The following is a 57,671-nucleotide window of genomic DNA, read 5'->3' as shown; positions in this document are numbered from 1 at the left end:
GTAGAAGAGACGCCCCCTCCACCGGTCCCGGGGGCGGTGCCGCCCCGGCCGCCGAGACGGACGGTGAGATCGTCGCCGTCAACGGCACCCTGCCGGCGTGCCCGCCGGATCACGTCGAATCGATCCTGTCCCGCTACGGTCAGGTCAGCACCGTCAAGGCGAAGGTCGCCGAGCACGGTTTCGCCTCTTTCGAAGCCGACCTGGCGCGGCTGCGGGAGTTCCGCCGGCTCTGCCCGGACACGACTCTGCGGCTGGACGCGAACGCAGGATACACCCCTGCCGAAGCGGTTGAGGTCTGTTCGGCCTTCGCCGATTTCGACCTCCAGTACTTCGAACAGCCCGTGCCCGAGGTCGAGCAGCTCGCCGAACTGCGTGAAGAGCTCGCTCGACGAGGACTGCCGATCGTGATCGCCGCCGACGAATCGATCCGTAAGGCCGAGGACCCGCTGCGCGTGGCCGAACTCGGGGCCGCCGAGGTCATCATCGTCAAGGTCCAGCCGCTGGGTGGCATCGGCGCCGCCCTCGACGTCATCAGCACCTCGGGTCTGCCCGCCGTCGTGTCCTCGGCCCTCGAGTCGTCCGTCGGTCTGGCCGCCGGAGCCGAACTCGCCGCCAGGCTTCCGCGCACCGACCGCAGTCGGGACATCCTCGGTGATCGGGTGGCCTGTGGTCTGGGCACCGGTCGTCTCTTCACCGCCGATGTCGTCGCCGAGGACGAGGCCCTGACCCCGATCGACGGCACTATCGCGGTGAAGAGAATCGTCCCGGACCCTGACCGCCTGCAGCAGCTGGCGGTGGATCCGGGACGATACGAGTGGTGGGCCGGGCGGCTTCAGAACTGCTGGAACGCTCTGCGCGGTTCGACCGAGCTCGGCTGAAGCGGGTCAGCCCTCTTTCTTCACGGCCTCGACGAAAGCGTCTGCGGCATTCGTCACGGTCGCTTCTTCGACATCGGCGAGATTGGTCACGGAGACGAGGTTGTTGCCGACCCGAGAGGTGATGATGCGGATCTCGGTGGCGGTCTGCCCGCCGGTTTCGACAGAAGCGACGACGCCTGAGGCTTCGTCGGCCCCGGCGACCTCGGCGTCGAAGGTCTTGTACTTCATCGACATCTCCAGGCCTGCAGTCGTCATCTTCACGTCGCTGCACTCTTCGGCGATCTTCGCAGTGCCGTCGAGCTGTGTCTGTGCGTCGTCGACGCTGTCGAAGCTGGACAGACCCGCGGACAGGACGTTGTCTGTTGAGGACCCAGCCACATTGGTGCCGCCCGAGGCGAGGTTCGAATTGACCAGGTCGAGAGTGATGTCTTTGCACTCGGCAGGCTCGAACTCCGAGCTCTCCAGCGCCTTGGCCATCTCGCCGTTGTCCTGGCCGGCACCGTCGACGGCCTTGAACGACTGGCCGTCGACCTGGGTCGATTCGAGGATCTCCTTGAGCTGGGCTGCGTCGAGCTTCTTCGCTTCCGGCTGTGCCTCGCCCGCCGGTGCGGAATCGCCGTTGTCAGCCTGGTCCGGATTGTCGCCGCCGCCCGTACAGCCGACGAGCGAGAGCCCGGCGATGAGAGCGATGGCTGGGAGTATGCGTTTCATGTTGGCCTCTCGAGTCAGCGTTCTGCGGAATCAGCGGTCGACGATTCGCGACTGTACTCAATATAGTCTTCTGCGGTCTCATCCGCGGAACCTGCCTGTGCCGGATCTGGAACATCGGCCGTGGACCGTCCTCCACGCACCCCCGCCCCGGTGTGTCCGCGGTCGGCAGCAGCATCCTCCGGTGCCGAGGCGATCCTCACTGTAGTCACCTCGTCCCGTCCCAGCGCGGTGAAGTGGGCCGTGCGCTTTCCGGGGATGATCGGGTCGTGCATGGCAGCGGCCAACCGACCGGTGAACGTCAGCCGCCCCTTCTTGTCCGCCTTCTGCTGGTAGGCGTTGTCCCCGCTGGGACCGGACACACTGATGTCGTAGCGGCGGCCGGGTTCGAAGAGTCCCGGAGTGCGGACGCGGAAGCTGCCGGTGCCGGTCAGCGAGAAGCCGGCGGCACTGACGGCGTCGAAGCGCACGACCTGTGCGCGACGGCGGGAGATCTCGACCCGCCAACCGTGGATGTCGAAGAGGGCATGACCGGAGAGGTAGGTGAACTGGCCGCCGTCGGCCACGCGATCGGTGAGGCCACGGTCCGAACTCGCATAGTCGCGTCGCCTGGCGAGTGTTTTCAGCCACGCTCCGAGTTCCCGTTCCCAGCTGGTCCAGTTGTGGAGACCGCTGGTGCGCGGAAACCAGGAATGGCGGATGCCGAGGGCATTGAGGCGGGCGGAGAAGCGCTCGCCCTGACTGCTGATCAGCGTCTCCAACAGGTCTCGATCCTTTACTCCCTCGAGGCTGCCGGACCCGGCGCTGAACCACAGATCGAGCCCGCGGAGATTCTCGGCCAGTGCATAGGGGGAATTGGCCAGCCATTCGCTGCGGTCGGAGGCCGGATCACCGAACAGGCTCAGTGACCGGGCGCCTTCGCGCATTGCGATGATGTCGAAGGCCGGAACGGTCGACAGCGGATCCAGGGGAGAGGAGAACGCTGCTGCCGAACCGTACCGATCCGGATGCCAGGCCGCGTACTTCATCGCGCCGTATCCGCCCATCGACAGTCCCGCCAGCAGCTGACTGCTCGGCGCCCGATCGACGGAGAAGTTCGCTGAGAGGAACGCTGGGATCTCCTCGGTGTGGAATCGCGGCCAATCGTGGACTTCACTGCCGACGGCCAGGCGCGAATAGGTCCCCGCCCCGCCGTCGGGCATGACGACGAGGTACGGCGAGTCGATGGTGAGCTCTTCGGCGGACCCGAAATCCGTCCATGACCGGAAATCGTCACCGCCTCCGTGGAAGAGGCAGATGACGGGGCTGACCTCGGCGGGAATCCCCGGCAGCAGCACCCGCACTCCGACGGTGCGGCCGAGCGCAGGGGAGTAGAGGAAGAATTCGCGCAGCCTCGGCGAGAGTTTCCGCTTGTCCCGGATATGCCAGGTCCGGGCGTCCTTCCCGCGCGGTTCGGGGCCGAGGAAGGAGGTGGTCTGGTCGCGGGCGGGATAGCGTCCGCGTTGGGAGCGAGCCGCGGTCAGGGTGCGGATGGCACGTGCTCCCATCGCGATGATCAACGAGCGGCGCATTTCTCGAGATTAGAGGGCAGAGATGAACCACAGGTGGTCAGGTGGTTGAATATCAGGTGATGTCGAATTCGAGCGCGGTGGCGCAGCAGATTGCCCGAACTCTGGTCCTGACCGGGGTCAGTGATGTCGTCTTCGCCCCCGGATCCCGGTCCGCTCCCTTGGTCTATGCCCTCGGCCCACTCGCCGAGGCGGGGCTGATCCGCACTCATGTGCGCATCGATGAGCGCGACGCCGCCTTCCTCGCACTCGGCCTGGCCCGCGGCCTGCGTGCCCGCGGCAGCGAGTCCGCGGTGGCGGTCGTGACGACATCCGGATCGGCCGTGGCCAACCTCCATCCCGCGATCCTTGAGGCCTCGTACGGGCATCTGCCGCTGCTCGCGCTCACCGCGGACCGTCCCGCCCGACTGCGTGCCACCGGAGCCAACCAGACCATCGACGATCAGTCGCAGGTGCTCTCGGATGTCCGTGCTCGCTTCGACATTCCCGCCGGTGCGGATCCGGAGACCGTTGATCGTGCGGTGACCGCCGCTGTGACGGTGTCGGTGAGTCAGGTCGGTGCAGCCGACACCGAGGTGGCCGGACCGGTCCAGTTCAATGTGCAGTTCGACACCCCGCTGGTCCCGACCCCAGACGAACTGAGGATGTGGACCGATGAGATCGTGGAGGTGACCGAGTCCGAGCCTTCGTCGAAGACGGCCAGGCAGGCCGTGACCGTCGCATCGTCCGAGACGGTCGCCGAGACGGTCGCCGAGGCGGAGCCGACTGATGAGTCGCGCCCCGAAGCCACCGTGACCATCACCGATGGGACGGTCATCGTCGCCGGAGACGCCGGCGGCCATTCAGCCGAGTCCCTGCGGGGGCTGGCCGCAGACCACCACCTGCCGATGCTCGCCGAACCCTCGAGTCCGTTGGCGCGTACGTCGCGGCCCTCGGCCTCCAGCGCCGCCGAGCATTCGACCTCGGTGCCCGCTCACGCCCGCGTGCTCAGCGACCACGCCGAGCTGCGGGAGGCGATCCGCACCGTCATCGTCCACGGCAAACCGACCCTGACGAGGCCCGTCGCAGCACTGATCGCCGACGAATCGGTGACTGTTCAGCGCATGCCCGACGATATTGATGCCCTGACCCTGACCGTCGCCGACGAGACGACTGTCGCGGATGACGCGACGGGCGCGGGAGAGGCACAGGGCAACGCCGCCTCGGGGCCGAGCTGGGTGCGCGCGTGGATCGAAGCCGGGACGTCCCTTGTCGCAGCCGCACGGGCAGAACGGCATGCGGAATCCGACACAGCCGGACCCGCGTGCGCCGCCTCGGCGAAGGGATTCCCATCGACTGCACGGGCGATCACCGAACACCTCGCCGCCCAGGACATCACCCTCTTCGTGGCGAGTTCGAACTCGGTGCGCTATCTCAGCGACGCCACCGACATCCGCGCCCGCATCCACGCCTCCCGCGGACTGGCCGGAATCGACGGACTGGTCTCCACCGCCACGGGACTGTCCCTGGGACTGGACGAACCAGTGGTCCTGCTCATCGGAGACATTGCCATGCTCCACGACATCGGCGGACTGCTCACCCCCAGTGCCGAAGACGCCGGGGACGTGACGATCGTGGTGCTCAACGACGACGGGGGAGCGATCTTCTCCGGACTCGAACATTCCCAGTCCCACCTCGAGGGTTTCTTGGACCGGTACTTCACGGTCCCGCATGGTCGCGGATTCGCAGAACTCGCCGCCGCCTTCGGCTGGGACTATGCGTCGGTCGAGAGCGCAGGCGAGTTCGAACGCGCCTTGGCCGGTGGAGGCGCCACAGACGTGACCGGTTCAGTCACTGCTGCGGTCACTCGCCGCATCATCGAAGTCGCCCGCGCGCTGACCTAGTCCGCTCACTCATCGCCTGCGTCGAAGAACACGCCGTGCACGGCACGTTCTTCGACGCAGGCGGTGAGTGAGCCGCCTGATCCGGCGCTCAGTCGAGTCCGAGCGCCCGACGCATGGGAGCGAGCTTCGCATTCGTCTCGGCCACCTCGGCGGCGGGATCCGAATCGGGCATGATCCCGGCACCGGCATACAGTCGGATCCGGTTGCGGTCCTCAAGCTGACCGCAGCGCAGAGCGATGCCGAACTGGCCGTTGCCGCGCCCGTCCATCCAACCGACGGGACCGGAGTAACGACCGCGGTCGAGGGGTTCGAGCTCATCGACATGAGCAACCGCGCTCGCCTGCGGATACCCTCCGACGGCAGCAGTGGGATGGACCGCTGCGGCGACGTCGAGGGCGGTGAGCCCGGAGTCGGGGGAGAGGTTCGCCTGCGCATCCGAAGCGGAATGGATGACATTGGCCAAGGGCAGCAGGTGGGGACGCTCGTCGACGGTGACATCCTCGGCAACCGAATCCAGACTGCGCTGCAGCGAGGCGATGGCGAACGCATGCTCGGTGCTGTCCTTGTGCGCGCTGAGAAGCTTCCTGGCCTCCGGCATCTCCTCCATCGGGTTCTTCTCCACCCGATAGGTCCCAGCCAGGACACGCGAGGTCACCTTGTTGTCCTCGACTCCGATGAGCAGCTCCGGGGTCGACCCGATGAGACCGGCGATGTCGAAGGTCCAGCAGCTCGGGTAGCTGCGGTTGAGTGCGCCGAGCACCGCACGCACGTCGATGTCCTCCTCGGTGGTGACCACCTCGTCGCGGGCGAGGACGATCTTGCGCAGAGTCGGATCATTCGAGAACGCGTCCACTTCCGCCGAGGTGTCGACCGGGGTGAGCATGGCAGCGACCTGTTCGACGAGTCGGGACCACCTCTCGGGGTCGAGATCCCCGGCCTCGGCGCGGGCCGAATGCACGCGCTGCAGCGGTTCGGCCTGAAGGATCGGAGGCAGAGGCGGCGTCTCTTCGGTGGAGATCGACGTCAGCCACACACGACCGCCGCGGCGACCGAGCACGAATTCGGGGACGTGGATGATCGAATCGACCGCGGATTCGCCCGAATACGCGACCGTGGCAAAGCACATGAGTCCGGAGCCGAGCAGATCGACCTCATCCTCGACCTCAGCCGCCTCGGTGATGGCCTTCCAGGCATCCGACAGGTCGGTGAACCTTTCGGGACCGCGGGCCCGGATGCGCACGGCGCGGCCGAAGCCGATGAGACCGGAGGTGTCACGGACCCAGCAGGAGAACCCGTCGGTCGGCAGCAGTTCGAGCGTCTGCTCCACGGTCGTGGGCAGGCCCGATTCGAAGGGGAAGCCGGGTCCGGGATCGACGTCGTCGACGAAACGGGACCGCACACGCAGACGCGGAGGAGCGGAGAGGATGTCGGAAGTGTCGAAAGTCAAAGTCATGTCGCCTCGATTGTAGACGAGGACATCAGCCGTCGGGGATCCGGATTCGCCCTCCCGGTTCAGGTGTTGAGAGAATATGGTCATGAACCGTGCCAAGCTGGACAAACAGCCCGCCGACGTCGCGTCGATGTTCGATGATGTCGCCTCTCGATACGATCTCACGAACGATGTCCTCTCCTTCGGACTCGCCCGCGTCTGGAGGCGCACCGTCGCCCATTCCGTGGCCGCCGGGCCCGGTGAGCGAGTGCTCGATCTGGCTGCCGGAACCGGCACCTCCTCGATGGCATTCACCCACCATGGCGCCGAGGTGGTCGCCGGGGACATCTCCACTGGAATGCTCACCGAAGGTCGCCGCCGCCACCCCGAGATCGATTTCATCTACGCCGATGCGATGGATCTGCCCTTCGCCGATTCCAGCTTCGATGTCGTCACGATCTCCTTCGGCATCCGCAACGTCAACGATGTCGATCAGGCCCTTGGCGAGATGCTGCGTGTGCTCAAGCCCGGCGGCCGCCTCGTCATCTGCGAATTCTCCACCCCGACATGTGACTCATTCAGCCTTGTGTACAAGGAATATCTGATGCGGGCCCTGCCGGCCGTTGCCCGGGCCGTGTCCTCGAATCCGGACGCCTATGCCTACCTGGCCGAGTCGATCCGCGACTGGCCGAACCAGGATGCCTTCGCCCACCAGATCCTCGACGCCGGCTTCGACCAGGTGAAGCACCGCAATCTCACCGGCGGCATCGTCGCCGTCCACCATGCCCTCAAGCCCGCCGCAGCGAGCACGGACTCAGCAGCAGAGGCCGACACCACGGAGCCGACCCAGCCTTGACGATGAATGAGTTCGATGCCGAGGTCGTCGTCGTCGGTGCCGGCCCGGCCGGCTCGGCGATCGGCGCCTACCTCGCCCAGGCCGGGCACGAGGTCATCATCGTAGAGAAGTCCGGTTTCCCACGCGATAAGATCTGCGGCGATGCCCTGACTCCGCGTGCGGTCAAGGAAGCCGGCTACCTGGGAATGGAGCTGCCCGCCTCCGACGGCTGGCACAAGAACAAGGGGCTGCGGCTCATCGGCGGCGGGCACCGGCTCGAACTCGACTGGCCGGACATCGACGGCACTCCGAACTATGGGCTCACCCGCCCGCGCATGAGCATGGACGAAGCCTTCGCCCGGCATGCTCAGCGCAGCGGTGCGAGACTCTTCGAACAGGTGCGGGCCATGTCTCCGGACATCGGTGACGACGGATGGATCCGCGGGATCCATGCCTCCGGCACCGACCACCGGGGTCGCCGTGTCGGTCCCGAAGCCCACTTCAGGGCACCGATCGTCATTGCCGCAGACGGAGTCTCCTCCCGCCTGGCTGTGTCCATGGGCATGGAGAAGCGCGACGATCGTCCGATGGGAATAGCCGCCCGCGCTTATCACACGACGCCTCGGCACGCCGACGACTACATCGAATCCTGGGTGGAGATGAGGTCGACGAACGCGGCTGGGGAATCCGAGACCCTGCCCGGGTACGGATGGATCTTCCCCCTCGGCGACGGCACCGTGAATATCGGTGCCGGACTGCTTGACTCCTCACCCCAGTTCAAGTCGGTGGACCTGCGGGCAATGATGAGCAGTTGGATTGCGGACATGGGCCATGAGTGGGGCATCGACGAATCCACCGCCCTGGGACCGATCAAGTCCGCGGCCCTGCCGATGGCCTTCAACCGCACCCCGCATTTCCACCGTGGGCTGCTGCTCGTCGGCGATTCCGGGGGAATGGTCAATCCGTTCAACGGCGAAGGCATCGACTATGCCCTGGAATCCGCACGCATCGCCGCCGAGGTGATCTCCACATATTCCCGCTATCCGCAGGCCGTGATGCGTCGCCGGCTGCAGGAGTACCCGGCACTGCTCGGAGACTCTCTGGGAGGCTATTTCACCCTGGGCCGAGTTTTCGCCTCGATCATCGGCCATCCTGCGCTCATGCAGTTCGGAATCAAGTACGGTATGGGTGTTGACGTTGTGATGGAGTTCGTCGTCAAATTGTTGGCGAACCTCTACCGCGACCCGAAGGTCTCCGAGGCCGATCTCATCGACAGGGTCATCTCGGCCCTGACCCGAATCGTCCCGGCCACCAGCAATGTCTGAACGTGTGAGCGAAGGCTTCGCGCGCAAGGGCGAGGACAACCACCGACTACGACGAATGACGAGGACATGAGCCACCCAGCCTCTCCGGCCACCTTCACCGGTGACGACGCCCAGCTCGCGGCGGAGATCTCGACTCAGTTGGACGCCGTCGAGGCCAGGCTCTACGAGGTGACCGCGCAGATGCGTCGGCTGCCCGATGAGACCTCGAAGCATCTGCTGGCCGCCGGCGGCAAGCGCGCCCGCCCGAACCTCGTGCTGCTCACCGCCCGCCTGGGCCAGGCCGACACCGAGGACATCATCGACGCGGCCGTGGCCGTCGAGCTCATCCACCTCGCCTCGCTCTACCATGACGACGTCATGGACGACGCCCCCGTGCGCCGCGGGGCACCGGCCGCCCACGAGGTGTGGGGCAACTCGGTGGCCATCCTCACCGGCGATCTGCTGTTCTCCAAGGCCTCCGGGGTGACGGCGAAGCTCGGTCCCGAGGCCGTGCGCATCCAGGCCGAGACCTTCGAACGCCTCGTCCTCGGTCAACTCAACGAATTCGCCGGACCACCGGAGGGCGCCGACGTCATCGATCACTACATCCAGGTGCTCGCGGACAAAACGGGCTCGCTCATCGCCACCTCGGCGCAGTTCGGGGTCATGTTCTCCGGTGCGGATCCGGCGCTGGCCGAACCCGTGCGGATCTTCGGTGAGCGCGTGGGCGTGGCCTTCCAGCTCGCCGACGACATCATCGACCTCACCACCACGTCCTCGGTGTCGGGCAAGACTCCGGGTACGGACCTGCGCGAACGCGTCCCGACCCTGCCCGTGCTCTATGTGCGTGCCGCGGCCGCGGACGGTGATGATTCCGCCGCCGAGGTGGTGCGCCTCCTCGATCAGGATCTGAGCTCCGACGCCGCCTTGGAGACTGCCCGGGCCGCCCTGGCTGCGCATCCTGTGACCGAACGCGCCCGCGCCGAGGCTCTGCGTTGGGCCGATGAGGCGAAGGCCGCACTCGAGCCGCTCCCGACGGGTCAGGTCAAGGACTCCCTGTTCGCGTTCGCCGACTCCGTCGTCTCCCGCACCTCCTGAACTTCTCCCGCTCACGATTCCGTGCCGCATCACGCCGGCCGAAGCAAGGACGAACAGCGATGACCAGCCCAGCGGCACCGTTGCCCACACAGTCCTCAAGACGACTGGCTCCCGCCGATTGGATCGGCCTGGGCGTCCTCGTCGCCGTCCTCGTGGTGGGGCTGAGCTGGTCGAAATGGCTTCCCTACTGGGACAAAGCTTGGACGATGAGCCAGACCTCGGTGTGGGACGGAAGCCCGCTCTTCGACGCGGCCGGCGACACGATCTCGCTCGCCGGGGCCTGGGACTTCACGCTCGTGTACTTCACGGCTGTGTGGAAGGCGCTGCTCGTGGCACTGCTCGTCGCTGCGGCCATCGATGCCCTCGTGCCTCGCGACTGGCTGCTGCGGCTGCTCAACCGCCGCAGCCACACGGGTCAGGCCCTCGTCGGAGCCGCTCTGTCCACGCCGAGCATGATGTGCACCTGCTGTGCGGCACCCGTTGCTGCCGGTCTGCGCGACACCGGGGTGAGACGGTCCGCGGCGCTGGCGTACTGGGTCGGCAATCCGCTGCTCAACCCGGCCGTGCTCATCTTCTTAGCCCTCGTCCTGCCGTGGCAGTATGTGGCCGTGCGCATCGTCTTCGCCGTTCTCATCGCGGTGGGCGCGAGTGCGCTGATCGGACGGTGGGGGACCGGACGCAGCGAGATCGTGCCCGACCCGAGCCCCTCCTCGGCGAGGCTGACGTCCCTGCCGGCACGCTGCCTGCGGTCGCTGGGACGGTTCACGCTCATCCTCGTGCCCGAACACTTCGCGCTCGTCTTCCTCATCGGACTGCTCGCCCCGTGGCTGACCGGGGTCTATGGCCTCGAAGCTCAGCTGGGCGCTGGTGCGGTGCTCGTCGTGGCAGTGGTGGCGACCCTGCTCGTCATCCCCACTGGGGGAGAGATCCCGATCATCCTCACCCTCCTGCCCCTGGGCGTCGGTGCCGGCGTCACCGGAGCCCTGCTCATCGCCCTGCCTGCCCTGAGCATTCCGTCGATGGTCATGGTCGGCAAGGCGATGGGGTGGAGGACGACCGCGGCGATGGGTGCCGCCGTGGCGGTGGCCGCGATACTCGCCGGGGGAACGCTGGCGGTGCTGAGCTAGGAGGTCAGGCGGCGCAGCGTGAGGTACGACCCCAGCGCGAAGATCGCAGTCAATCCCAGCGCCCAGAGCGCCAGGCCGATCGCCTGCGTCTCCAACAACCACATCCACAGCTCGCCCCAGGACTGGTTGAAGCTCAGCCAGGCGGCACCGGCCAACAGCACCAAAGCGATGGCGAAGATCGCGAGCGTGAGGATGAGCGAACCGAAGCGCTTATTGGCGATCGCGAACCAGAAGCCGAGGACGAACCACAGCATCGTGAGTACGAAGTAGATGAGACCGGCGGCCAAGGGTCCGGCCTCCCACACCCACGGCAAGTATGCGAAATAGCCGCCCATGCCGTAGCCGTCGGTGGCCTGCTCGATGAGTCCGAGGGCGACGAAGACGGTCGAGATTCCGACGGCGCTGATCGCGGCCGCCATAAGGGAACCGAGGTAGAACTCCCGGCGAGTGAGGCTCATGGCCTGGGAGAAGTAGAACGTGAGGTTCATCGCCTGGGCTCCGACGACGGCGAAGTACCACAGCGGAGCCTGAGATCCGCCGCTGTACATCGGCCCGTCGACGCCCGACGCCGAGATGATCCAGTAGATGATGAGGGTGACCAGCCATACCCCGCCGAGGACGACGACGGGGACCCAGACGAAGGTCTGAGTGTTCGTGAACTGGAGTCGGACGACTCCCAGCGTGCGGTTCCTCGGACGGGAGGGAGCGGTTCGGGATGGGCGTTCGATCGCAGCGGTCATGACTGCAGGCTCCTGACTTCGGTGTCGGCTGCGGGATGGTCGGGGGAATCTGCCTGCGTGCTGCGGACGATGAGCTGCTGCAGGGAGACGGGAGTGAGATCGAGGTTCGCCTCGGCGATGAAGTCACGGTCGGTTCTGCTGAGATGGCCGAGCATCGTCACCGAGGCCACTCGACCGAGTGATTCGCGGTGGATGACCTCACGGCCGGCCGCGAGGCGGTTGATCGCGTCGACATCGCCGACGACGTTGACCGCGCGGTTGCGGACTTCCTCGGTGGCCTCATCGATGATGATGCGGCCGCGGTCGATGACGATGACGTTCTCGATGAGATCGGCGACCTCGTCGATGAGGTGGCTCGAGAGCATGATGGTGCGAGGATGGTCTGCGTAGTCGGTGATGAGCCGGTCGTAGAAGGTCTGCCGAGCCACGGCGTCGAAGCCGAGGTAGGGCTCGTCGAAGAAGGTGATCTCGGCGCGGGAGGCCAGCCCGATGATGACGCCGATGGCGGACTGCTGACCGCGGGAGAGCTTCTTGATGACTGTCTTCAGCGGCAGGCGAAAGTCATCGATGAGCGCTTCGGCAAGGTCCTGATCCCAGTGGGGGAAGAACAGCCGGGCATTCGTGAGCGCGTGCCTGGCATTCGAATCGTCTGGATATTTCTGGCTCTCACGGACGAAGCACATGCGGTTGAGTGCTCGGGCGTTCTCGTACGGGTTCTCGCCGAAGACCTCGACCTCGCCGCTGGTGGCGAAGTTCTGGGCGGTGAGGATCGACATCAGCGTCGTCTTGCCGGCGCCGTTGCGCCCCAACAGCCCGTAGATCGAATCCTCTTCGATGCTCAGGCTGACATCATCCAGCGCGGTCGTGTTCTTGTATGTCTTGGTGAGGTGGCGGACCTCGATGACGGAGTTCATTGGTCATCCTTTCGCTGCGGTTGGATCGAGTGCAGTGGTCAGATGGAGTTCTTGGGAGCGCTCTTCGATGAGCGCGATCACGTCCCTTGACCCCAAGCCGAGACGGTTGGCCTCGGCCAGCAGGGGAGTGATGAAGTTGTCGGAGAACGTGGTGCGATGTTCGTTGATGAGCAGAGCGCGGGCACCCTCGGTGACGAACATTCCGATGCCGCGCCGTTTCTCCAGCACGCCCTTGGACACGAGTTGATTGATGCCCTTGGCCGCAGTGGCCGGATTGATCGAATAGAAGCCGGCGAGCTCGTTGGTTGACGGCGCCCGCGAGAGCTCGGGCAGGGTTCCGTTGAGGATCGAGTCCTCGATCTTCTCGGCGATCTGAGTGAAGAGGGGTTTGGTGTCGTCGATCACGGCTGGCTCCATGTATGTCGGTTAGTTACCTAACTAATGAACCATGGTGCCGGTGGGGATGTCAAGAGATTCGGCTTCGGTTCTTTGACCGATCAGCGCGGAGAATTCTCCGGTCGGGCACGGTGATGCCGCCCCGACGAGGGTGACGGCGGGGCCGCCTCGGTGGTGGTGTGGGGCGGGGTCAGCGGTGTCGGCTGTGGCGGATCATGTCCGTGCACAGGAGGATCACGGCGATCCAGATGACGAAGAAGCCGATCCACCGGGTCGTCGACATCATCTCCCCGAGCACCGTGACGCCGAGCGTGAATTGGATGGTCGGGGTGAGGTACTGGAGCATGCCCACCCAGGACAGGGGGATGCGGCGTGCTGCGGCGCTGAAGAGGATGAGCGGGATCGCAGTGGCCGGGCCGGTGATGATGATGACGAAGACGTGCCAGCCGCCGAAGCCGGTGAACGTCTGCAGGCCCAGCGAACCGAGGGAGATGAGGTAGATCGCCGAGGGTACGGTGAGGACGAGGCTTTCGACAGCCATGCCTTCGAGGGCGCCCACGCGGCCGCCGACCTTGTTCTTGGCTAGTCCGTAGAGGCCGAACGACAGGGCGACGGTGAACGCAAGGTAGGGGACGCGGCCGAGGCCGATGCCGACGATGATGACGGCGAGCAGGCCGAAGCCGACGGCCGTCCACTGCAGCGGACGCAGCTTCTCGCCGAGGAAGACCACACCGAGGCCGATGGAGATGAGCGGGTTGAGGTAATAGCCGAGGGAGATCTCGACGAGTTGATTGGTTTCGACTCCGTAGATGAACGTCGTCCAGTTGATGGCGATGAGCACAGAGGCCAGGAGCAGGAGGCCGAAGAGGCGCGGTGAGCGCAGGATCTGCCAGGTGCGCAGGAATCCGCCGGTGAAGATGAGGAGGATGCCGCAGAAGCCCAGCGACCAGATGACTCGGTGGGAGACGAGTTCGAGGGCGCCGGTGGGTGCCGCCGCCGCGAAGAGCAGCGGCATCACGCCCCACAGCAGGTAGGCGGAGAATCCGTTGATCAGGCCGGCACGGCGGATTGCGCTCTCATCGGGGGCAGGGTTCTGACTCACAGGCTTCAGTCTAATGAGATGGGGGCGCGGGGGAGACCGCGGCCTGCTGACGAGATGACGAGGTGGAGTGGACGGCGGTGTGTCGGGCAGGAGGCAATGCGAGTTTGATCACGTCATTGTAAGGATGACCTACATTGACGATAGACTCGTTGGGAATGAAAAGAGAGGTGTGAGAATGACTCGTCCCTTCCGGGTGGCCATCGTCGGCGCCGGTCCCGCCGGGATCTACGCGGCCGATCTCATGACGAAGGCGGAGCGTGATTTCGATCTGAGCATCGATCTCTTCGACCGTCTGCCGACTCCCTTCGGTCTCGTCCGCTATGGGGTCGCCCCCGACCACCCGCGGATCAAGGGCATCATCAACGCCCTGATCAAGGTCCTCGACCGCGGTGATATCCGACTGTTCTCCAATGTCGAGTACGGAGTCGACCTCCACCTCGAAGAGCTCACAGACCGCTACGACGCGGTGATCTTCTCCACCGGCTGCTTCGTCGATGCCGGACTCGATCTGCCCGGCATCGATCTGCCCGGCTCCTATGGTGCCGCGGACTTCGTCAACTGGTACGACTCGCACCCCGATGTCAGCCAGGAATGGCCGCTGGATGCGCAGCGCGTCGCTGTCATCGGCAACGGCAATGTCGCACTCGACGTCGCCCGCGTGCTGGCGAAGCAGGCCGACGATATGCACACCACGGAGATCCCCGATCACGTCTACGAGGGCCTCAAGGCCTCCCGCGTCACCGATGTCCACATCTTCGGTCGCCGCGGTCCGGCTCAGGCGAAGTTCACTCCGCTGGAGCTGCGCGAACTCGGCCAGGTCAAGGATGTCGACATCATCGTCTACCCCGAGGACTTCGAGTTCGACGACGGGTCGATGCAGGCGATCGAGTCGAGCAACCAGACCAAACAGGTGGCAAAGACCCTCACGGACTTCACGATGCGTGAACCCACGGGAGCGAAGCGACGTCTCCACCTGCACTTCCTCCACGCGCCGGTCGCCATCCTCGGCGAGGACAAGGTGACCGGACTGCGCACGGAACGTCAGGAACTCGACGGCACCGGCGGCGTCAACGGCACCGGCAGCTTCCACGACTGGGACCTCGATGCCGTCTACCGTGCCGTCGGCTATGCGGGCACTCAGCTGCCCCAGCTGCCCTTCGACGAGCGCAAGCGTGTGATCCCGAACCATGAAGGACGAGTCGTCGACTGCGATGACCAGTCGGAGGCTGCCGAAGCCGATGTCGTCCAGGGTGTCTACACCACCGGATGGATCAAGCGCGGACCCGTCGGCCTCATCGGCCACACGAAGGGCGATGCGCTCGAAACCATCGGACACATCCTCGACGACCGTGCCGCCGGGGTGCTCACCGATCCGGTGTACCCGGACGAAGCGGCCATCGTCGAACTGCTCGAGTCCAAGGGCACCGACTTCGTCGATTGGGAGGGCTACCACCGCGTCGAGGCCGCTGAGAAGGCCGCCGGCGAGGTCGAGGGCCGTGAGCGGATCAAGCTCGCCACCCGTGAGGCGATGGTCGCCGAGGCGCGTATGCATGTCACCGCCGAATCCGTCGGTGAGCCGGCCACCGGCAGCTGACTCCGCCAGGCGGTGGCTTCACCGAGCCATCTCCTACAGTTAGGGCCACCTCCTACATTCCGGAGGCCATCGGGCACCGGCAGCGGCTTCTCCACCCGCTGCAGCGGGCAGACGAGTCGCTGCCGGTGTCTGATGCTTCCACCGCGTAGAGTCGGAGACGTCCAGATCGCTCCCGCGTGCGTGTCAAGGCGTCCGTCGGCCGGCAGAGGAGACCTCGTGAGAAACGAATCGCTGCTCAGAACGATCGTCGAACGTGCCTATGCCGAACGACTCGACGCCTGGCAGACGGCGGCCGTGCGGATCAAACACTGGCTCACCGAGCAGCAGAAGGGCCTGCTCAAGGACAAGGACATCTCCCGCCTCGACGTCGACGGGCACCGGATCAAGGATGCGGCCCGCACCCTGGCGAAGCTGACGGAGAAGGCCGAAGACGATCCGGAGCTCACGCTCACCTCCACCGAGGATGTCGAGGATCAGATCCGTGACATCGTCGGCGTCAAGGTGCTGTGCAAGTCACCGCGCGATCAGTCGATGATGTTCGCCGCTCTGCGCGATCCCGAGCAGCTCGGTTCGTTCGAGCTCATCGAGTGGAAAGACTACACGGACCCGCCGAAGGCCAGCGGCTACCGTGCCTGCCACGTCATCCTGCGCATCCCCTCCGACCGGGGACAGCCGGTCTTCGCAGAAATTCAGGTGAAGACGCGACTCCAGGACGCCTGGAGCGAGCTGACACACGAGGACATGTACAAACCCGGTGCTGCGATGAAGCCGAGCAAGCTGCACGGCGAATTTGCCCGGGCCATGGCGAACATGCTCGCCACCGTCGACGACATGGCCGACACCCTGGCCGTCGAACTCACGGCATTGACGAACCCCGAACCCGTGGTCGAACTCGAGGAGCTGCGTGAACAGGACACCGGTATCGAGGTCCGGGTCCGAGCGACCGGCCCGAAATACGCTCTCGCCGTCGACGGTTCGGGACGACAGGGCCTCATCCCGGCGTTTGCGATCCGTCGTCTCAGCGAGACGAAGGGCACGATCAAAGTCAACGACTACGTCCGCATCGATGATCGGCTGCGGGTCAGCGTCGAGGAGGACTCGAAAGGGCTGTACTACATCCCGCTCGAGCTTCCTCGACGCTGATCGCCTCCGCTCACGCGGAGGCCAGGCGGGGTCTCACGAGGAGATCAGGCCGGGACGCTCTGCGCTGTGAGCAACGTATTCCTGGCAGCGACGAGGTTGGCCAGGGACGCCCGGACCTCGGCGTAGCCGCGGGTCTTCAATCCGCAGTCGGGGTTGATCCACAGCCGTTCGGCAGGCACGTGCTTGAGGGCCGCCTCGATGAGTTCGGTGAGTTCGGGCACCGAGGGCACTCGCGGCGAATGGATGTCGTAGACGCCGGGGCCGATTCCACGCACGAAGTCGAAGTCGGCGATGTCGTCGAGGACCTCCATCCGTGACCGTGCCGCCTCGATGCTCGTGACGTCGGCGTCGAGAGCGTTGATCGCTTCGATGATCTCCCCGAATTCCGAATAGCACAGGTGAGTGTGGATCTGCGTGGTTGGTGCGACCCGGGCGTTGACGAGGCGGAAGGAACGCACCGACCAGTCGAGGTAGGCCTGCCGATCGGCTTCCCGCAGCGGCAGCAGCTCTCGCAGGGCCGGTTCGTCGACCTGGATGATGCCGATGCCGGCGGCCTCGAGGTCGGCGACCTCGTCGGCCAGTGCCAGGGCGATCTGGTCGGCGGACTCGCTCAGCGGAACGTCGTCACGGACGAAGGACCATGCGAGGATCGTCACCGGTCCGGTGAGCATGCCCTTGACGAGTCGCTCGGTCCGTTCAGCGGTGTAGGTCGACCAGCCGACGGTGATGGGTGCGGGCCGGGAGACGTCGCCGAAGAGGATCGGCGGCCGGGTGCAGCGTGAGCCGTAGGACTGGACCCAGCCGTTGTCCGTGGTGGCGAACCCGTCGAGGTTCTCCGCGAAGTACTGGACCATGTCGTTGCGTTCGGGTTCACCGTGGACGATGACGTCGAGTCCGAGGTCCTCCTGCAGTGTCACGACCCGATCGATCTCCGCCTTCATCGCCGTGTCGTAGGCGGTGGCGTCGAGTCGGCCGGCGCGGTGATCGGCGCGTGCCTTCCGCACCTCGGCGGTCTGTGGGAACGATCCGATGGTCGTCGTGGGCAAGGATGGGATCTCGAGGGCGGACTGGGCCTCCTGCCTCGTCGCATAGTCGGTGCGGAAGCCGTCGTCTCCGGTCAGGGCCGCGGTGCGGGCGGTCATCTCAGCGCTGTGGACCCGTGCCGACTCGGCGCGGGTGCGCCGGGCACGGTCCGAACGGTTGAACGCCTCGGTGCGGGAATCGGGGCCGGAAGACAGGGCGGCCGACAGGGCCTCGACCTCGGTGACCTTCTCCTCGGCGAAGGACAGCCACGAGGCGACATCGACCGGCAGCGCGGATTCGTTGGCCACGGTGTAGGGCACGTGGAGCAGGGACGTCGAGGTCGAGACACTCAGTGATTCGCGCCCCAGACCGGTGAGCACGTCGAGGCTCTCATCCAGGTCAGCGGCCCACACATTGCGTCCGTCGATGATGCCGGCGACGAGGTGGGTCGACTCGGGCACCTCGTCGGCCACGCGGTCGAGGTACCCCGGGTCGATGGTGCGGGTGGCCGCGGAGATGTCGACGCCGAGTGCGTCGATGCCCGAGGTCGCCAGTGCCGAGAGCCCGGATCGCAGGGAACCGTACGGGGCAGTGACGAAGATCTTCGGATGCGTGCTCGCCCCGGACAGTGCGGCGTAGGTGCGCCGGGCCGCCTCGGCGAGCTGCTCATCGGTGAAACCGGGAACGTCGGTGACGAGCGCCGGCTCATCGAACTGGACCCACTCGACGCCGGCGGCGGCGAGGATGGAGATGATGTCGAGGTAGACGGCGGTGAGCTCCTCGAGGCGATCCAGCGGCGAGGTGGTGGTGCCTGGTGCGGTCTTCGCCAGAGTGAGCAGGGTGATCGGTCCGACGAGGACGGGGCGGACGAGGTGGCCGGCGGTCCTGGCCTCGGAGACGAGGGAGAGCAGATGCTGCGGGTGGGCCTTGAAGGTTGTCGAATCCTCGAGTTCGGGTACGAGGAAGTGGTAGTTCGTGTCGAACCACTTCGTCATCTCGAGCGGGGAGCGTTCGGCGGTTCCGCGGGCGAGGGCGAAGTATTCGTCGAGGTCGGTGCCGGTGGTCGCGGAAGGAATGAGGCCGACGGTCAGGGCGGTGTCGAGGACGTGATCGTAGTGGCTGTAGGAGGCGGGGATCGCGTAGTCCTCGGTGAGTCCGAGCGTATGCAGTCGGTGGTAGGTGTCGATGCGCAGGGTGTGCACGGCCTGGGCGAACTCAGCGGCGTCGATGCGGCCGGCCCAATAGGATTCGAGGGCCTTCTTCTGTTCGCGTCGGGCTCCGATGCGCGGGTAGCCGGTGATCGTGGCCTGTGGGAATGTGCTGGTCATGAACGTGCTTCCTTCTGTGGTGTGGTTTCACTGTCGGTTGTCGGCGGCCACCGCCGGGGTGGTGGCGGTGGTGGGAATGAGGACACGGATACTCCTTTGTCATCGAGTGCGGTGAGCAGCTCTTCGGTGGTGGACAGGTCATTGAAGGTATAGAAGTGGAGGCCGTCGGCATCATGGTCGAGGATCGCGGCCGTGTGCTCGGCGGTGATCTCGAGACCGATGCGTCGCGCAGCGGCGGCATCCCCGGCATGATCGAAGCGGGCGATGAGGTGGTCGGGGACGGGGAGTCCGGAGAGGCGGCCCATCGTGTGCAGACGCTTGAGATCGGTGATCGGCAGAATTCCGGGAATGATCGGAATGGTGATGCCGGCATGTTCGGCACGGCGGCGCAGCCTGGCATAGGCGTTCGGGTCGAAGAAGAGCTGCGTGATCGCGAAGTCGGCGCCATTGCGCTGTTTGGCCGCGAGCACGTCGAGGTCTTCTTCCGGACCTGTGGACTCGGGATGCCCGGAAGGATAGGCGGCGACGCCGATGCCGAGGCGTCCGGCGGCCAAGCGGGCGACGTTGTCGGTCTCGACGGTGCGCAGCAGCTGAACGAGGGCATCGGCGTGGGGGAGGTGCCCGGGCGGCAGGCTCGCTTCCCGGTCTGGAAAGTCGCCGCGGATGGCGAGGAATCCACGGACCCCGACGCCGAGGAGGTGGTCGATCCACGGCAGCAGCTCCGCCTCGGTGCTGGCCGTGCAGGTCAGGTGGGCCAAGGGCCGCAGTGAGGTGGTGGCGGTGATGTCGGCGATGAAATCCGCGGTGCCCTGCAGCCAGCCGCTGTTCGCCGAGGAGGTCACAGCGAGGTAGTCGGGGGTCAGTGAGTCAAGGAAACGCAGCAGCCCGGGCAGCCGTGCGGCCTGCTTCTCAGATCGGGGCGGGATGACCTCGAAGGACAGTGCTCGGCGCAGCCGTCGACGTGACGGAGGGTGGAGCTCGGCCGCGGAGTCCGGTGCCGAGGCGGAGATCCTGGGGATCGCTGTAGTGATGGACATGCCGCCATCCTGGCAGCGGAGGCAGGGGCGTGCGGTCGGGACCGGTGATCGGCGTCATAGCCCGTCACGGGAGGGTCAAGGAACGTACGGTTCGGTCAGAAGAGGACTCAGTCCGTCATGGTCAGGCGACCGGGGGACGGATGCGGTATGGGATCGTTGGGCGGATCAAGATGGCTGTTCGTCCCCGATATAGTATTGGTAATCAGTTTCACCCCGGTCGAGATCACTATCTCGAGCCGGGGTCGAACATCTTCTGACCGGTTCGAACCGACGCGTAGACTCCTTGAGTGACTTCCATTCGAATATTACGCCGCTGGGCCGTCCGAGTGGTGGCCGGTGTGCTGGCGCTCTGTGTCCTCGCCGTCGTCGCGTTGGTGATCTGGGCGAAATCGGGAGTGATGCACGCCGAGGCGGAGGCCTGGGAGTCTGTTCTCACTGACCCGAGAATCACCGTGGAAGAGCATGCGAACGCTGTGGTGCTGCGCCCGGCCGAGAAGACGGCGACGTCGGTCGGTCTCGTCTTCTACCCCGGCGCGAAGGTCGACGCAGAAGCCTACGCCCGGAAACTGAGCGGGATCGTGGCCGACGCCTCTGCCACTGTCGTCATCGTCAAGCCGTGGCTGCGCCTGGCCATCATCGATCCACGCGGCCCGTCGACATTCACGGACTACTCGCCGGAGACGCAGACATGGATGGTCGGCGGACATTCCATGGGCGGGGTCCGCGCTTGTTCCGCTGCCGATGACGCCGACGCCCTCGTGCTCTTCGGTTCCTACTGCGCAGCTGATCTCTCCGGCGATCAGCTTCCGGTGCTCAGCCTCTCCGGCAGCGAGGACGGACTCTCCACACCGCAGAAAGTCGCCGATGCCCGAGAGAAGCTCCCCGCCTCGGCGACGATGGTCGAGATCCCGGGAGCCAGCCACTCGAGCTTCGGCGACTACGGTGCGCAGAAAGTCGACGGTTCTCCTCGCATCGACGATGAGCAGATGAACTCGACCGTCACGACCGAGCTGCTCGAATTTGCCGAGAGAGTGCGAAGTGAGTGAGCGTCAAGGACCTCAGCGGTAATTGGTGAACTGCAGGTCGACCTCGAGGTCCTGTCCCTTGAGCAGGGCGATGACGTCCTGCAGGTCGTCGCGCTTCTTCGAGCTCACGCGCAGCTCGTCGCCTTGGATCTGTGCCTTGACACCCTTGGGGCCCTCTTCGCGGATGATCTTCGAGATCTTCTTCGCATTGTCCTTGTCGATGCCCTCCTTGATCGAGGCATCGATGCGGTACTCCTTGCCGGAGGGGTAAGGGTCGCCGTCTTCGAGGGACTTCAGCGAGATTCCGCGCTTGACCAGCTTCGACTGGAAGACGTCGAGGATGGCCTTGACCCGGTCTTCGCTGTTGGCCTTCATCTGCACGGCTTCGCCGCTCCAGGCGATCGAGGCGTCGGTGCCGCGGAAGTCGTAGCGGGAGTTGATCTCCTTCGCCGCCTGGTTCAGTGCGTTGTCGGCCTCCTGACGGTCGACCTTGCTGACGATGTCGAATGAGGATTCGCTGGCCATGAATGCTCCTTAGTCTGCGATGGTTTTGCCCGTTGAGAACGGGCGAGGCTGTTGTCTCCGAGTGTAGTCGAGGCCCCGAATTGTGATCTGCGTCTACCGAGTTGGAGATTCGGGTCTGGGCCTTGTATTCTTTTCAGGTGCTCATCGAGCGCCACCTGCGGCAGATTGCCCGAGCGGCCAAAGGGAGCTGACTGTAAATCAGCCGGCATTGCCTTCGAAGGTTCGAATCCTTCATCTGCCACGCAGAATAGAGAAGCTCCGTGACCGATCGGTCACGGAGCTTCTTCCATGTTTGAGGGTTGCCGGACCTATGACCCGCGGCTACCGTGGGCCAGAAGTGCACACGTAGTGCACAAATGCAGCACGTATGCACTTTCGGCGCACAGTTGTGTTGAGCACGGTCGCGGAACGTGAGCATGCGTCGGTCAGTCGCGGGGTTGTGAGTGGAGCCTGCGTCCGGCAGGAGCTTGATCGTCTGTGTATCCGATGCTGGGGTTGCGGGTCTCTCGATGCTTGCCAAGCCAACCGCGGACACCTAGCGTGTGAGGACACCACGCGCAGATCTGCGCAAAGGAGGGGCGGGGCAATGGCTGAGAATCCGGCCGAGGGCGAAGCGCCTCGGCGCTTGAATTCGCTCGAAGATCGCAACGCCGTCGTCGAATCAGCCCTCGACAGGGCCATCAAGCGCGGTGATTTCGATGATCTGCCGGGCTTGGGCAAGCCGCTGACCGGGTTGCACAGCTCCTCTGATCCCGATTGGTGGATCAAGCAGAAGATGGATGCCGAAGGCATCAACGGCGTCGCTCCGGCCGCGTTCCAGCTCCGTAAGGAGAACGCAGTCCTCGAAGACACCGTCGACGCCTTCATGACCGAATCCGAGGTCCGCGACTACCTCGCGGGGTTCAACGCGAGAGTCCGCGAAGCGGTGATGGATCTGCGTGACGGCCCGCCCGTGTTCACCCCGCCCCGGGACGTCGAGAAGGAGGTCGTCGCCTGGCGGCAGCGGCGGATCGTGAAGAAGAACGACACCGGCGCCGAGGCAGGTCCGGGGGAGCGTTCCAAGGATCCGAATGCGCCCGGCTGGGATCGGGGTGGAAGCCGCGCGGACTCGAATGAGGGCGGCCGACTGCCCGGCGACAGTGATGCGGAATCGGCCGGGTCGCCTCGGCGATGGTGGCAGCTCTTCCGCCGCTGAGGCCGATATGAGTCGGCGGCCATCGGTTGGTCAGCATGTTCGCCGAGTATTCAGCGAGGATGACCAGAAGTCCCAGACAGGCGAATCCGACGACCAGTACTGAGGCGAGGGGGTTGAGGTCGAGGGTGAGATCACGCTCGGTGAGGGCATAGGCTGAAGCCATGAGTTTTCAGCAGTTCCTCCACGAACGGGGCATCGTCGAGCGCCCCGGAGCCGGAAGCCGCCCGTTGGTGATCGCCCATCGCGGTTATTCCGCCGTTGTGCCCGAGAACAGCCTCGCCGCAGTCGATGCCGCACGCGCCCTCGGGGTCGACTTCATCGAAGTCGACACGTCGACCAGTGCCGATGGCGTCCCGGTGATCCTCCACGACCCCGATCTGGACCGGACCACGAACCGGAAGGGCCCCGTCGTCAACCTCACCGCCGAAGAGCTGTCGTTCGTCGACGCCGGTTCCTGGATGGGGCCCGGATTCAACGGAGTGCGCATCCCGACCCTGTCAGCCGTGATGAGGGATATCCAGCACCGAGGCGGCGAACTCCTCCTCGAGCTCAAAGGGGAGTGGTCATCGGGTGCGGTGGCGCGGGTCTCTGAAATGGTTGTGGAGACCGGTATCGCCGACCGGATGATCGTCCAGTCGTTCAATATCGAGACGCTTGAGGCCTGTCGGGACATGCTGCCGATGGTCGCGCGTTTCCTGTTGCGCATGGTTCCCAAACCTGAGGACATCGAGATCGCTCGCAAGCTCGGGGCGGTGGCGATCAATCCTTCGTACAAGGGGTTCTCCATGCGCAGATCGGTGGTCACCGAGATCATGGACAACGACCTCGGCGTCTTCGTCTGGACTGCTGACGAGATGAACGAATGGCGGGAGCTCCTCGGAGCCGAGGTCGATGGGATCATCACGAACCATCCCGGTCGACTGCAGGGATTCCTGGCGGGGCGATTCGACCCTGTGAAATAGCTGCTTTCGCTGGTGAGAGCGGTTCAGTTTAGGGGTCTGCGTGAGGTTTCATCGAAGTTTCCGTCTCGTGTGAGTGACGTCACTGGAGTCCGATTTGCCCGGAGCGAGCGAACCCGTGTAAATTCTTACCTGTTGCCCCGATAGCTCAGTCGGCAGAGCATCTCCATGGTAAGGAGAAGGTCAAGGGTTCGATTCCCTTTCGGGGCTCTCGTGCCGCCTAGAAGCGGTGCTGGGGCGGGGTAGCTCAGCTGGTTAGAGCGCACGACTCATAATCGTGAGGTCGGGGGATCGAGTCCCCCTCCCGCTACTTTCAAGCCCCTCACCAGGGATAACGTCCCGGTGAGGGGCTATTTTTCTGCCCAGAGACGGCAACCGAGGGTTATAGGCCAAAATGTGTGTATGGGCAGGGCGTGTCGATGCTGGTTCTCACCGGGTTCTGCCACCCCAGCCCTTCTGGATCCCATTGCCATCCTCGACGCTGAATCCCGTCCCGTAGAGAAGATTCGTCTCCTCTCGGCCCGTGTCGGGTTTCACCACATTCGGGACGCTGCGCGGTGGTGTCCACGCTCGTGGAGTAACGAACGACCACGGGTCCTTGGGTGCCTCGGTGCGCAGATACAACAGCCAGTCGACTCCTCGGCGGGCATGATCGATGTTCAGTCCTCGATGGGCTCGGAGGAAGTCCTTGATCGCTTTGTTCGGGCCGCCCTCTAATGGGGTCGTAGTCTTCGCGATCGTGTAGTCGTCTTCGGCTAGTTCTAGCCACGTGAACAGTTGCCGGTCGCGGAGGAGTCCTGTCAGCAGGTTGTGGGATCGACGGGTCCGAAGATGCGTGTACCACCAGCGCTGTCCCGGCTTCACGTGTGCCGGTCGGGGTGTTCCTGGCCGCACCTGGGTGCGGTGTTTGAGGAACGATTCCCATTTCGCTTCCCAGGACGTGAATGCGCCTGTCCACTTCGTGGCTTCGTCGAGGCTGGTGACCTTCGGCAGCATCTTGAACAGGCCGAGGAGTTCCTTGTTCGCCGGCAGGACGGGCCGCATGGTCAGGTACCGATGTGCGGCCTGTCGGATGTGGAAGTGACACCGTTAGATACGGGTGGTCGGCCAGAGTCGCTTGATCGTTGTCGTCAATGGTCCGTTGCCATCGACGATCGCAGCCACCGGGGCGGGGATGCGGCTGATGAGGGCTGTCCAGGACGCGTTCTTCTCCTGGTCGCACCATTGCCAGTCGATGACGTGAGTGCCGGTGTAGGCGATGAGCACGCACCAACCGTTGAAGTAGGTGCCGTCGAGCATGATCACACTTGCCACTCCGAAGGATCGTGGCAGGTTGGCTGGTCTGTCAAGCCCACCCGGTGCACCAAACCCAAGGCTGGCACCTACGCTGATTCGTACTACCGGTTCGACGCTTCGCTCTTCGTGAAGGGAAGTCCGATCACTCTCGGCGTGGGCCTTCACTACCGCACGTCCAAGTCAGGGGCGGTTAAAACCTGGCAGGTTGGCGGCTAATATTGAATCAATCATCAACGCAGTCAGGACTAAACGGATGCAGGTGCAAGATATGGCGACCGATCAGCGTGAGCGATTCCTCTCAAAGACGGAATGGAAGTTCATCGGCTTCCTCGCACTCGCATTTGTGTTGACACCGATCTTCTACGGTCTGCCCTTGCTTAGCCCTTTGTTTGCTTTAGGCACGAGCGTCCGCTCGCATAAGGCAAAGATGGTGTGGCTCTGGGTGGTCTCATCGGTCCTGGTTCTGATGTCGATCGCACCGTTCATCCTAAGGATCGCTGGCCTGAGCAACTTCATCGTCGAATGACATTGCGAGGCATCAGACTTCGATCGAGCCTCGGCGCGTATCCGCCATTTGTTGGTAGTTGAAGTAAACAGCCCCTGAGCCTGAATGGCCGGGGGCTGTTTTCGTTCCTCAACTTGCGCCCAGAACCTCGCGTGTCGTCGCTGGCAACTCTTCCGTGTCCGGTCACAAGCTACGGGCATGATCATCCGACACTTGACCGCCGAGTACATCGGTAAGACCGTCACCCTGCCGACCCTCGCAGCCCTCGGCCGGTGCCGTAGCGGCACACTCCACTCCATCACCCTCGAAACCGCCACCGACACGAGTACCCTCCGCATCGGCGACCACCTGCACTCGGTACCCAACGACGCGACCGTGTACGTCACCACCGAAGTGAGCGGACTCTGATGGTCGACAAGTCCGGTTGGGATCCGGAGAAATGCCAAGCCACCAGCAAGAAACGCGGCGACCAGTGCAAAAACTACCCCGTCCGCGGCCTCCGCGTATGCCTACGCCACGGCGGGGGATCGAAGAAAGCCCGTACCGCAGCTACCCGCAACCTCGAGCAGGAGAAACTCACCCGCGTCGCCCGTCGTCTCGGCACACCTCACGAGAACCTCGACCCCGCACAGGCACTGCTGGACCTCGTCGCATCCAAAGCCGGCGAAGTGGAGTGGTTGCGACACCAGGTGGAGCTCCTCGAAACCGACGGCGACCTCTGGTGGGGTGAAACCAAGGTCGTCGGCAAGGACAACCCGGAGTTCGGGGAACAGTTCGAACGCACCGAGGAAGCCCGCCAACACATCGTCTACACGCTGTTGCACAAAGCGCAGGACCAGCTCGCGAAGTACGCCGGCGAAACACTCAAGGCCGGCGTGGACGAACGCCAAGTGCGTATCGCCGAGCAGACGGGCGCCCAGTTCGAAACCGTCCTCACATCACTCCTCACCGGCATCAGTGCCACACCCGAACAGATGCAGACCTCGACCACCGAGATCCCACGGATCCTCAGCAACCTCGCAGGGGGTGGCAAATGAACGTTGAATACGTCAGATACCAAGAAGGCGAGAAGCAACGCCGCCGCATCCGCAACGCCCCCCATCGAACTCGCCATGACCTACCACGCGATCGACCGCACACCGGACGGCATGACGATAGGTGATCACGTCAACAGCATTGAAACCAACGCCCTCGAGCAGACCGATAATGCGGCCCGCACGGGCATGTTGTGGGTGCAAACAGGGCCCCTCCCGCTACCGATCAAGCCCCTCACCAGGGATAAGGTCCCGGCGTGGGGGTCTTCTCTTATGCTCAGGGCCGGTCCGAGCGCGACGGATGTCCGTTCGACCGCAATTCGGCGGCGGGGTATGGTCATCGGACGGTTTGTCACCTACTCTCATAGAGACTGTTCGACCGAAGCGGGAGATCAACGATGATCAACGCACAACTGTCCGACTGGCTGCTCGATTCCGAACCGTCCTTGCGCTGGCAGGTCGAACGTGACCTCCTCGGTGCTGAGGACTCGACCTGGCAGTCAAGCAGAGCCGAAGTCGCACACGTCGGATTCGGTGCCGAGCTGCTCGCCAGGCAGGACCCGGATGGGCAATGGGCCGGCGGAGCATATTTCCCCGCCGGCTTCGATTTCGACACTGAGCGTTCACAGCCGTGGACGGCGACGACCTGGGCGCTCAAGGACCTGCGCGAGTGGGGAGTGGCTGCGTCGGTGCTGGCAGGGACCGCAGAGAAACTGGCGCCCGTTCGGTGGGAATACGAGAACCTGTCCTACTGGGGCGGCGAAGTCGATGTGTGCATCAATGCGTGGACACTGTCGAACGGCCTCTGGCTGGGTGCCGATGTCGACGGGCTCGTCGACTGGTTCCTCGACCACCAGCTCGATGACGGCGGGTGGAACTGCGAATGGGTCGACGGTGCGAAGGTGTCCTCCTTCCATTCCACCCTCAACGCCCTCGTCGCGCTCCTCGATTACCAGAAGTCCACCGGCGACAGCGCACGCGTAGCTCAGGCCCGGGCCGGGGGAGAGGAATACCTGCTCGTCCGAGATCTGTTCCGCCGCCGAGGCACCGGCGAACCCTTCGACGAACGTGCCCTGGCGCTGTTCTGCCCCAGACGGTGGTTCTACGGGATCCTGCCGGCACTCGATTACTTCCGAGAAGCGGCACGAACCGATGGCACCGATCCGGATCCGCGCATGCGCGAAGCCGTTGAGATGATCCGGTCTCGCCGAGGAGCGGACGGACGCTGGCAACAGGAGCACCGCCTCGGCGGGGAAGTCTGGTTCCATGTCGACGCACCCGTCGGCGAACCCTCGAAATGGGTGACGCTGCAAGCCCAGCGGATCCTCGACTGGTGGGATGCCTCCGCCACCGCCCAAGGCGGCGATTGAGCCCACGAATGTCTTACCGGAGGTCGAATTCCCTGCCGCGGTCCTCGGCCGGTCGGGGCCCACGGATCCAGCGGTCCGCCTCGGCGATGGCGACATCATTGATGCTTGCTTCACGGCGTGCCATCAGCCCCTGAGCATCGAACTCCCACAACTCGTTTCCATAGCTGCGCCACCACTGACCGCCGGCATCGTGCCATTCGTATTGGAAGCGGACGGCAATGCGGTTGTCATCGAATGCCCACAGATTCTTGCGCAGCGCGTAGTCGAGTTCGCGGTCCCATTTGCGGGTGAGGAACGCAAGGATCTCATCGCGGCCGGTAATGAACTCATCGCGATTGCGCCACACCGAATCCACGGTGTAGGCCGAGGCGACTGTCCGCGGACTGCGAGTGTTCCACGCATCCTCGGCGCCCTGGACCTTCTGCGCGGCGGAGTCCCGATCGAACGGCGGCAATGGGGGACGGTGTTCAGTCATGAGGGATCCTTCCCGGCCGCGTCCGTGTCTGCCTGTCTGGAGGCGTGCCTGCGGCCTGGCCCTTCATGCTACTCGGTGCCAACCGCGGCGGGAAGGTCGATGCGCAGCCGCGGCACAGAGACCCCGTCCCCGCCGAGTGACGGGGACGGGGTTGCGTCGGGGTGGTGCCTGCTGGAATCTGACCGAGTCAGTCCTTGAAGTCGAAGTCTTCCTTGTCGATGCCGGGGAACATGAGTTCGTACTTGACCATCTTGTCCTTGTGGTCGACGATCTTCACCGATCCGAAGAACTTCTTCTCATTGTTGTAGGACTGTTTGTCTTTGATGGTGACCTGGCAGGACTTGTATCCGTACCATTCCTTGAGCTCCATATCGGAGTCGCACGCGGCTTCCTTGACCTTCAATTCGAGCTTGTTCTCGAACAGATCGATGAGGTCGGCTTCGATCGATGCGGCGGGCACGATGCCGTTGCCCTTCTTGTCGATCTTCATGCCGTCGTCACTGGCCCAGTTCGTCGTCTTCGCAGCGTCGGCGAACAGATCGGACGACTTGGTGTCGGTAGGCTCTTTCTCGGCGGGTTCAGAACCCTGGGCCTCGGCCGCTTCCGACTCGACGGCACCTCCGCCGAATCCGCCCTTTTCGGTCTGAGCTGCTTCGGAGTTCTCGTCTTCGGCCGGTTTGTCGTCTCCGGATCCTCCGCAGGCGGTCAGGGACAATGCAAGAGCGGTTCCAGCAGCCGCCGTCAACAGGCGGGGCATCCAAGCGGACCGGCGAATCGGGGTCATCGTGTTTCTCCTTCGCACTCAGGCGATCACAAGCGTTGTCTATACACCACGATTCTGCCACGGCGCATTGCCGCAGACGCCGGTTCGGTGTGCAGATCCGGCGACACCTGTGACGATTCGGGCACATTCGGGCCGGGGAGTGAGTAACTTTCGGGCCGGGAAGTGACCATCCGCCACCGCTGCCCGCATAACCACCCGCTGCAGTGGGTGGTTATGCGAGGAAAGAGCTGTGATGGTTGAGTGCCTGTAGGGGAAGACGTTGCCGGTGCGGTGTGCGGGCAATGGTGCGTGATGCTCCGTGACGTCTGCCTTCGTCTGCTCAGTGGCGTCTGCCGCCGTCTGTTCCACGGCGTCTGGCTTCGCCTGTTCCGTGACGTCAGTCTTCGTCTGCTCAGTGGTGTCTGCCTCCGACCACCCCGGGGCGGTGATGAGGTTCGATTCGAGACGAAGCTGTTGACGCCTATTCCGCGGCAGGGGAGTTGACGGCCTTCGCGAGGGCCTCGAAAGCGCGAATCGTCGGGAACAGCTTCGTCGCATCCTGCGGCAGTCCCCAACTCGAGAGTTTGACGCCGAGGACGTTCGCGCCCGGGTTCATGTAGATCATCTGACCGTGGATGCCGAGAGCGAGGAAGGCATGAGAGTCGGGGAACGGGAACCAGAATTGGTTGTGATATGCCCCGCCCGGCATCCGGTTGTCTCCGGGCCCATCGGCGAAGGCCCGGCGCACATCGTCGGAGGTGGTGAGCGTATCGCCGATCCACGTCGTGGGAGCGACCTGCTGCCCGGTCAGAGACTGACCGCGGTTGATGTAGACGAAGCCGAAGCGGGCAAGATCGCGCAGACTCGTGTTGATGCCGCCGTCGAACATCCCGACCCCGTACTGGTCGGTGGCGATGATCGCGTCCTGTTCGGCACCGAGCCGGGACCACAGCACCCGTGACATGAGCGGCTGCATGCGCTCGCCGGCGATCTTCTCGCATACCCATCCGAGCACATCGGTCTCGCAGGACCGGTACTCGAAGACCCCGCCGTGTTCGGACTTCGCCTCAAGTGTGGTGAGGAACTCGTACATGCCGATGCCCGGATTCTCGCGCTTGGCTTCCGACCAGCCGATCTGCTCTTCGATCTGCCTCACTTCGGACTTCGGGTCGAGGTAGTCCTCGGAGAAGCGGATGCCCGAACGCATGTCGAGGATGTGGCGCACCGTGGCACCGGCATAGCCGGACGTCGCAAGCTCCGGGACGTAGTCGGTGATGAGACGATCCGGGTCGAGGTCACCGGATCCGACGAGCACGCCGGCAACTGTGCCGACGAGTGACTTCGACACCGACATCAGCAGATGCTCGGTCGACGCGGTCATCTCTCCGAAATACTCTTCGGTGAGCACGGTCCCGTTGTGCATGAGCATCCAGGCATCCGTGTCGGTGGATTCGATGACGCTGCGGACGCTGCGAGCCTTCGAGTGCTCCGTCGCCGGGATCTCGACCTCGCCGAGGTCCTGCAGATCGGCTGGAAGTTCGGCCACCGGCCCGGTGCCCCGGGAGATCGGCGTCGTCGGCAGAACCCGGGCGACGTTCTGGAACGACCACCGGACGTTGACGGGATCCTGCCAGTTGTCCCGGTCGATTCCGGCCGCCGGATCGACAGGTGCCGATGGGGTCACGGCTGGCTCCGCCGGGGGAGTGGCCGCGGTCTGCTCCGGTGCCGGTTCGATCACTCTTCACCTCTGATTCTCGGGTCGGTCTGTCCGCGGAACGGATCCGCGGACGGCAGCTGCTCGCCGCCTCGGGTCGTGTTGAGATTATCATCGAGGCGGCCGGGCTCCGATTCAGTCGCCTTTGGCTCCGGGCCCGCCGAGAGCCGGCGACGGATCATCCGCGACGACCGGAACTCCGGCATACATCGCGCGGATCGAATCGATGAAGTGCTTGGCGCGGATGCTCAGCGCATCGGGTCCGCCGACGTTCGTCTGCAGCGGATTCTTCGTCACCAGCACTCCGAGGTCCGCGCCCTTCCACCGGTAGTCTCCGGCGCCGAAGATGCGCAGGAAGAACACCTCGCTGCCGTTCTGCAGAGGGTGCCAGTCCAGGGCCGCGCGCTTGTATGTCAGCGTTCCGTACTGATCGAGGTAGTACTGACCCGTCAGCGGCGAATGTGTGATGTACTCGGTGATCGGCGCCGTCTCCTTGATGATCATCTGGCTCCACTCATCGGCGCCGGAGAGCTCTTCCCACCGCTCGTTGATCTCCTTGACGTCGAGGTCGAATTCGACATCGAGGTATTCGAGCAGGTGGAACAGGAACAGCGGCACATCAGCATAGGCACCGGCCGTGACGTTCGTGATCGCCGAGGCACCGGAGATCCGCGGATTGAGTTCGCCGAGGTAGACGTCGTCGCTGTCGAGATCGACGAGGACATCGACCTCGAAGAACCCGCGATACCCGCGGGTGCGCAGTCCCTCACCCATCCGACCCACGAGGTCACGGGTCTGTGCCCGCTGCTCGGCGTTGAGCACATCGGGCTTCATCTCATTGCCGCACCACCCGCCCTTGTACGGGGTGAGCTCGGCAAAACCGGCCAGCTCGGTCAGATAAGGACCGACGACGACACCGCTGGAGGTGATGACCGCTTCGACGGCGACCGGGGTGTTGTTGATCCGCTTCATCACCTTCAGCTGCTCGCCGATGATGTCGTCTTTGTGCGTCTCCCAACCAGCGGCATCGGAGATGAAGAACGTCGTCTTGCCCGAATCACCGTACGGAGTCTGCACGACGAGATCGGTCCCCAGCCCCGCCTCGGCGGCTCGGTCATTGAGCTCTTCATAGGTGTCAGCGGTGGTGAGGACATTCGGAACGGAGAACGCACCGGCCTCATTGCCGAGCTTCGTCGTCTCGATCTTCGAATCGAGCTGATTGCGCAGCGCCGCCGAAGGCAGGATGAGATCGTAGCCGAGTTCCCGGCAGATCCGCTCAGTCTCCTCGTCGAAGAAGACCATCGCGACCTTGACTCGTTCACCATGGGGGACATTGCGCGTCATATGAGCGCGCACCTCGGCGTTGAGCAGCAGCCAATTGTTGATCGCCTCACCGGATTCGAACTCGACATAGGGTCTGTAGCGCGGGGAGAACACGCGCGGATGTCCACCGTCCCAGCCGTCGTAGTAGGTGATGTAGGAGAAGTTGCGCACCCACCGGTCGAGGCCGAGCAGGTTGAACGGGGTGGCTCCGACGAAATAGATCGGGGTCTGATTCGTGCGGAAGAAGTGCCGGACCTCGGAGATGTTGCGCAGCGGTCGGCGCAGCTGGACTCTGTCGGCTTCCTCACCGGCATAGGCTGCATCGGTGGCCACAGCCACCTCGAGCTGCGGTGGGGCGGCATCGGCAGAGGCCGGTGCCGGGCCGGATCCGGAGGCAGCGGCTGCTGGTGCAGCAGCGGCGGGGGCACCGGGACCGGGCGCCTGCGGTGAGGGGACCGCGACTGCGTCTTTGACTCGGGCGCCGGGTTTCGCCGCCTGTGCCTCGGAGCTCTTCGGGTCAGCGCTGGAGGATTCGTTCGTCATCGCACTACTCCTTACCTGATGTGATGTGGACAACATATACCAGTTTCGAGGCCATGAGCCTGATGGTGCAGGAATTGTGTGAACCGGACACGAACGCGCGATCAATTCTTCGCCGGTGAGCGTCGCCCTCAGGCCGTGCTTTAGGCTGGTGTCGATACTGACCCCAGTGGAAGAGAGAGCGCATATGCCGGTGAATACGGAGAAGCAGGGGGCCTCGTTCTCCCTGCCTGAGCCCTATGAGGTCTCCCGGGAGGCGATCGCGGAGTTCGCGCTCGCCACCGGGTCGAAGGCCGATTACCATTTCGACACCGAGGCGGCCACCGCTCTGGGCTACCGCGACGTCGTCGCTCCGACCACCTTCGCCGTGATCATCGCGCAGAAGTCCGAAGCCGCCTATATCTCCGACCCCGATTCGGGCATCGACTTCTCGAAGGTCGTCCACGGCTCCGAGCAGTTCTCGTTCACCCGCCCCATCGTCGCCGGTGACCAGCTGTCGGCCGTCACCCACGTCGATGGTGTCCGAGCTGCCGGCAGCAACGCCATGATCACCACCCGCACCGAGATCACCGATGCCGCGCAGCAGCCCGTCGTCGCCGTGACCTCGACCATCGTCGTGAGAGGAGACGGAGAATGAGCCCCATCGACCTCTCCGCACTGACCATCGGAGACACCGTCGTCGAATCGGAGATCCCGCTGTCGCGGGCCTCCCTGGTCGACTACGCCGCAGCCTCGGGCGACCACAATCCGATCCACTGGAACGAACGCTTCGCCCGCGAAGTCGGACTCGACGATGTCATCGCCCACGGGATGCTCTCGATGGCAGCGGTCATCGCCCCGGTCGCCGAATGGCTCGGTGATCCCGGTGCGATCGTGGACTACCGGACCCGCTTCTCCGCACCCGTCGTCGTCCCTGACGCCGCAGCCGGATCACCTGCGACCCCGACGACCTCGCTCGCCCTCACCGCCACGGTCGGCGCCGTCGACCCAGCCGTCGGCACCGCCCGCATCGACATCACCGTGAAGTCCGGTGCGGCAGATGTCCTCAGCCGCACCCAGGTTCGGATCTCGCGGTGACCGAAGCCCGCACCCAGGAACTCGCGGCGTTCACCACCTTCCGCCTCGGCGGGCCGGCCCCGCAGGTGACCGTCGCGAACACCCGGGACGAGCTGCTCGACTTCTGCCGCGCTCATCCGCTCGCACTCAGCGGTCGGGAGAGGGCCGGGGTGCTCTTCATCGGCGGCGGATCGAACCTGCTCATCGCCGATGCGGGGTTCGACGGCGCCGTCTGCGTGGTCCGGACCACCGGAGTGGAGACGACCGAGACCACGGCGACCGACACCCGGGTCACCGCCGAGGCAGGGGAGGACTGGGACGCGTTCGTCGCCCATACACTCGACTTCGGGCTCTCCGGGTTGGAAGCGCTGTCCGGGATCCCGGGATCGGTCGGTGCGACCCCGATACAGAACGTCGGCGCATACGGCACCGAGGTCGGTGAGCTCATCTCCTCTGTCGAGGTGTTCGACCGTGTGGCCGGTCAGATCCGCCACCTCACCGCCGTCGAACTCGAATTCGGCTACCGCACCTCGGCGCTCAAACGTGCCCAGATCGCGGCCGGCACCCCTCAGTTCGTCGTGCTCTCAGTGACCTTCGACCTCCGACGCAGTGACGAGTCGCTGCCGGTGCGCTACGCTCAGCTGGCCTCGACACTCGACGTCGAGATCGGCACCCGCGTCCCGGCGAAGCGCGTGCGAGAGAACGTCATCGCGCTGCGCCGCTCGAAGGGCATGGTCCTCGATGAGGCTGATCACGACTCCTGGTCGGCCGGTTCCTTCTTCACCAACCCCATCGTCGACGACGCAGCGGTCCTGCCCGCCGAGGCTCCTCGCTACCCGGTGACCGACCCGCTGAGCGGAGCGAAGATCGAGGGCAGGACGAAGACATCGGCGGCCTGGCTGATCGAGCATGCCGGATTCGCCAAGGGCTTCAGCCTCGGCGACGGACGGGCATCGCTGTCGACCAAGCACACCCTGGCGCTGACGAACCGGGGACACGCGAGCGCGGCAGATGTGATCGAACTCGCTGCGACCATCGTCTCCGGTGTCGAAGACGCCTTCGACATCACACTCGAACCCGAACCGACCTTCATCGGCTGCTCCATCGACGACGGGAAGCGTCCTTAGACTGGTGGCCGTGTCATCACGTCGCAGAATCACCGCACTCATCATCACCTTGGCCGCGGTTGCACTCGTCACCCTGCCCTGGGCGCTGTTCACCTCGCGGGCCGACCTCACCTTCGGCCCGCATGAGGCGCAGTACCGGGTCACCGCTGACTCCCGGCTCACCGTCGACTTCGGCCCCCTGGGCAAGCTGCTCGTCCCCACCGAGGATGTCATCCCCCTCGGCCTGGGACTGCACGTCGACATCGGAGAGATCCCCGTGTCCGGCGACTCCAGCGACGCAGAGCGCCCCGCAGCCGACCCCGAGGCGGTCGCGGATCCGGGCGGGGGAGCCGTCGATGCCCTCGGCGGCGACATCGCCTCCTACGCCTCTCTGTTCTCGGCCCCGCAGGCACAGATCGACCAGGTCATCGAGGGACTCAGCCAAGAGATCCTCACCCGGTGGGCGCTGGCCGTCTGTGTGATCACCGGCGGACTCGTCGGTCTGGTCCTCTTCCTCGGGCCCACTCGGGGCGACACAGTCATCCGGGCCTTCGTCGGCAAAGAACTCCTCGGAATCGGACTGGTGCTCGTGCTCGTCCTCACCGGGCTCGGCACCGTCGTGCTCAACCGTCCGAAACCGATCGCCGCCGATCCGGCATTCGAAGGCACGCCCCTGGCGGGTTCCCAGGTCACGGGCCGCCTCGGCGGAATCATCGACACCGCGTTCGGGGCGGTGCAGGACTTCGCCGACGACAACGATGCCTTCTACGACGACGTTCTGGAGGCCCTGCGGGCGCAATGGAACGACCGCCCGATCACCGGCAATTGGACCGACCGGGGACTCGTCCCACCCGCCGGCATCGGAGCACCCGCTGCTGACAGCGGTGAGGGCCAGGGACAGAAAGGCGTGTCGACCTTCGTCTATGGATCCGATATCCACTGCAATATCGGAATGGCTCGCGTCGTCGGTGAGGTCGCGGGAATGAGCCGGGCCGATGCCTACATCGACGGCGGTGACATCTCTATGACCGGAACGTCGGCAGAGAACTACTGCCTCGATGTGCTCGACGACGAACTGCCGGAGAAGCTGCCGCGGATGATCGTCAAGGGCAACCACGATTCCATGGGCACGACCCAGCATGCGAAGGCCCGCGGCTGGAAGGTCCTCGAAGACTCCACCGCGGAGATGGCAGGGGTGACCTTCTTCGGCGCCGCCGACCCTCGCCGCACAGTGTTCGGATCCGGGCCGCAGCTCGAAACCGACCTGACCGCCGACCAGTATGCGCAGCGGCTGCGTGACGAAGCCTGCGAGGCCGACTTCGACATCATGCTCATCCACGATCCTGCCGTCGGCGGACCGACTCTGCGCTCGGGATGCGCAGACTACGCTCTGAGCGGACACTGGCACCGTCGGGTCGGACCGGAGAACTTCGGTTCGGGAACCCGCTACGTCAGCTCCACGACCGGCGGCGCCCTGGCTAATGCGCTGACGCCGGGACCACTGAAGATGAACGCGGAACTGAGCATCATCCGCGTCGACAACGAGACGAAACGGCCCATCGACGTGCAGATCATCACCGTCACACCGGACAGACAGGTGCAGATCGAACCGTGGGTCCGCTTCCCCGAACCCCGGCCGCTCGTGAGCCAGCCACCGGTCGACGAACCCGCCGGTGAGTGAGCGTCGACACGTTCGAGACAGTGCTTCGACCCTCGGTTCGACGAACGACGGTCGGGCACGGTATGCTCGTTTCTCGTGGTCGGACACCACAGGGATCGACAAGATCTCTTCGATCCGACCAGAGGGGTGTGGCGCAATTGGTAGCGCAACGGTCTCCAAAACCGTAGGTTGCAGGTTCGAGTCCTGTCACCCCTGCGCAGTTGACTCTGCCGAAGTCTCATCGGCCAGGCGCCGTCCTCGACCGGCACGAACAATTGTGGAAGCCAAACGAAACCGACCGAGTGAGGATGTGTGAGCGACACACCGGCAAAGAAGACTGGCAGCGCACCCAATAGTGCCTCCAGTCCCAAGAAGCTCGGATTCTTCGGACGAATCCTGCAGTTCTTCCGCGAAGTTGTGGCAGAGCTCAAGAAGGTCGTCACGCCGACTCGGAAGCAGCTGCTCAACTACACGCTCGTCGTGCTGGGCTTCATCCTGTTCATGATGCTTCTCGTCACGGGCCTCGACCTGGTCTTCGGCAAGCTCGTCGGATTCGTATTCGGCGGAACTCCGCTGTGGCCCCTGTGGTGACACGGCCTCAGCCGTGACTGCCCCAAAGCTCAAACTTCACCCCCATCCGGGAATCACAAAACGCGAAGCGAGGAATTGATCGGTGTCGGATACCAACTCACCTGAGCAGGAGACCCCTGAGACCCAGGACGTCACTCCCGAAGAGTCGGGTGCCGCTGTGGTGCCCGAGCCCGAAGAGATGGCCGGCGACGCCGAGTCGACCGCCGCCGAGAACGCAGACGACGAGTCCGCAGACGCTGCTGAAGCTGACGTTGTCCAGGACGATGCCGCTGAAGACGGCGACGCTGCTGAAGCCGACGTTGCGCAGAACGATGCCGCTGTAGACGGCGACGCTGTCGACGAGGTCGACCCGGCCGAGGAATTCAAGGCCGAGCTGCGTATGCAGGAGGGTGACTGGTACGTCATCCACTCTTACGCAGGCTATGAGAACCGCGTGAAGCAGAACCTCGAGAACCGCACGGTCAGCCTCAACCTCGAAGAGTTCATCTTCGAGTCCCAGGTGCCGATGGAAGACGTCGTCGAGATCAAGAACGGCCAGCGCAAACAGGTCCGCCGCGTGCGCATCCCCGGCTACGTGCTCGTGCGTATGGAGCTGACCGACGAGTCGTGGGGCGCAGTCCGCCACACTCCGGGCGTCACCGGATTCGTCGGCAACGCCTACGACCCCACCCCGCTGTCGATCGACGAGGTCTTCTCGATGCTCGCGCCGATCTTCGAAGAGCGCCAGGCCGAGGCCGCCGCTGCCGAGGGGCCGGCCGCCGAGGCTGCCGCGAAGTCCGCGCCCGTGACCGAGGTGGAATTCGAGGTCGGCGAGTCCGTCCTCGTCAAGGAGGGGTCCTTCGAAGGACACCCCGCCACGATCCAGGAGATCCGTCCGGAATCGCAGAAGCTCACCGTGCTGCTGTCGATCTTCGAACGCGATGTTCCCGTCGAGCTCGGCTTCGATCAGGTCTCGAAGCTCTGAGACCACGCAGATCTGCTTGATCGCCCTGAGGCGATCATCACCGAAGGGGCCCGGACGATTCCGGGCCCCTTCCGCATTGCCGGGGCGGCCGCCTCGGCGAGGATATTCCCCCGTTCAAGGCTGAGCCCGGATTTCGAGCCTTCCTTCGGTCGATATTCGGGCCTGCGCTTGAACGGGAAGTCAACCAGGTGATCCGCCTCGCCAGCATTTGCCCACAGGTGTGCGCGCATGGAATACTGGTGTGGTTTGATTGCGGCCCTTATCGGAAGGTCGCCGTCGAACGATGTGCTGTATATGTCTGGCACATCGAAACTTCAAGATTAAGGACCGTACATGCCTCCCAAGAAAAAGGTAGCCGGCCTCGTCAAGCTCCAGATTCAGGCAGGTGCCGCTAACCCGGCTCCTCCGATCGGTCCGGCGCTTGCCCAGCACGGCGTCAACATCATGGAATTCTGCAAGGCCTACAATGCCGCCACAGAATCCCAGCGTGGAAACATCGTTCCCGTCGAGATCACTGTGTACGAAGATCGTTCGTTCGACTTCGTTCTCAAGACTCCGCCGGCAGCCGAGCTGATCAAGAAGGCCGCCGGAGTGAAGTCGGGTTCGGCCACCCCGCACACCGTGAAGGTCGCTCACCTGAGCGCCGACCAGGTGCGTGAGATCGCAACCACGAAGATGCCCGACCTGAACGCCAACACCCTGGAACAGGCCGACCGCATCGTCGCCGGAACCGCGCGTTCCATGGGCGTCACCACCGACATCGAGGTCTGAGACCTCAACCCACACAGTGGTAGGGCCTACGCAGCCCACACCACGACTGCAAGGAGTAAAGCAGATGGCAAAGCGTTCTAAGGCCTACCAGGCCGCGGCAGAGAAGATCGCCGCAGATGTGAACTACGAACCGGCTCAGGCAATCGCCCTGGCCAAAGAGACCACAGTGGCGAAGTACGACGCCACCGTCGAGGTCGCTCTCCGCCTGGGTGTTGATCCCCGCAAGGCGGACCAGATGGTGCGCGGCACCGTGAACCTTCCGCATGGTACCGGTAAGACCGCTCGGGTCCTGGTGTTCGCTGCCGGCGACCGTGCAGAAGCTGCCCGTGAAGCAGGTGCTGACTACGTCGGTTCCGATGACCTGCTGGAGAAGGTGGCCGGAGGGTTCACCGACTTCGATGCCGCTGTTGCGACCCCCGACATGATGGGCAAGGTCGGTCGTCTCGGTAAGGTGCTGGGTCCCCGTGGCCTGATGCCGAACCCGAAGACCGGCACTGTGACCATGGATGTCGCCAAGGCCGTCACCGACATCAAGGGCGGAAAGATCGAATTCCGCGTCGACAAGCACTCGAACCTGCACTTCATCATCGGAAAGGTCTCCTTCTCCGAGGAAGCTCTGCAGGCGAACTTCGATGCAGCGATCGAAGAGATCCTGCGTCTGAAGCCGTCGTCGTCGAAGGGCCGCTACATCAGCAAGGCCACGGTCACGACGTCGAACGGCCCTGCCGTTCCCGTCGACCACTCGGGCCTGCGCATCTGATCGATGCACAGGAAGAGGGCGGGAAGCGAGTAATCGCTCCCGCCCTTTCCTCTCCCCAAATTGCTACCCGACGGCGGCTGTGCAACCTCGCGCGAGGTTGCACAGCCGCCGTCGGGTAGTTCTGGTGGGTGGACGGGCACTTGTCCACGGACGGGTTCGCGATTAGATTATGAGCAGTTGAGACTCACTTCCGACACCCGCCGATGGAGGTGGACCGTCCCCCATGGATTCGACGCTGCTGCTCGAAGACGCCTACCAGCGCGCCGTTCGACGCGCACATGAGCGTCTGGCCGGACCGTCGGATACGGGCCTTCAAACACGTTCGTCAGGTCCTGTGGTGCGCACCTCGGTGTTGGAATCGTGGGATCGGTCTCTGGCCCGGCTGCGTGACCCCGACAGCGTGCAGGTCCAAGTCGCATTCGAAGCCGATCGGCTCGCCGAGGTGCGGCGGCGTCATCCCTTCCACGCGATCATGCCGCTGCTGCGATCTCACCTCATCGAACCCGCCAGGGACGCCGGCCTGCTGGCGGCTCTCGGCGACGAGCAGGGGCGACTGCTGTGGGTCGAAGGGGAGCGCGGCGTGCGCAACCGAGCCGAAGCGATGGGGTTCGTCTCCGGATCGGATTGGTCCGAAGAGGTCATGGGCACCTCAGCCCCAGCGTTGGCTCTGCGCTCGGGTCGACCAGTGCAGGTCAGCCAGGCCGAGCATTTCGCCCCCGACGTCCGCTCCTGGAGCTGCAGCGCGGTTCCTGTCACCCATCCTCTGACCGGGCAGGTCATCGGCATCATCGACGTCACAGGGGGAGACGACGCAGTGTCCTCCATCGTGCTGCCCCTGCTGTCCTCGACGGCGAAGGCCGCAGGCGCCCAGTTGTCCCAGCTCTTCACCCCGCAGCAGATTCACACCGGCACCGAGGCGGTCGGCACCAGACTCACCGTCCTCGGGCCCAGCCCCGCTCTGGAAGCCCCTGGTGGACGACGGATTCCCTTGACCCGCCGTCATGCCGAGATTCTGCTCTTGCTGCACCGGTTCCCTGAGGGCATCAGCGGTGCCGGACTCGTGGAGCGGCTGTGGACGGTCGGCGGCAGCGAAGTCACGGTCCGGGCGGAGATCAATCGTCTGCGCAGAACGATCGGCGACCTCGGCGATCTGCGCATCGAGGCTCGACCCTATCGACTGCGAGGAGACGTCGATTCGGACCTCGAGCGCACCGTACAGGCCCTGGCGAAAGGAGACGCGGATTCGGCACTCGAACGGTTCAGCGGAACTGTGCTGCCGGACTCCGAAGCACCGGGAGTGCGCGAGATCGGGGCAGAAGTGGATGCGCTCATGCGGGAGACTCTGTTGCAGGAAGGGACCTGGCAGCAGCTGTGGCGGTTCGCGAACCTGCCGGACTTCCGCGATGACGTCGAAGTCCTTATGACGGTGCTGCGTCTGGCCCCACCCGAGGCCGCCGAACGCAATGCCGCGGTCGTGCGTCTGGAGGCGCTGGGCCTCTGACCTCGGCGAACCCGCTGCGGTTCTGGACTCGAAGCGGTGCGGTCGCCTCGGTGATGTGATGCAACCCACATGCAACGTTGCCCTCTGTAGCGTCGTGGTCACACGGAGAACATCCGGTGGAACCAGACCGCATCAAAGGAGTTGCAATGACTGTCTATGCACAGCCCGGTCAGGACGGGGCGCTCGTCACCTTCAAGTCCCGCTACGAGAACTACATCGGCGGCAAATGGGTGCCGCCGGTCAAGGGCAACTATTTCGAGAACCCCAGCCCGGTCACCGGCAAGACCTTCACGGAGGTCCCGGCCAGCACCGCTGAAGACATCGAACTCGCCCTCGACGCCGCACACAAGGCCGCTCCTGCCTGGGGCAAGACGGCGGTGGCCGAACGGGCGAACATCCTCAACAAGATCGCCGACCGCATCGAGGCGAACCTCGAGACGATCGCCGTCGCTGAGACCTGGGACAACGGGAAGGCGATCCGCGAGCCCCTCAACGCAGATATCCCCCTGGCCATCGATCATTTCCGCTATTTTGCGGGAGCGATCCGCGCCCAGGAGGGCGGACTGTCGCAGATCGACGACGACACCGTCGCCTACCACTTCCATGAGCCCCTCGGCGTGGTCGGACAGATCATTCCTTGGAACTTCCCGATTCTCATGGGCGTGTGGAAGATCGCCCCGGCACTGGCCGCAGGGAATGCGATCGTCCTCAAGCCGGCGGAGCAGACCCCTGCCTCGATCCTCGTGCTTGCCGAACTGATCGGCGACCTGCTGCCGGAAGGTGTGCTCAACATCGTCAACGGCTTCGGACTCGAAGCCGGCAAGCCGTTGGCGTCGAACAAACGGATCTCGAAGATCGCGTTCACTGGTGAGACCACGACCGGCCGCCTGATCATGCAGTACGCCTCACAGAACATCATTCCGGTGACCCTTGAGCTGGGAGGTAAGTCGCCGAACATCTTCTTCGAAGATGTGCTGGCCAAGGACGACTCCTACGCGGACAAAGCGCAGGAGGGCTTCACGATGTTCGCACTCAACCAGGGTGAGGTCTGCACCTGCCCGTCTCGTGCGCTCATTCAGGAGTCGATCGCCGATCCCTTCCTCGAAAAGGTCGTCGCCAGAACCCAGAACATCGTCCAGGGCAACCCACTCGACACCGACACGATGATGGGTGCGCAGGCGTCGAACGACCAGTTCGAGAAGATCATGTCCTACCTCGACATCGGACGTCAGGAAGGAGCCGAAGTGCTCACCGGCGGCGGCAAAGCCGAGCTCGGAGGAGACCTGTCAGGTGGCTTCTACGTCCAGCCCACCATCTTCAAGGGCACGAACAAGATGCGCATCTTCCAGGAGGAGATCTTCGGGCCTGTCGTCTCGGTGGCGACGTTCTCCGGCTACGACGATGCTCTGGCCACCGCCAATGACACGCTCTACGGCCTCGGCGCCGGAGTCTGGTCGCGTGATGGCAACACCGCCTACCGTGCCGGCCGGGATATCCAGGCGGGCCGTGTATGGGTGAACAACTACCACGCCTACCCGGCCCATGCGGCCTTCGGCGGCTACAAGGCGTCGGGCATCGGTCGTGAGAACCACCTGATGATGCTCGACCACTACCAGCAGACGAAGAACCTGCTTGTCAGCTATTCGGAGAACGCCCAGGGATTCTTCTGACCCAAATTGCTACCCGAGGGCGGCTCAGCAACCTGGCGCCACGTTGCAGCGCCGCCGTCGGGTAGTTCCACCTCAAGCTCAAACCCCGCATTGTCACATGAACCATCATCACAAAGGAGCGAATGATGTCCGCAATGAAAGCTGCAGTGGTCGAGGACTTCGGCCAGGAACTCGTCGTCGGAGACAACGCGGTTCCCGAACCCGGACCGGGTCAGGCACTCGTCAAACTCATCGCCTCGGGTGTCTGCCACACTGATCTCCACGCCGCACATGGTGACTGGCCGGTCAAACCGAAGGTCCCGCTCATCCCGGGCCACGAAGGAGTCGGCATCGTCGAGAAGGTCGGCGAAGGTGTCACAGATGTCGAGGTCGGACAGATGGTCGGCAATGCCTGGCTGTGGACTGCGTGCGGAACCTGTGAGCATTGCCGACGGGGTTGGGAGACCCTCTGCGAATCTCAGATCAACGGCGGCTACGGCGTCGACGGTTCCTTCGGCGAGTACATGCTCGTCGACACGAGGTTCGCAGCGATCATCCCCGAAGGATCCGATCCCTATGAGATCGCTCCGGTCCTCTGCGCCGGCGTCACCGTGTACAAGGGGCTCAAACGCACCGAAGTTCAGCCGGGTCAATGGGTCGTCATCTCAGGAATCGGCGGTCTCGGACACATCGCAGTCCAATACGCTGTTGCCATGGGCATGCGCGTCGTCGCGGTCGATGTCGCTGACGACAAACTGGCTCTGGCGAAGAAGCACGGGGCAGAGATCACCGTCAACGCCTTCGCCGAGGATCCGGCCGAGATCATCCAGGACAAGATCGGCGGCTCCCACGGAGTCCTCGTCACCGCTGTCCACCCGGCCGCGTTCGGTCAGGCGATCAGCATGACCCGCCGAGGCGGCACCATCGTATTCAACGGACTGCCGCCGGGTGAGTTCCCGGCCCCGATCTTCGACATCGTGCTCAAGGGGCTGACGATCCGAGGCTCGATCGTCGGCACCCGGCAGGACATGGTCGAAGCGCTCGAGTTCTATGCCGCGGGCAAGATCCACCCGACGTTCTCGAAGCGGCCGCTCGAAGATATCAACGCGATCTTCGATGAGATGATCCATGGCAAGATCGACGGTCGCGTCGTCATCGAATACTGACGAAACAGCAGCGATCCGCCCACAACTACCTGACGGCGGCTCTGCAACCTCGCGCAAGGTTGCAGAGCCGCCGTCAGGTAGTTGTGGGAGGGGTCTCGGTGGGTGGATTGGACTTGCCGGGAAGGACTCGGTTAGGCTTGAATCACCCAAGACCGTCGGTCTCTGTGGAATCATCAGGATCCGCCATCGGATCTCGGTGCCCGCAGACGAAGACTCCCAGTGAGTGACCCACGCAGGTGAGCTCGAGATTCTTCCGTTGCATTCCCTATGGAATCGACGGCCAAGCGTTTCACGCCTACCTGCGTGGAGCGCTTTTTCTGTTGTCGGGACAGGCCGGACGACTTATGAAAGGAACACCATGGCGAGGCCAGACAAGGCAGCCGCAGTCGAGGAGATCAAACAGCAGTTTGAGAACTCCGACGCTGTGTTGCTGACCGAGTACCGCGGTCTCACCGTCGCGCAGATGAAAGAACTGCGCGTCTCTCTCGGTGAGAACGTCAGCTACGCCGTGGTAAAGAACACGCTGACCAAGATTGCAGCCAAGGAAGCCGGAGTCACCGGTCTCGATGAGCACCTCAATGGGCCCACCGCGATCGCGTTCGTCAACGGCGAACCACCTGAGGCTGCCAAGGCTCTGCGTAACTTTGCCAAGGCGAACGACAAGCTCGTGGTGAAGGGCGGCTACTTCGATGGAGCCGCGCTCAGCCCCGAACAGGTCAACCAGCTCGCCGACCTCGAATCCCGCGAAGTGCTGCTTGCAAAGGCAGCCGGTGCCATGAAGGCAAGCCTCCACCAGGCGGCTTACCTCTTCACCGCTCCGCTGGTCAAGGCCGTGCGCACTGTCGATGCTCTCCGCGAGAAGCAGGACGACGCTCCTGCTTCCGACGCCTGAGCATCACCCCAAACCGAACCGGTCACTGATCGTGACCAAAACAGGAAGGACTAGCCACCATGGCTAAGCTCACCACCGACGAGCTCCTCGACGCTTTCAAGGAGCTCACCCTCATCGAACTGTCCGACTTCGTCAAGAAGTTCGAAGAAGAGTTCGACGTCGAGGCTGCCGCTCCGGCCGCCGCTGTCGCCGTCGCCCCTGCCTCCGGTGGCGGAGAGGCTCCTGCTGAAGAGCAGACCGAATTCGACGTCATCCTCGAATCGGCCGGCGAGAAGAAGGTCCCCGTCATCAAGGAAGTCCGCGGACTCACCTCCCTCGGACTCAAGGAAGCCAAGGACCTCGTCGACGGAGCCCCCAAGGCCGTCGTCGAAGGCGCTTCGAAGGAAGACGCCGAGAAGGCCAAGGAGACCCTCGAGGCTGCCGGCGCGACTGTCACCCTCAAGTGATCTTCTTCGCAGCAGCCTGACTGCTGCCTAGGCTTCGAACCCCCACAGTCCGCTGTGGGGGTTCTTTGCTTCGTCACCTCCCTGCGCCGGCTGTGACATCGCCGCCGGCGTTTCCGACCAACGACTGTTCAGACCAGACGGATCTCCCGCGGAATCGCCCGGTCATGCTCACCCGGCATGGAACGAGCAGGCAGAGCCACCTCGGCGTCGCCCTGATCGACTCTCAGCCCCTCGATATCGCCGAGCTGACGGGTGACGAACTCACGGTCGACCGGGACCCCATGTCCGGGAACGAAGGTCTTCGCTTCGGGAAACGACAGCAGCGTGCGCAGGCTCGAAGCCCATTCGCTCAGGGAAGCATCGGCACCGGCCTGCGGGGGAGCGGCCTCCTCGACGAGGTCACCGGCGAAGACGATGCCCAGTAAGGGCAGGCGGACGACGAGGTCGGCGGTCGAATGCCCGCCGAGGACATGGAATTCGACGGGACAGTCGCCGAGGTCGAGGTGCCACACATCACTGGGCGACGGATCGACGGGGGAGACCTCGACGATGAGGTCGCCGGGATCGTCGGGAAGACTTGCCCGGTAGTCATCCGGGAAGTCGCCGTTGGTGACCCCGTCGAGCGCGATCCAGGCCGTGGCCTCCTGATCGGCGGCGAATGATGACGATGCGTATACGGCGGTGACGCCGGCGGACACGGCTGCGGCGGCACCGAAGAAGTGATCCCAATGATCATGGGTGATCGCCAGATCGATCGCGCGCGGATGACCCTCGCCGAGGCGGCCTGCCCGTTCCACCAGATGGGCGGCGGCCGCGGGGCCGGGCCCCGCATCGACGAGCAGGACGCGATCGGTGCCGACGATGATTCCGCAGTTGATCGCGGCAGGATCGAAGCTGAGAACATTCACTCGTGTCATGTCCGCAGTCTAGAATGTCCGGCATCGACTGTCAGCGCGACGATGCGCGAAGCGGTCGGCCGCGAATGGATGAGAGACGTCGATGGCTCGGAATGAACCCATGGAGATCACACGGATATGCTCAGGCGACCTCGCCGACCCGACCGTCGACGTGTTGTTAACCGAGATCGTCGACTTCGACCGGGCGATCAATCACGACCTCGGACTCAGCCCCGACTTCGACCCGCTGCCTGGTTCGGTCCGCGGCAAACTCGTGCGCACCGACGCCTTCACCGCCCATGAGCTCTGGCTGGGCCGCATCGACGGGCACCTCGTCGCGAAGGCGGGCGCCTACCTGAGTCTGCGGGACAACACCGATGTCGCGGATGTCTATGCCGGTGTCCTGCCCGCATGGCGGCGTCGCGGCCTGGGCACCGAGATCCTCGCAGCCATGGAGGGGCAGCTGCGGACAGACGGCCGGACGCGCCTGAACGGGTGGTGCGAGATCCCCGCCGCGGGGGCAGCCGACGACCTGCGCCGACCCCGGGTCGCCGCGGCCGCCGGCACCGGCGTTCTGCCTGCCGAACACGGATCGGTCGCCTTCGCGGGGCACCGAGGATACGGCCTCCAGCAGATCGAGCGGTGCTCTGCGGCACACATCCGCGGCGCCGAGAGGAGGGAGGCGACGGACGCAGCCGAGGGCTGGGAGTCTCCAGCCTGCGAGGGGGATGCGGGAGGAGCCGATGACGGCTACATCATCCGGACCTGGACGGGTCCGACTCCGAATGAACACATCGAAGCGCTCGCGCTGCTGCACCAGAAGATGTCGACCGATGTTCCCGGGGCCGCCGACCTCTACGACGAGGAGACATGGGACGCCGATCGCGTGCGCGCTCTCGAAAGCGACCGCGAATTCGCGCACGGGCGGACTCACACTGCGCTGGCCCTCCTCGGCGGGGAGGGAGTCGGATTCACCGAGGTGGTCAGCTACGCCGAGCGACCCCACGTGGCGTTCCAGGGTGCGACCTTGGTCCGGCGCGAGCATCGAGGCAACGGATTGGGCGCGAGGCTGAAGATCGCCAACCATGCCGCCCTGCGCCGCGACTCGCCGGTCGAACGCGTCTATACCTGGAACGCGGCGGAGAATTCGTGGATGCTCGCGATCAACGACAGAGCGGGATTCAACGCCGTGGGATGGGTCGGCCTGTGGAAGAAGATCCTGGACTGAGAATGCAGAACTGAAACGACCTTGCCAGACTTGACCTGATGCTATAAGCTTGATATTTGCATCGTTCTGCCTGTGGTGTGCCTTCATATAGCGGTGGGCACGTCATTTCCACTCAAGTGAACCACGTCGATGCCGAGAGTCGAAATCTGACACACCCTCGGGTCGACGAAGCGAAGATGAGTGGGCAGACGAAGTATCAGATGGTGAAGCACTCGGAAGGAACCAATTGGCCGCCGCCAACGACAACACCAGGACCGCTAATCCCCCCAAGAGAATTTCCTTCGCGAAGATTCGCGAGCCCCTCGAGGTTCCCGATCTGCTCGGTCTGCAGACGGACAGCTTCGACTGGCTGATCGGATCGGAGGCGTGGCAGGACCGCGTCGCCGAGGCCATCGAGATCGGGGATGACTCCGTCGCAACCACCTCGGGACTCGAAGACATCTTCGAAGAGATCTCGCCGATCGAAGACTTCGGCGGATCCATGTCGCTGTCGTTCCGCGAGCACCGGTTCGAAGCTCCCAAGTACTCGATCGATGAGTGCAAGGAGCGCGATATGACCTACTCGGCGCCGCTGTACGTCACGGCCGAGTTCATGAACAACAACACGGGTGAGATCAAGAGCCAGACCGTGTTCATGGGTGACTTCCCCCTCATGACCGACAAGGGCACGTTCATCGTCAACGGCACCGAGCGTGTCGTCGTCTCCCAGCTCGTGCGTTCGCCCGGTGCCTACTTCGAGTCCAGCGTCGACAAGACCACGGACAAGGACATCTTCACCGCGAAGATCATTCCGTCCCGCGGTGCCTGGCTGGAGTTCGAGGTCGACAAGCGCGACCAGGTCGGGGTTCGCCTCGACCGCAAGCGCAAGCAGTCCGTGACCGTGCTGCTCAAGGCCCTCGGCTGGACCGAAGCGAAGATCCTCGAAGAGTTCGGCGAGTTCGAGTCGATCCGCGAGACGATGGCCAAGGACACCGTCACCACACAGGACGAAGCGCTGCTCGACATCTACAAGAAGCTGCGCCCGGCAGAGCCCGCGACCGCTGAGGCGGCCCGCAACCTGCTCAACAACCTCTACTTCAACCCGAAGCGCTACGACCTGGCCAAGGTCGGCCGCTACAAGGTCAACCGCAAACTCGGCGTCGAAGCCCCGCTGTCGGACTCGGTGCTCTCCACCGAGGACGTCGTCGCCACCATCCGCTACCTCGTGTCGCTGCACGCCGGAGTGGACACCGCCAAGGGCACCCGCGACGGTGAAGAGGTCGAGATCAGCGTCAAGCTCGACGACATCGATCACTTCGGCAACCGCCGCATCCGCGCCGTCGGTGAGCTCATCGAGAACCAGATCCGCACCGGCCTGTCCCGTATGGAGCGCGTCGTGCGTGAGCGCATGACAACTCAGGACGTCGAGGCGATCACTCCGCAGACCCTGATCAACATCCGCCCCGTGGTGGCTGCGATCAAGGAGTTCTTCGGCACCTCGCAGCTCTCGCAGTTCATGGATCAGAACAACCCGCTCGCGGGACTGACCCACAAGCGCCGTCTCTCCGCCTTGGGACCGGGTGGCCTGTCGCGTGACCGTGCCGCCATGGAAGTCCGTGACGTCCACCCCTCGCACTACGGCCGCATGTGCCCGATCGAGACCCCCGAAGGTCCGAACATCGGTCTGATCGGTTCGCTGGCGTCTTACGCCCGCATCAACCCCTTCGGCTTCATCGAGACGCCTTACCGCAAGGTCGTCGACGGGGTCGTGACCGATGAGACGCAGTACCTGACCGCCGATGACGAGCTCGAGTTCAACATCGCCCAGGCCAACGCGCCGCTGACCGATGACCAGCGTTTCGCCGAGATCGAGGTCCTGGCCCGTCCGAAGGGCGGCGGCGGTGAAGCCGAACTGGTCCAGCACGACCAGATCGACTTCATGGACGTCTCCGCACGTCAGATGGTGTCTGTGGCTTCGGCTCTGATTCCGTTCCTCGAGCACGATGACGCCAACCGTGCCCTCATGGGTGCGAACATGCAGCGCCAGGCCGTGCCGCTGGTGATGGCCGAATCCCCGGTCGTAGGCACGGGCATGGAATACCGTGCCGCCGTCGACGCAGGAGATGTCATCACCGCTGAGAAGTCCGGTGTCATCACCGAGGTCTCAGCCGACTTCGTCACGGTGCTCGCCGACGACGGAACCCAGCTCACCCACAAAGCTGCGAAGTTCAAGCGGTCGAACCACGGCACCTCGTACAACCAGCGCATCCTCGTCGACGAAGGCGACCGCGTCGAAGCCGGCGCCGTCCTCGCCGACGGACCGTCCACCGAGAACGGCGAGATGGCTCTGGGCAAGAACCTCCTCGTGGCGTTCATGTCGTGGGAAGGCTACAACTACGAGGATGCGATCATCCTCTCCCAGCGCCTCGTCCAGGACGATGTGCTCTCCTCAATCCACATCGAGGAGCACGAGGTCGACGCTCGCGACACCAAGCTCGGTGCCGAGGAGATCACTCGGGACATTCCGAACATCTCCCCCGATGCACTGGCCGACCTCGACGACCGCGGCATCATCCGCATCGGCGCCGAAGTCACCGACGGCGACATCCTCGTCGGCAAGGTCACCCCGAAGGGTGAGACCGAGCTGACCCCGGAGGAGCGCCTGCTGCGCGCCATCTTCGGTGAGAAGTCCCGCGAGGTCCGCGACACCTCGCTGCGCGTTCCCCACGGCGAGATCGGCACCGTCATCGGCGTCCGTGTCTTCGACCGTGAGGACGACGACGAGCTCTCGCCCGGTGTCAACCAGATGGTCCGCGTCTATGTGGCGCAGCGCCGCAAGATCACCATCGGTGACAAGATGGCCGGCCGTCACGGAAACAAGGGCGTCATCTCCACGATCCTGCCGGTCGAGGACATGCCGTTCCTCGCCGACGGCACCCCCGTCGACGTCATCCTCAACCCGCACGGTGTTCCCCGCCGCATGAACATCGGCCAGGTCTTCGAAGTCCACCTCGGATGGATCTCGAAGCAGGGCTGGAAGATCGAAGGCAACCCCGAGTGGGCCGCCGAGCTTCCCGACGCCGCTCGCGAAGCCGAGTCCGGCACCAACCTGGCCACCCCGGTCTTCGACGGTGCGCACGAGCAGGAGCTGCGCGGACTGCTGGATTCGACGACCCCGAACCGCGATGGGGACCGCCTCATCGATTCCTCGGGCAAGGCTCAGCTGTTCGACGGCCGCTCCGGCGAGCCGTTCCCGTACCCGATCTCGGTCGGTTACATGTACATGCTCAAGCTCCACCACCTCGTCGACGACAAGATCCACGCACGTTCGACCGGACCGTACTCGATGATCACCCAGCAGCCGCTCGGTGGTAAGGCACAGTTCGGTGGTCAGCGCTTCGGTGAGATGGAAGTCTGGGCCCTCGAGGCCTACGGCGCCGCCTACACCCTGCAGGAGCTTCTGACGATCAAGTCCGATGACATCCCAGGCCGTGTGAAGGTCTACGAAGCCATCGTCAAGGGTGATAACCTGCCGGATCCGGGAATCCCGGAGTCGTTCAAGGTCCTCATCAAGGAGATGCAGTCCCTGTGCCTCAACGTCGAAGTCCTGTCTTCCGACGGAGGCCACGTCGAGATGGGCGAGTCGGAGGACGAGGTCTACCGTGCCGCCGAGGAACTCGGCATCGACCTCTCCCGCCGCGAAGCACAGACCGTAGAAGAAGTCTGAGGACTTCCACTTCAACCGACACAACTTTTTGATGAACGATTCGTTCATCGCCAGGAAAGAGGATTTACGTGCCTGACGTCAATTTCTTTGATGAACTGCGCATCGGTCTTGCCACCACGGAGAACATCCGCGGCTGGTCACACGGTGAGGTGAAAAAGCCTGAGACCATCAACTACCGCACCCTGAAGCCGGAGAAGGACGGACTCTTCTGCGAGAAGATCTTCGGACCCACCCGTGACTGGGAGTGCGCCTGCGGAAAGTACAAGCGAGTCCGCTTCAAGGGCATCATCTGCGAACGCTGCGGCGTCGAGGTGACCCGTGCCAAGGTGCGTCGTGAGCGGATGGGCCACCTCGAGCTCGCCGCTCCCGTGACCCACATCTGGTACTTCAAGGGTGTGCCCTCACGCCTGGGCTACCTGCTGGACCTGGCTCCGAAGGACCTCGAGAAGGTCATCTACTTCGCGGCCTACATGATCACCTCGATCGACGAGGATTCCCGTCACCGCGATCTGCCCAGCCTGCAGAACAAGATCGACGTCGAGAAGCAGCAGATCGGCACCCGCCGTGACGCCGACATCGATCGTCGTGCCAAGAAGCTCGAAGAGGATCTCGCCGCGCTCGAGGCCGAAGGCGGAACCGCCCAGGCCAAGAAGAAGCTGCGCGATACCGCCGAGAAGGAAATGGACAAGCTGCGCAAGAACGCCGACCGCGAGGTCGACCGTATCGAGCAGGTGTGGGACCGGTTCAAGAACCTCAAGGTCAACGACCTCGAAGGTGACGAGAGCCTGTACCGCGAGATGTTCCACCGCTTCGGCCTGTACTTCACCGGTGCCATGGGTGCCGAAGCGATCCAGAAGCGCCTCATCGACTTCGACCTCGAAGGCGAAGCTGAGAAGCTGCGTGAGCTCATCGCCACCGGCAAGGGACAGCGTAAGACCCGTGCGCTCAAGCGCCTCAAGGTCGTCAACGCGTTCCTGACCACTGACAACAACCCCGAGGGCATGGTCCTCGACGTCGTCCCAGTGATCCCGCCGGAGCTGCGCCCGATGGTGCAGCTCGATGGCGGACGCTTCGCGACCTCGGATCTCAACGACCTCTACCGTCGCGTCATCAACCGCAACAACCGCCTCAAGCGTCTGCTCGACCTCGGCGCCCCCGAGATCATCGTCAACAACGAGAAGCGGATGCTGCAGGAAGCCGTGGACTCGCTGTTCGACAACGGACGTCGCGGACGTCCGGTGACCGGACCGGGCAACCGCCCGCTCAAGTCTCTGTCGGACATGCTCAAGGGCAAGCAGGGACGGTTCCGTCAGAACCTGCTCGGTAAGCGTGTGGACTACTCGGGCCGTTCGGTCATCGTCGTCGGTCCGCAGCTGCACCTGCACCAGTGCGGTCTGCCCAAGACCATGGCTCTGGAGCTGTTCAAGCCCTTCGTGATGAAGCGCCTGGTCGATCTCAACCACGCTCAGAACATCAAGTCGGCCAAGCGCATGGTCGAGCGTCAGCACCCGCAGGTGTGGGACGTCCTCGAAGAGGTCATCACTGAACACCCGGTTCTGCTCAACCGTGCACCGACCCTGCACCGTCTGGGCATCCAGGCGTTCGAGCCGCAGCTCATCGAGGGTAAGGCCATCCAGCTGCACCCGCTCGTCTGCTCGGCGTTCAACGCTGACTTCGACGGTGACCAGATGGCTGTGCATCTGCCGCTGAGCCCCGAGGCGCAGGCCGAGGCCCGCATCCTCATGCTCTCGGCCAACAACATCCTCAAGCCTTCGGACGGCAAACCGGTGACCATGCCTTCGCAGGATATGATCATCGGTCTGTACCACCTCACCTCCGAGCGCAAGGGACTGGCCGGCGACGGACGCGCGTTCTCCGGAATGGGCGAAGCCATCATGGCCTTCGACCGCGAAGAGCTCGACCTCGGTTCGCCGATCACCATCCGCCTGGAGAACGTCGTCCCCGGTGCGGACATGGAGCTTCCCGAAGGCTGGGAGGCCGGCGATCCGCTGGACGTGCAGACCACTCTGGGTCGCGCACAGTTCAACGAGTACCTGCCTGCCGACTACTCATTCGTGAACTCGACGATCGACAAGAAGGCTCTGAGCCGGATCGTCAACCACCTGGCCGAGGAGTACCCGAAGGTCGAGGTCGCACACACGCTGGACAACTTCAAGGCCGGCGGCTTCTACTGGGCCACCCGCTCCGGCATCACTATTGCGATGTCGGACGTCGTCTCACCCGAGGCGAAGACCGAGATCATCGACGATGCCGAAGCCATCGATACGAAGGTCCAGCAGCAGTACGAACTCGGTGCACTGACCGACGACGAGCGTCGTAACGAGCTCGTCAAGCTGTGGACCGAGACGACCGAGAAGGTCGACCAGATCATGCGCACGAACTTCCCCGAGGAGAACTCGGTGATGCGTCTGGTCGAGTCCGGTGCCTCCGGTAACTGGATGCAGGTGCGTCAGCTGGCCGGTATGCGTGGCCTGGTGACGAACCCGCAGGGTGAGATCATCCCGCGTCCGATCGTGTCGAACTACCGTGAGGGGCTCGCAGTGCTCGAGTACTTCATCGCCTCGCACGGTGCTCGTAAGGGTCTGGCCGATACCGCTCTGCGTACCGCTGACTCCGGTTACCTGACCCGTCGACTCGTCGACGTCTCGCAGGATGTCATCATCCGTGCGGCAGAAGCCGAGTCGAACAAGGGCATCACCCTGCCGATCGCCGAACGCGATCACGAGGGCAACCTGGTTCCGCACGAGTACGCCGAGACCAGTGTCTACGGTCGTCTCACCGTCTCCGATGTCACCGACGCCGAGGGCAATGTGCTCCTGCCGGGCAAGTCCGATGTCACCGGTGCTGTGGTGGACATGCTCGTGGCCAACGGCATCGAGGAGCTCAAGGTCCACTCCGTGCTGACCGCGGACTCCGACGCGCAGATCTCCGCCGAGCACTACGGTCGCTCGATGGCGACCGGTCAGCTCGTCGACATCGGCGAGGCCATCGGCACTGTCGCGGCCCAGTCGATCGGTGAGCCCGGCACCCAGCTGACGATGCGTACGTTCCACACCGGTGGTGCTGCCGCATCCTCGGGTGATATCACGCAGGGGCTGCCGCGTGTGACCGAGCTCTTCGAAGCTCGCACACCGAAGGGCTTCGCCCCCATCGCCGAGGCGACCGGACGGGCCAAGATCGACGACAGCCGCAAGACCCGCTTCGTCATCATCACCCCTGATGACGGCAGCGAAGAGATCGAGCACGCAGTATCCAAGCGTGCTCGTCTCATGGTCGAGGACGGCCAGCACGTCAATGCCGGCGAACAGCTCATCGTGGGTGCGGTCGATCCGAAGCAGGTGCTGCGGATCCGCGGTCGCCGCGAGGCCGAGCGCTTCCTCGTCGAGGAAGTCCAGAAGGTCTACCGTTCGCAGGGTGTGGGCATCCACGACAAGCACATCGAGGTCATCGTGCGGCAGATGCTGCGTCGCGTGACCGTGATCGAGTCGGGCGATACGAACCTCCTGCCCGGCGAGCTCGTCGACCGTGGCCGCTATCAGGCGGAGAACCGTCGGGTGGTCGCCGAAGGCGGCCAGCCGGCATCGGCTCGTGACGAACTGATGGGCATCACGAAGGCTTCGCTGGCCACCGAATCGTGGCTGTCGGCCGCGTCCTTCCAGGAGACCACCCGCGTCCTCACCGAGGCGGCCATGGAAGGCAAGTCGGATACGCTCATGGGACTCAAGGAGAACGTCATCCTCGGTAAGCTCATCCCTGCCGGCACCGGCCTGCAGACTCACCGCAATCTTGTGGTGGAGCCGACCGAAGAGGCCAAGGCCGAGATGTTCACGAACAGCTACGGCGACTTCTACGCGGGCATCGGTGCCGATTCCGGCTCCGCCATCCCGCTGGAGGACTACGACTACGGTGCGTTCAGCTGAGGCTGAGCGGCTGAAGAGCTGACAATCAGAAGGGGCACTCGCCGGAAGGCGGGTGCCCCTTCTGTATGGCCGCGGAGGCCGAGACAACGGGGGAGCGCCGAGACCACTGTGTCTGCACAGGTGTCTCGGCGCTCCCCCGTTGTCTCGGCAGGACTGCCCTAGCCGAAGAGCACCTGTGCCTCTTCCCAGCGGTGCAGCGGCACCGATTTGAGGCTGTGCACGGCGGAGGACATCTCGACGGAGACGATGTCCGTGCCTTTGAGGCTGGCCATCTTGCCCCAGTGGCCGTGCTGCGCGAGATCCGCTGCCGCCATCCCCAGCCGGGTCGACAGCACACGGTCGTACGCGGTGGGGGAGCCGCCTCGTTGCAGGTGCCCGAGGATGGTGGCCCGCGATTCGATTCCGGTGATCTCCTCGATCTTGGGTGCGAGGTAGTTCCCGATCCCGCCGAGGCGGACGCGGCCCTGATTGTCGAGGCCGTGGTCGGCGACCTGGGAGTCGAAGCCTTCGGGGACGAACCCTTCGGCAACGACGACGATCGGGGCGCGACCGCGTTCTCTGGCCGAGGTCACCCATTCGGCGATCTGATCGAAGGAGACAGGGAATTCGGGCATGAGGATCGCATGGGCACCGGCGGCCATGCCGGCGTGCAGAGCGATCCACCCGACATTGCGGCCCATGACCTCGATGACCATGCAGCGGTGGTGGGATTCGGCTGTGGTGCGCAGTCGGTCGATCGCCTCAGTGGCGATGGACTGAGCGGTGTCGAATCCGAAGGTGTAGTCGGTGTTGCCGAGGTCGTTGTCGATGGTCTTGGGCACGCCGACGATGTGCAGACCCTCCTCGTTGACCAGTCGCGAAGCCCCGGCGAGGGTGCCTTCGCCGCCGATCGCGATGAGCGAATCGATGCCGTGGGCGGCCATGACTTCGCGCATGCGGTCGGGACCGCCGTCCTCATAGGGGTGGGTGCGGGAGGTGCCGAGGATGGTGCCGCCGCGACCGGAGAGGCCACGCACATCGAGCATCGTCATATCGAACAGGTCATCCTCGAGGAGTCCTCGCCAACCATCGCGGATGCCGACGAACGAGGCTTTGTGAGTGCGGATTCCCTTGCGGACGATTCCGCGGATGACAGCGTTGAGGCCCGGGCAGTCTCCGCCCGATGTGAGTACACCGATCTTCATTCGAGTTGACCCTGATCCTTTGCTCGGTAGCCTTTGGCCAGCCGGACGTCATGTCCGGCCATGAGTGAGAAGCCTTTGAGGACGACGGTGCCGTTGGAACCGTCGCCCTGTGCAGAACGCCGGATCTCGTTCCCGGCCATGATGTTGATCGTCTCGTCGCGGACGTTCACACCCGGCGGGACGTAGATGTTGTTGCCGGCCCACATCGCATACGCGTTGACCACAACCGTCACCTCGGGTCCCATGACATCGCAGAGGTCGATATCGTCACCGCCGATGAGGGAATAGCTTGTGACCTCGGCCGTCCCGGGCCGGACATCGATCTGGCGTCCGGACATGATGGCCACGGAGCTCATCGGCGGGGCCGACCCCGGATCCGCGGCAGGACTGAGCTCTGCGGCACTGCGGCGCTGCAGCTGCGTACCGGGAGCGGTCGGTCCATTTCCCTGACCGACCTGCCGGGCGAACCTGCGGTGGAGTGCCGCACCTTCGGGAAGATCGTCGAGGAGAGGCAGCAGTTCGTCGATGAACTTCGCAGAGATGGCAGTGTCCTGGCGCTCAGCGGTCTCCTCAGCGTCGAGGCGACCGTTCGTCACCGCCTCGGTGATCACGGTGAGGACCTCGTCACGGTCCTTGTCGGAGGCACGTATCCGGCGCTGTGGGGGAGGGGAGTCATCATCGGCCATGGCCCCCAGTGTAGCGGGATTCACCTGCACAGACCGGTCGGCCCGGTGAGCCGGTCGGACAGGGCGGTGTGTCATGTCGTGCTGTCCACAGCCGGGCCACAGGTGCGACCGATGCTGGGCCTATGCGGGGACGCGAATGTGGACGCCATGAGATACGAGAGCAGCGCCGGGAACCGATCCTCGGCGCACCCAGGTTCCACGTCCCTCCGGACGACCACGACTGTCGACCTCGTCGTGCCGGTCTATGACGAGGAGGACACTCTGGCCTCCTCCATCGAGACCCTCCTCGCCTCCGGCACCGGTCGCAGTACCGAGGTCACGATCATCATCGCCGACAATGCGAGCAGCGATTCGACGCCGAGGATCGCCGCGGCTCTTGCTGCCGAACATCCGAATGTCGAATACGTGCGGCTCGAGGCGAAGGGGCGTGGCCGTGCACTGAGCCAGGTGTGGCAGTCCTCGACTGCGGATATCGTCGCCTATACGGATGTCGACCTCGCCACGGACATCCGCGTCCTCGAACCGATGGTCGAGGTGATCCGCTCCGGGCTGGCCGATTTGGCCATCGCCTCCCGCCTGCGGCCGGGACTCGCGGTCGAGCGAGGCATCAAGCGCGAGATCGTCTCCCGCTGCTACA

General features: G+C 64.3%; 51 protein-coding genes and 4 tRNA genes (2 of these 55 cut by a window edge). 36 read left to right on the top strand and 19 right to left on the bottom strand.

Features of this window, described 5'->3' with window-relative positions; translation table 11 throughout:
* The coding region annotated (locus EB835_RS13300; RefSeq protein WP_135809937.1) for an enolase C-terminal domain-like protein crosses the window boundary (this coding region is incomplete at its 5' end): on the top strand, positions 1–878 show 878 of its 904 nt. Its footprint begins 26 nt before the window's first position.
* A 6-nt stretch (positions 879–884) separates the two neighbouring features.
* On the opposite strand, the gene EB835_RS13295 is transcribed toward EB835_RS13300, so the two are convergent.
* Positions 885–1,589 (bottom strand): hypothetical protein, encoded by a 705-nt coding sequence (locus tag EB835_RS13295; protein WP_135809936.1) that lies wholly within the window; start codon positions 1,587–1,589, stop codon positions 885–887.
* A gap of 14 nt (positions 1,590–1,603) precedes the next feature.
* The gene (locus EB835_RS13290) at positions 1,604–3,157 is read right to left on the bottom strand and encodes an alpha/beta hydrolase (protein ID WP_135809935.1); all 1,554 of its coding nucleotides are present in this window, start codon (positions 3,155–3,157) and stop codon (positions 1,604–1,606) included.
* 59 nt (positions 3,158–3,216) lie between these two features.
* On the opposite strand from EB835_RS13290, the gene menD reads away from it, so the two are divergent.
* Positions 3,217–5,037, top strand: a complete 1,821-nt coding sequence (gene menD / locus EB835_RS13285; RefSeq protein ID WP_240688735.1) for a 2-succinyl-5-enolpyruvyl-6-hydroxy-3-cyclohexene-1-carboxylic-acid synthase — start codon at positions 3,217–3,219, stop codon at positions 5,035–5,037.
* Between the two features lie 88 nt (positions 5,038–5,125).
* Here the strand turns inward: menD and EB835_RS13280 are convergent, their stop codons facing one another.
* Positions 5,126–6,490, bottom strand: coding sequence for an isochorismate synthase (locus tag EB835_RS13280; protein WP_135809934.1), 1,365 nt, complete (start codon positions 6,488–6,490; stop codon positions 5,126–5,128).
* A gap of 82 nt (positions 6,491–6,572) precedes the next feature.
* On the opposite strand from EB835_RS13280, the gene EB835_RS13275 reads away from it, so the two are divergent.
* The 4 genes from EB835_RS13275 to EB835_RS13260 all read left to right on the top strand — a co-directional run bounded on the left by EB835_RS13275 (position 6,573) and on the right by EB835_RS13260 (position 10,830).
* A complete protein-coding gene (locus EB835_RS13275) occupies positions 6,573–7,322 on the top strand; it encodes a demethylmenaquinone methyltransferase (protein ID WP_135809933.1) in 750 nt (249 codons plus the stop codon).
* Between the two features lie 2 nt (positions 7,323–7,324).
* Positions 7,325–8,626: a geranylgeranyl reductase family protein gene (locus EB835_RS13270; protein WP_135809944.1), complete on the top strand. Its 1,302-nt coding sequence runs from the start codon at positions 7,325–7,327 to the stop codon at positions 8,624–8,626.
* Between the two features lie 66 nt (positions 8,627–8,692).
* Positions 8,693–9,703, top strand: coding sequence for a polyprenyl synthetase family protein (locus tag EB835_RS13265; protein ID WP_135809932.1), 1,011 nt, complete (start codon positions 8,693–8,695; stop codon positions 9,701–9,703).
* A gap of 59 nt (positions 9,704–9,762) precedes the next feature.
* Complete coding sequence (locus EB835_RS13260; protein ID WP_135809931.1) at positions 9,763–10,830, top strand: permease; 1,068 nt, start codon at positions 9,763–9,765, stop codon at positions 10,828–10,830.
* Here EB835_RS13260 and EB835_RS13255 read toward each other — a convergent pair.
* From EB835_RS13255 to rarD, 4 genes are all read right to left on the bottom strand, one after another.
* On the bottom strand, positions 10,827–11,570 hold the full coding sequence (locus EB835_RS13255) for a hypothetical protein (RefSeq protein ID WP_135809930.1): 744 nt from the start codon (positions 11,568–11,570) through the stop codon (positions 10,827–10,829). The two genes, EB835_RS13260 and EB835_RS13255, sit on opposite strands and share 4 nt — an antisense overlap.
* The gene (locus EB835_RS13250; RefSeq protein ID WP_135809929.1) at positions 11,567–12,484 is read right to left on the bottom strand and encodes an ABC transporter ATP-binding protein; all 918 of its coding nucleotides are present in this window, start codon (positions 12,482–12,484) and stop codon (positions 11,567–11,569) included. The genes EB835_RS13255 and EB835_RS13250 overlap by 4 nt, the downstream gene beginning before the upstream one ends.
* Before the next feature lie 3 nt (positions 12,485–12,487).
* The gene (locus tag EB835_RS13245; RefSeq protein ID WP_135809928.1) at positions 12,488–12,889 is read right to left on the bottom strand and encodes a GntR family transcriptional regulator; all 402 of its coding nucleotides are present in this window, start codon (positions 12,887–12,889) and stop codon (positions 12,488–12,490) included.
* Between the two features lie 181 nt (positions 12,890–13,070).
* Positions 13,071–13,982, bottom strand: a complete 912-nt coding sequence (gene rarD / locus EB835_RS13240; protein ID WP_135809927.1) for an EamA family transporter RarD — start codon at positions 13,980–13,982, stop codon at positions 13,071–13,073.
* Between the two features lie 175 nt (positions 13,983–14,157).
* Between rarD and EB835_RS13235 the strand changes: the two genes are divergently transcribed.
* Positions 14,158–15,576 (top strand): FAD-dependent oxidoreductase, encoded by a 1,419-nt coding sequence (locus EB835_RS13235; RefSeq protein ID WP_135809926.1) that lies wholly within the window; start codon positions 14,158–14,160, stop codon positions 15,574–15,576.
* Positions 15,577–15,792: 216 nt separating this feature from the next.
* Entirely contained in the window at positions 15,793–16,719 is a 927-nt protein-coding gene (locus EB835_RS13230; protein ID WP_135809925.1) for a GTP pyrophosphokinase, read from the top strand.
* Between the two features lie 44 nt (positions 16,720–16,763).
* Here EB835_RS13230 and metE read toward each other — a convergent pair whose 3' ends face one another.
* Positions 16,764–19,070: a 5-methyltetrahydropteroyltriglutamate--homocysteine S-methyltransferase gene (gene metE, locus EB835_RS13225; protein WP_135809924.1), complete on the bottom strand. Its 2,307-nt coding sequence runs from the start codon at positions 19,068–19,070 to the stop codon at positions 16,764–16,766.
* Positions 19,067–20,107 carry a methylenetetrahydrofolate reductase gene (locus EB835_RS13220; RefSeq protein ID WP_135809923.1) on the bottom strand — a complete coding sequence of 347 codons (1,041 nt, stop codon included), beginning with the start codon at positions 20,105–20,107 and terminating at the stop codon, positions 19,067–19,069. The genes metE and EB835_RS13220 overlap by 4 nt, the downstream gene beginning before the upstream one ends.
* Positions 20,108–20,394: 287 nt before the next feature.
* On the opposite strand from EB835_RS13220, the gene EB835_RS13215 reads away from it, so the two are divergent.
* Positions 20,395–21,153, top strand: a complete 759-nt coding sequence (locus EB835_RS13215; protein WP_135809922.1) for an alpha/beta hydrolase — start codon at positions 20,395–20,397, stop codon at positions 21,151–21,153.
* Between the two features lie 12 nt (positions 21,154–21,165).
* Here EB835_RS13215 and EB835_RS13210 read toward each other — a convergent pair whose 3' ends face one another.
* Positions 21,166–21,657: a YajQ family cyclic di-GMP-binding protein gene (locus tag EB835_RS13210; protein ID WP_135809921.1), complete on the bottom strand. Its 492-nt coding sequence runs from the start codon at positions 21,655–21,657 to the stop codon at positions 21,166–21,168.
* Between the two features lie 159 nt (positions 21,658–21,816).
* On the opposite strand from EB835_RS13210, the gene EB835_RS13205 reads away from it, so the two are divergent.
* The 5 genes from EB835_RS13205 (at position 21,817) to EB835_RS13185 (ending at position 24,121) form a co-directional block, all read left to right on the top strand.
* Positions 21,817–21,898: transfer RNA gene (locus EB835_RS13205), tRNA-Tyr, on the top strand.
* Positions 21,899–22,243: 345 nt separating this feature from the next.
* Complete coding sequence (locus EB835_RS13200; RefSeq protein ID WP_240688734.1) at positions 22,244–22,852, top strand: DnaJ family domain-containing protein; 609 nt, start codon at positions 22,244–22,246, stop codon at positions 22,850–22,852.
* A 161-nt stretch (positions 22,853–23,013) separates the two neighbouring features.
* Positions 23,014–23,814: a glycerophosphodiester phosphodiesterase gene (locus EB835_RS13195; RefSeq protein ID WP_135809920.1), complete on the top strand. Its 801-nt coding sequence runs from the start codon at positions 23,014–23,016 to the stop codon at positions 23,812–23,814.
* A gap of 134 nt (positions 23,815–23,948) precedes the next feature.
* Positions 23,949–24,021: transfer RNA gene (locus EB835_RS13190), tRNA-Thr, on the top strand.
* A gap of 26 nt (positions 24,022–24,047) precedes the next feature.
* Positions 24,048–24,121: transfer RNA gene (locus tag EB835_RS13185), tRNA-Met, on the top strand.
* A gap of 119 nt (positions 24,122–24,240) precedes the next feature.
* Here the strand turns inward: EB835_RS13185 and EB835_RS13180 are convergent.
* Positions 24,241–24,855: a hypothetical protein gene (locus EB835_RS13180; RefSeq protein ID WP_135809919.1), complete on the bottom strand. Its 615-nt coding sequence runs from the start codon at positions 24,853–24,855 to the stop codon at positions 24,241–24,243.
* Positions 24,856–24,900: 45 nt separating this feature from the next.
* Positions 24,901–25,125 carry a hypothetical protein gene (locus EB835_RS13175; protein ID WP_135809918.1) on the bottom strand — a complete coding sequence of 75 codons (225 nt, stop codon included), beginning with the start codon at positions 25,123–25,125 and terminating at the stop codon, positions 24,901–24,903.
* A gap of 250 nt (positions 25,126–25,375) precedes the next feature.
* On the opposite strand from EB835_RS13175, the gene EB835_RS13170 reads away from it, so the two are divergent.
* The 4 genes from EB835_RS13170 (at position 25,376) to EB835_RS13155 (ending at position 28,016) form a co-directional block, all read left to right on the top strand.
* Positions 25,376–25,633 (top strand): hypothetical protein, encoded by a 258-nt coding sequence (locus EB835_RS13170; protein WP_135809917.1) that lies wholly within the window; start codon positions 25,376–25,378, stop codon positions 25,631–25,633.
* A 177-nt stretch (positions 25,634–25,810) separates the two neighbouring features.
* On the top strand, positions 25,811–26,020 hold the full coding sequence (locus tag EB835_RS13165; RefSeq protein WP_135809916.1) for a hypothetical protein: 210 nt from the start codon (positions 25,811–25,813) through the stop codon (positions 26,018–26,020).
* Positions 26,020–26,649: a hypothetical protein gene (locus EB835_RS13160; RefSeq protein ID WP_135809915.1), complete on the top strand. Its 630-nt coding sequence runs from the start codon at positions 26,020–26,022 to the stop codon at positions 26,647–26,649. Before EB835_RS13165 ends, EB835_RS13160 begins: the two co-directional genes overlap by 1 nt.
* A gap of 395 nt (positions 26,650–27,044) precedes the next feature.
* A complete protein-coding gene (locus EB835_RS13155; protein ID WP_135809914.1) occupies positions 27,045–28,016 on the top strand; it encodes a squalene cyclase in 972 nt (323 codons plus the stop codon).
* Between the two features lie 13 nt (positions 28,017–28,029).
* Here EB835_RS13155 and EB835_RS13150 read toward each other — a convergent pair whose 3' ends face one another.
* The 4 genes from EB835_RS13150 to EB835_RS13135 form a co-directional block, all read right to left on the bottom strand.
* The gene (locus EB835_RS13150; protein ID WP_135809913.1) at positions 28,030–28,491 is read right to left on the bottom strand and encodes a nuclear transport factor 2 family protein; all 462 of its coding nucleotides are present in this window, start codon (positions 28,489–28,491) and stop codon (positions 28,030–28,032) included.
* A gap of 187 nt (positions 28,492–28,678) precedes the next feature.
* Positions 28,679–29,275, bottom strand: coding sequence for a hypothetical protein (locus EB835_RS13145; RefSeq protein ID WP_135809912.1), 597 nt, complete (start codon positions 29,273–29,275; stop codon positions 28,679–28,681).
* Between the two features lie 460 nt (positions 29,276–29,735).
* Positions 29,736–30,992, bottom strand: coding sequence for a serine hydrolase domain-containing protein (locus EB835_RS13140; RefSeq protein ID WP_240688733.1), 1,257 nt, complete (start codon positions 30,990–30,992; stop codon positions 29,736–29,738).
* Between the two features lie 111 nt (positions 30,993–31,103).
* Positions 31,104–32,834 carry a biotin carboxylase gene (locus EB835_RS13135; RefSeq protein WP_135809911.1) on the bottom strand — a complete coding sequence of 577 codons (1,731 nt, stop codon included), beginning with the start codon at positions 32,832–32,834 and terminating at the stop codon, positions 31,104–31,106.
* Positions 32,835–33,018: 184 nt separating this feature from the next.
* Here EB835_RS13135 and EB835_RS13130 point away from each other — a divergent pair, with 184 nt between their 5' ends.
* The 14 genes from EB835_RS13130 (at position 33,019) to rplL (ending at position 45,393) form a co-directional block, all read left to right on the top strand.
* Positions 33,019–33,468 (top strand): FAS1-like dehydratase domain-containing protein, encoded by a 450-nt coding sequence (locus EB835_RS13130; protein ID WP_135809942.1) that lies wholly within the window; start codon positions 33,019–33,021, stop codon positions 33,466–33,468.
* Entirely contained in the window at positions 33,465–33,908 is a 444-nt protein-coding gene (locus EB835_RS13125) for a MaoC/PaaZ C-terminal domain-containing protein (protein ID WP_135809910.1), read from the top strand. Before EB835_RS13130 ends, EB835_RS13125 begins: the two co-directional genes overlap by 4 nt.
* Positions 33,905–35,014 (top strand): UDP-N-acetylmuramate dehydrogenase, encoded by a 1,110-nt coding sequence (locus EB835_RS13120; RefSeq protein ID WP_135809909.1) that lies wholly within the window; start codon positions 33,905–33,907, stop codon positions 35,012–35,014. Before EB835_RS13125 ends, EB835_RS13120 begins: the two co-directional genes overlap by 4 nt.
* A gap of 10 nt (positions 35,015–35,024) precedes the next feature.
* Positions 35,025–36,674, top strand: a complete 1,650-nt coding sequence (locus tag EB835_RS13115) for a metallophosphoesterase family protein (RefSeq protein WP_240688732.1) — start codon at positions 35,025–35,027, stop codon at positions 36,672–36,674.
* A gap of 122 nt (positions 36,675–36,796) precedes the next feature.
* A tRNA-Trp gene (locus EB835_RS13110) sits at positions 36,797–36,869 on the top strand.
* 96 nt (positions 36,870–36,965) lie between these two features.
* Entirely contained in the window at positions 36,966–37,244 is a 279-nt protein-coding gene (gene secE / locus EB835_RS13105) for a preprotein translocase subunit SecE (protein WP_135809908.1), read from the top strand.
* An 82-nt stretch (positions 37,245–37,326) separates the two neighbouring features.
* Positions 37,327–38,208, top strand: a complete 882-nt coding sequence (nusG, locus tag EB835_RS13100) for a transcription termination/antitermination protein NusG (RefSeq protein ID WP_240688731.1) — start codon at positions 37,327–37,329, stop codon at positions 38,206–38,208.
* 333 nt (positions 38,209–38,541) lie between these two features.
* Positions 38,542–38,979 (top strand): 50S ribosomal protein L11, encoded by a 438-nt coding sequence (gene rplK, locus EB835_RS13095; RefSeq protein WP_135809907.1) that lies wholly within the window; start codon positions 38,542–38,544, stop codon positions 38,977–38,979.
* A 64-nt stretch (positions 38,980–39,043) separates the two neighbouring features.
* Entirely contained in the window at positions 39,044–39,739 is a 696-nt protein-coding gene (rplA, locus tag EB835_RS13090) for a 50S ribosomal protein L1 (RefSeq protein ID WP_135809906.1), read from the top strand.
* Between the two features lie 223 nt (positions 39,740–39,962).
* Entirely contained in the window at positions 39,963–41,240 is a 1,278-nt protein-coding gene (locus tag EB835_RS13085; RefSeq protein WP_135809905.1) for a helix-turn-helix domain-containing protein, read from the top strand.
* 146 nt (positions 41,241–41,386) lie between these two features.
* Positions 41,387–42,910: an aldehyde dehydrogenase gene (gene adh / locus EB835_RS13080; RefSeq protein ID WP_135809904.1), complete on the top strand. Its 1,524-nt coding sequence runs from the start codon at positions 41,387–41,389 to the stop codon at positions 42,908–42,910.
* Positions 42,911–43,035: 125 nt separating this feature from the next.
* Entirely contained in the window at positions 43,036–44,055 is a 1,020-nt protein-coding gene (gene adhP / locus EB835_RS13075) for an alcohol dehydrogenase AdhP (RefSeq protein WP_135809903.1), read from the top strand.
* 358 nt (positions 44,056–44,413) lie between these two features.
* Complete coding sequence (gene rplJ, locus EB835_RS13070; RefSeq protein ID WP_062244493.1) at positions 44,414–44,947, top strand: 50S ribosomal protein L10; 534 nt, start codon at positions 44,414–44,416, stop codon at positions 44,945–44,947.
* 59 nt (positions 44,948–45,006) lie between these two features.
* Positions 45,007–45,393, top strand: coding sequence for a 50S ribosomal protein L7/L12 (gene rplL, locus EB835_RS13065; protein WP_135809902.1), 387 nt, complete (start codon positions 45,007–45,009; stop codon positions 45,391–45,393).
* Positions 45,394–45,521: 128 nt separating this feature from the next.
* Here the strand turns inward: rplL and EB835_RS13060 are convergent, their stop codons facing one another.
* Complete coding sequence (locus EB835_RS13060; RefSeq protein WP_135809901.1) at positions 45,522–46,310, bottom strand: MBL fold metallo-hydrolase; 789 nt, start codon at positions 46,308–46,310, stop codon at positions 45,522–45,524.
* Between the two features lie 82 nt (positions 46,311–46,392).
* Here EB835_RS13060 and EB835_RS13055 point away from each other — a divergent pair, with 82 nt between their 5' ends.
* From EB835_RS13055 to EB835_RS13045, 3 genes are all read left to right on the top strand, one after another.
* The gene (locus tag EB835_RS13055) at positions 46,393–47,517 is read left to right on the top strand and encodes a GNAT family N-acetyltransferase (protein WP_240688730.1); all 1,125 of its coding nucleotides are present in this window, start codon (positions 46,393–46,395) and stop codon (positions 47,515–47,517) included.
* Positions 47,518–47,743: 226 nt separating this feature from the next.
* On the top strand, positions 47,744–51,223 hold the full coding sequence (gene rpoB / locus EB835_RS13050; protein ID WP_135809900.1) for a DNA-directed RNA polymerase subunit beta: 3,480 nt from the start codon (positions 47,744–47,746) through the stop codon (positions 51,221–51,223).
* Positions 51,224–51,291: 68 nt separating this feature from the next.
* Complete coding sequence (locus EB835_RS13045) at positions 51,292–55,164, top strand: DNA-directed RNA polymerase subunit beta' (protein WP_135809899.1); 3,873 nt, start codon at positions 51,292–51,294, stop codon at positions 55,162–55,164.
* Between the two features lie 158 nt (positions 55,165–55,322).
* On the opposite strand, the gene EB835_RS13040 is transcribed toward EB835_RS13045, so the two are convergent.
* Both EB835_RS13040 and EB835_RS13035 read right to left on the bottom strand, forming a co-directional pair.
* Positions 55,323–56,348: an ATP-dependent 6-phosphofructokinase gene (locus tag EB835_RS13040; RefSeq protein ID WP_135809898.1), complete on the bottom strand. Its 1,026-nt coding sequence runs from the start codon at positions 56,346–56,348 to the stop codon at positions 55,323–55,325.
* On the bottom strand, positions 56,345–57,034 hold the full coding sequence (locus EB835_RS13035) for a DUF1707 SHOCT-like domain-containing protein (RefSeq protein ID WP_135809897.1): 690 nt from the start codon (positions 57,032–57,034) through the stop codon (positions 56,345–56,347). Before EB835_RS13035 ends, EB835_RS13040 begins: the two co-directional genes overlap by 4 nt.
* A 147-nt stretch (positions 57,035–57,181) precedes the next feature.
* Here EB835_RS13035 and EB835_RS13030 point away from each other — a divergent pair, with 147 nt between their 5' ends.
* A protein-coding gene (locus EB835_RS13030; protein ID WP_135809896.1) for a glycosyltransferase crosses the window boundary here: on the top strand, positions 57,182–57,671 show its 5' end (the start). The gene runs 791 nt beyond the window's last position; the window shows 490 of its 1,281 coding nt (coding positions 1–490); it begins with the start codon at positions 57,182–57,184; its stop codon lies off the right edge, out of view.

The sequence above is a fragment of the Brevibacterium sp. S22 genome, from assembly GCF_004745485.1.
GTDB lineage: Bacteria > Actinomycetota > Actinomycetes > Actinomycetales > Brevibacteriaceae > Brevibacterium.
This window is presented reverse-complemented; position numbering and strand designations above follow the sequence as displayed.

Excerpts from the sequence above, each read along its gene's own strand:
- EB835_RS13295 (WP_135809936.1), bottom strand. The coding sequence starts at position 1,589 with ATGAAACGCATACTCCCAGCCATCGCTCTCATCGCCGGGCTCTCGCTC.
- EB835_RS13290 (WP_135809935.1), bottom strand. The coding sequence starts at position 3,157 with ATGCGCCGCTCGTTGATCATCGCGATGGGAGCACGTGCCATCCGCACC.
- menD (WP_240688735.1), top strand. The coding sequence starts at position 3,217 with ATGTCGAATTCGAGCGCGGTGGCGCAGCAGATTGCCCGAACTCTGGTC.
- EB835_RS13280 (WP_135809934.1), bottom strand. The coding sequence starts at position 6,490 with ATGACTTTGACTTTCGACACTTCCGACATCCTCTCCGCTCCTCCGCGT.
- EB835_RS13275 (WP_135809933.1), top strand. The coding sequence starts at position 6,573 with ATGAACCGTGCCAAGCTGGACAAACAGCCCGCCGACGTCGCGTCGATG.
- EB835_RS13270 (WP_135809944.1), top strand. The coding sequence starts at position 7,325 with ATGAATGAGTTCGATGCCGAGGTCGTCGTCGTCGGTGCCGGCCCGGCC.
- EB835_RS13265 (WP_135809932.1), top strand. The coding sequence starts at position 8,693 with ATGAGCCACCCAGCCTCTCCGGCCACCTTCACCGGTGACGACGCCCAG.
- EB835_RS13260 (WP_135809931.1), top strand. The coding sequence starts at position 9,763 with ATGACCAGCCCAGCGGCACCGTTGCCCACACAGTCCTCAAGACGACTG.
- EB835_RS13255 (WP_135809930.1), bottom strand. The coding sequence starts at position 11,570 with ATGACCGCTGCGATCGAACGCCCATCCCGAACCGCTCCCTCCCGTCCG.
- EB835_RS13250 (WP_135809929.1), bottom strand. The coding sequence starts at position 12,484 with ATGAACTCCGTCATCGAGGTCCGCCACCTCACCAAGACATACAAGAAC.
- EB835_RS13235 (WP_135809926.1), top strand. The coding sequence starts at position 14,158 with ATGACTCGTCCCTTCCGGGTGGCCATCGTCGGCGCCGGTCCCGCCGGG.
- metE (WP_135809924.1), bottom strand. The coding sequence starts at position 19,070 with ATGACCAGCACATTCCCACAGGCCACGATCACCGGCTACCCGCGCATC.
- EB835_RS13220 (WP_135809923.1), bottom strand. The coding sequence starts at position 20,107 with ATGTCCATCACTACAGCGATCCCCAGGATCTCCGCCTCGGCACCGGAC.
- EB835_RS13210 (WP_135809921.1), bottom strand. The coding sequence starts at position 21,657 with ATGGCCAGCGAATCCTCATTCGACATCGTCAGCAAGGTCGACCGTCAG.
- EB835_RS13200 (WP_240688734.1), top strand. The coding sequence starts at position 22,244 with ATGGCTGAGAATCCGGCCGAGGGCGAAGCGCCTCGGCGCTTGAATTCG.
- EB835_RS13195 (WP_135809920.1), top strand. The coding sequence starts at position 23,014 with ATGAGTTTTCAGCAGTTCCTCCACGAACGGGGCATCGTCGAGCGCCCC.
- EB835_RS13180 (WP_135809919.1), bottom strand. The coding sequence starts at position 24,855 with ATGCGGCCCGTCCTGCCGGCGAACAAGGAACTCCTCGGCCTGTTCAAG.
- EB835_RS13170 (WP_135809917.1), top strand. The coding sequence starts at position 25,376 with ATGGCGACCGATCAGCGTGAGCGATTCCTCTCAAAGACGGAATGGAAG.
- EB835_RS13165 (WP_135809916.1), top strand. The coding sequence starts at position 25,811 with ATGATCATCCGACACTTGACCGCCGAGTACATCGGTAAGACCGTCACC.
- EB835_RS13160 (WP_135809915.1), top strand. The coding sequence starts at position 26,020 with ATGGTCGACAAGTCCGGTTGGGATCCGGAGAAATGCCAAGCCACCAGC.
- EB835_RS13155 (WP_135809914.1), top strand. The coding sequence starts at position 27,045 with ATGATCAACGCACAACTGTCCGACTGGCTGCTCGATTCCGAACCGTCC.
- EB835_RS13150 (WP_135809913.1), bottom strand. The coding sequence starts at position 28,491 with ATGACTGAACACCGTCCCCCATTGCCGCCGTTCGATCGGGACTCCGCC.
- EB835_RS13145 (WP_135809912.1), bottom strand. The coding sequence starts at position 29,275 with ATGACCCCGATTCGCCGGTCCGCTTGGATGCCCCGCCTGTTGACGGCG.
- EB835_RS13135 (WP_135809911.1), bottom strand. The coding sequence starts at position 32,834 with ATGACGAACGAATCCTCCAGCGCTGACCCGAAGAGCTCCGAGGCACAG.
- EB835_RS13130 (WP_135809942.1), top strand. The coding sequence starts at position 33,019 with ATGCCGGTGAATACGGAGAAGCAGGGGGCCTCGTTCTCCCTGCCTGAG.
- EB835_RS13125 (WP_135809910.1), top strand. The coding sequence starts at position 33,465 with ATGAGCCCCATCGACCTCTCCGCACTGACCATCGGAGACACCGTCGTC.
- rplK (WP_135809907.1), top strand. The coding sequence starts at position 38,542 with ATGCCTCCCAAGAAAAAGGTAGCCGGCCTCGTCAAGCTCCAGATTCAG.
- rplA (WP_135809906.1), top strand. The coding sequence starts at position 39,044 with ATGGCAAAGCGTTCTAAGGCCTACCAGGCCGCGGCAGAGAAGATCGCC.
- EB835_RS13085 (WP_135809905.1), top strand. The coding sequence starts at position 39,963 with ATGGATTCGACGCTGCTGCTCGAAGACGCCTACCAGCGCGCCGTTCGA.
- adh (WP_135809904.1), top strand. The coding sequence starts at position 41,387 with ATGACTGTCTATGCACAGCCCGGTCAGGACGGGGCGCTCGTCACCTTC.
- adhP (WP_135809903.1), top strand. The coding sequence starts at position 43,036 with ATGTCCGCAATGAAAGCTGCAGTGGTCGAGGACTTCGGCCAGGAACTC.
- rplJ (WP_062244493.1), top strand. The coding sequence starts at position 44,414 with ATGGCGAGGCCAGACAAGGCAGCCGCAGTCGAGGAGATCAAACAGCAG.
- rplL (WP_135809902.1), top strand. The coding sequence starts at position 45,007 with ATGGCTAAGCTCACCACCGACGAGCTCCTCGACGCTTTCAAGGAGCTC.
- EB835_RS13060 (WP_135809901.1), bottom strand. The coding sequence starts at position 46,310 with ATGACACGAGTGAATGTTCTCAGCTTCGATCCTGCCGCGATCAACTGC.
- EB835_RS13055 (WP_240688730.1), top strand. The coding sequence starts at position 46,393 with ATGGCTCGGAATGAACCCATGGAGATCACACGGATATGCTCAGGCGAC.
- EB835_RS13040 (WP_135809898.1), bottom strand. The coding sequence starts at position 56,348 with ATGAAGATCGGTGTACTCACATCGGGCGGAGACTGCCCGGGCCTCAAC.
- EB835_RS13035 (WP_135809897.1), bottom strand. The coding sequence starts at position 57,034 with ATGGCCGATGATGACTCCCCTCCCCCACAGCGCCGGATACGTGCCTCC.